Origin of the sequence: Streptomyces sp. NPDC057099, assembly GCF_042671245.1 — a bacterium.
In the GTDB taxonomy this organism is placed as follows: Bacteria; Actinomycetota; Actinomycetes; order Streptomycetales; family Streptomycetaceae; genus Streptomyces; species Streptomyces purpurascens.
Genome location: NZ_JBHUTX010000033.1, coordinates 1 through 54,927, shown reverse-complemented (window position 1 = coordinate 54,927; position 54,927 = coordinate 1). Strand labels below are relative to the sequence as shown.

Genomic DNA, 54,927 nt, shown 5'->3' with positions numbered 1-54,927 from the left:
GAGAGCTGCAGGCGGCCATCGATCTGGAGATCGTCGTCGACTACGGCGTCTCGATCACGGACGTGGCCGGTGCGGTGCGGGAGAACGTGATCTCCGCGGTGGAGCGGATGGCGGGTCGGGACGTCGTGGAAGTCAACATCATGGTCAGCGATGTGAAACTGCCCGACGAGGAGGACGAAGGCGAGGAGCGCCAGCGGATCCAGTAGCCGGTGCGGATCAGCCCGCTTGAGTGAAGGAGCGCGTGATGAGCAGGGCCGTGGTGGGCTTGATGGCCGGAATGGCGCTGGGTTTCGCCGCGTATTTCGGCAACTTCTGGGCTTTCCTGCTGGTGCTGGGACTGGGCGTCGTCGGTCTCCTGGCCGGGCGGTTCATGGAAGGTGATCTCGAACCGGGCGACTTCGTCCGCCGGCGAGACCGGCAGGAGCGGATCCGCGATGACCAGCGACGGGCTCGGGGAGACTGGCGGCAGTGACCGGTGAAGCCGGTCGGCGTCCGGGCATTCCCCGCGGGGAGCGCGGTGCGACCACCGTCGCCGACCGGGTCGTGGCGAAGATCGCTTCCCGGGTGGCGGGCGAGGCGCTGAGCCGGTTCACCGAGTCGGCCGGCCACGTACCGCCCGGCCGCCGTACGCCGCACGTGGCCACGTCCGTGCGGCGGGCACCGGAGCGTAATACCGCCACAGGAGACGACGAGTCCGCCGCCGGACGGCAGGCGCTCCTCGGCGAGGTGCGGATGCGCGTCACCGTCGAGCTCGGCTATCCGTCCGACATCGGGGCGCAGTGCGCCGCAGTGCGCCGGGAGGTCACCGAACGGCTCAGGACCTGGGCCGGCATGGAGGTGTCCGACTTCTCGGTGTCGGTCGAGAGGCTGCACTCGGAGCATACGCGGCACACGGACCAGGAGAGGGTGAGATGAGCGCGAACACCTGGCGGCAGCCGACCGGTGACAGCGACCTTTCCTCCGGTCCCGGACAGCCGGACTCGTCACAGCCGGACTCGTCCGCGGACGGCACCTCGGGTACGGGCGAGTCGTCCGCGGTCGACACGCCAGGACGGCCGGCGCGCCGTTTCTGGTCCGCGCGGCGGATCCCCGCAGCCGTGGTGGCCCTGCTGTCCGTCGCAGCCACCGGCCTGCTCCTGTACGACGTGGTCTCGGTGCGGGCAGGCGGGCCCGCGATGCGCTGGCGACGGCGGCTCGCCGAGGAACTGGCCACACGGCCCCTGGACGACGTCTGGATGATCGTCGGGGCCGCGGTGGCGATGGCCCTCGGCCTGTGGCTCTTCCTGCTGGCGGTGACGCCGGGACTACGAAGGCTCCTGCCCATGCGGCAGCCCGCCGGTGCCCCGGGGGCAGAGGAGGTCCGCGCCGGGCTCGACCGCCGCGCGGCCGCCCTGGTGCTGCGCGACCGGGCCGTGCGGGTGAGCGGTGTCCAGTCGGCACGGGTCGCCGTCGGCCGCCGGAAGGTCAAAGCCCGGGCAGAGGCGCATTTCCGCGACCTCGAGGAGGTCCGCAAGGACCTGGACGCCACGCTGGGCGAAGCCGTGACGTCCTTGGGTCTCGCCCGGCAACCTGCGCTGACCGTGCGTGTCCGGCGCCCGAAGAAGGGCTGAGGTGGTCTCGATGCTCAAGCCGGTGAACCGGGTGCTGCTGGGACTGCTCGGCCTTGGGCTGTTCGCCCTGGGCGGCGGGGTGCTGCTGGGCGGGCTGGATCTGCAGCGCCGCTGGGGTTTCGACGTGCCGGGCTGGTGGCCCTTCCGTGGGCCGGACGATGTGGTGCTGGGCGTCGAGGGACGCACCCGGTGGCGGGAGGAGGGCTGGTGGTGGCCGACCGTCATCGCGGTGCTCGCCGTGTTGCTGGCCCTGCTGCTGTGGTGGCTCCTCGCACAGCGCAGACGCCGCCTGGGCCAGATCCTCGTCACCAGCGAAGACGGCGCCACGGCCCGACTCGACGGCCGCACGCTGGAGGACGTCATCGAGGAAGAGGCGCAGGCCCTGGACGGGGTGTCGCGGGCGCATGTACGGCTGACAGGCCGACGTACCGCTCCGGCCGCACGGGTGCGGCTGCTGCTGGAGCCGCACGCGGACCCGCAGCGGGTTCTGGGGCAACTGACCGGGGAAACGCTCGCGCACGCGCGGGACTCGGCCGGCCTGGACCGCCTTCCGTCGAAGGTCAGACTCCGGGAAGCCCGCCACCACGCCGACCGCGTCGCCTGACGCCCACGTTCTCGGGTTCTTCTCCCTGCTCGGTCCCTACACGGGGACTCGGGCGTCGCGGAGCGGTGCTCCAGCCTCATGGAGGCTGACGAGGGCCAGCCGGTAGGAGGTGATCAGCCCGGTCTCCGCATAGTCCACGCCCAGGTCCTCGCAGTATTGCCGGACGATGGTCCGGGCCTTGCGCAGGTTGGGGCTGGGCATGCTGGGGAACAGGTGATGCTCGATCTGGTGGTTCAGCCCGCCCAGTGCGATGTCGGTGAGCCGGCCGCCGCGCACGTTGCGTGAGGTGAGCACCTGGCGGCGGAGGAAGTCCGGGCGGTCTTTGCCTTTCAGGATCGGCATGCCCTTGTGGTTGGGCGCGAAGAGCGAGCCGAGATAGACGCCGAACAGGCACTGGTGGACGACGAGGAAGGCGATCGCCATACCGGGCGGCAGCAGCCAGAGCAGGGCCGTCAGATAGACCGCGAAGTGCGCGAACAGCAGGGCGCCGTCGAGTGTTCGGTGCTTGAGCGAGCGATTGGCCAGCGCCTTCACGCTCGACACGTGCAGGTTGAAGCCCTCCAGTGTGAGGAGCGGAAAGAACAGGAACGCCTGCCGGCGGCCGATCAGGCGCGGGAGCCCCGTGGCGGCCCGGGCCTGATCCTGGGACCAGACCAGCAGGTCGGGGTCGAGGTCGGGGTCGAGTTCCTCATGGTTGGGGTTGGCGTGGTGGCGGGTGTGCTTGTCCTGCCACCACCCGTAGCCCATCCCGATACCGGCACCGGCGATCCGGCCGGATGCCTCGCTGGCCCGGCGTCGGCGGAACACCTGACGGTGGGCCGCGTCATGGGCGAGCAGGGCGACCTGACCGAAGACGACGGCCAGGAAGCCGGCGACCGCCAGGGTCCACCAGCTGTCGCCGATGAGCGCGACGGCGGCCCACCCACCGACGTAGAGCCCGGCCACCACGGTGATCCGCAGTGCGTAGTAGCCGGGACGGCGCCCCATCAGGCCGGCATCAGCGATCTTTCTCGACAGTCGGGCGAAGTCACTGCCGGACGCCTCCGAGGGCGGGGGGCGGACCTTGGTATTCGTGGTCATGATGGTGTAACCCTCCCCGGAGGATGCCGATGGCTCGGCGTCGCCCCGGGAGCCGCTGAGACCGGGCCGCAGTAAGGGATGCGCTTTCTCCAGTGCGAGAAGCGCATCCCGCGACCGTGGAGTAAGGACGACGTCTGCTTCGTCAGCCAACGGCCGCGCAGGCCCTCTGTCTCCCCGCGGGTTCCCCGCCAGGCTGCTCTCACACCGCGACAGCCTGCCGCTGTCCGGTGGCGGTGGCCTGCCGGGCAAGCATGCGACAACCGGGCCCATCAGGACCTCTCATCCCCGGCGATGGCGGACCGTAGCTTCTGGTGTGCTTCTCCAGGACCGCCACCCTCCTGCCCTTCCAGCAGGGCGGCTGCGATCGCGTCCAGCTTGCGCTGGACGGCGCGTTCGGCCCGCAGCTCGGAGTTCTTCAGCAGCGCCACCATGAGCAGGGTCACCGCCGACATCGCCTCGCCCACGAACAGAAGCCACGTGATCGGCAAACCGATCACGTGCACCGTGACGGCCACGGCGACCAGGATCAGGCAGATCCCGAAGAACGTCGCCGAACTGGTGAACCTGGAGGCATTCTCGGCCAGCCTCTCGAACGGCTTGTTCCGCGAGCCTCCGCGGTCGGACGGATGCTTGAGAATCATGCCCATTCTCTACAGCGGACGGTCACATGCCCGAGGGCAGCCACGCCCGGCTGTTGTGAGCAGGGGTTGCTTCGTGTCGCGTTGCGGAACTCGGACGTCAGGTTGCCGCCCGTGTCTCGCGCATGCGGTATTCGCTGGGGCTGATGCCGTGTTCCCGCTTGAACGCGGCGCTGAGGGCGAAGGCGTTGGCGAAGCCGACGCGGTTCGCCACCGTGGCGAGTGTTGTGCCGGGTTCGCGCAGCAGGTCGGCGGCCAGGGCGAGGCGCTGTTCCCGTAGGTAGGTCATGGGCGGTCGGCCGACCAGGGCGGTGAAGCGTCGGGCCAGGTGGGCCCGGGACACGCCGGTCTTCGTCGCCAGGGTCGGCAGGGTCCATGGGTGGGCGGGGTCGGTTCGCAGCATGCGCAGGGCGGGGCCGACCACGGGGTCGCTGTGGGCGCGGTACCAGGTGGGGATCTGAGCGCCGGGGCGGGTGAACCAGGCGCGCAGGGCGGTGATGAGCATCAGGTCCAGTGCCCGGTCCAGGAGGATCTGCTGCCCGGGCTCCTCGCGGGTGATCTCCTCGAAGGTCGTCCGGCTGACCGGGCAGACACCCACGTTCGCCTCGATGACGGCCAGAGGTGGCAGTGCGGCCAGCAGCCGGCCCGGGGTGCCGCTGTCCACGGCGTACAGCCCGCTCAACAGGATCGTGCTGTCAGCCTCTTCCGTGTCCCAGGCGTCGGCACCCGGAACTCGGGGGCCGGCCAGCCCCTCGCCCTGTGGGGTCGTGCAGCGGCCACCGTGATGGATCACCACGTCCGGCTCGGTGTCCGGGGCGTCGGCGATCACGTACGGTGCGCCGCCGCACAGCACCGCGACATCTCCGGAGCCGATCCGTACCGGGTCGCCGTCCTGGGGAGTGATCCAGGCGGAGCCGTGCACGAGGACCGCGAGGGCCAGCGGCGAGCCGTCCTCGAAGCGCGCTGCCCAGGAACCGCTCAGCGCGGACCGGTGGAAGACGGCGCCACTGGTCCGTACCCCGTTCAGGAGATCCGTCAGCGGATCCGTGCTGGTCAGCCGCATGGGATCCATGGCGGTCAGCGTAGACGAACGCATATGGACGTGAGCCCGCACAGCATGGCTGGGGCGGATGGCGACTGGTTCTGTTGAGGCCATGAGCGACGAGATGATCCTGGTGACAGGGGCCACGGGCAAGACCGGCCGTCGGGTGGTGCGGATGCTCCAGGAGCGAGGCGTGACGGTCCGCGTGGCGTCCCGTTCCGGTACGCCGTCCTTCGACTGGACGGACCGCCCCACCTGGGAGCCGGCCCTGCGGGGCGTGACGGGGATGTACCTGGTGGTGCCCGGCCTCGGCAGTCCGCAGGCCGCGCAGGACATCGCCGCCTTCGCCCGGCAGGCGGCTGCGGCCGGATCCCGGCGTGCGGTGCTGCTGTCCGTGCCCGAGGGAGGGGCGGACCAGGAGCACGTCCTCGCCGCGGAGCGGGCCCTCGAACACGCGGGCCTGGACTGGACCGTTCTCCGGCCGCGGTGGTTCTTCCAGAACTTCAGCGAGGACTTCCTCCACGACCCGGTGATGAGGGGCGAGGTACGGCTGCCGGCCGGGGACGGCAAGGAGGCGTTCGTCGACGCCGAGGACATCGCCGAGGTGGCGGTCGCCGCCCTCATGGAGGCCGGGCACGCCGGGTGGCACTACGAGCTCAGCGGGCCCCGGTTGATGACCTTCGGGGACGCGGTCGCGGAGATCGCCCGGGCCACCGGCCGCGACCTGCGCTATGTGCCGCTGACCGCGGAGTCATACGCGGACGAGCAGCGGGCGCAAGGTGTGCCCGAGGAGTGGGTGCAGCTGTCGGCCGGCCTGTACGAGTACGTCCGGTCAGGCGGCCTGGCCTCGCTCGGTGACGGCGTCCAGCGGGCGCTGGGCCGGGCTCCCCGGGACTTCTCCGAGTACGCCGGCATCGCCGCCCGGCAGGGTGTCTGGAACATCTGAACCGCAGTAGCGGGGTCATGTAACGAGCCGACAGGCGGAGCTTGGTGAGGAACCGCCAGGCCTTCAGCGGTTCTCCGTGGCCGCGCCAACCCGCCGATCCCAAATTGGACTGGATAACCAAGAAACCGCGGCGGGAGATCCCGGCTTCCGCAGCCACGTGCGCGATCGGACGTCCGGGCGTCGATCCGCAGACACAAGCGCAGACGTCCTTCGAGGGTCAGCGGTGCGTTCCGATGCCCCCTGCTGGTGGCGTTCCTGGACTCGGCGGCTGTGCGTGGCGTCAGCGTGCGAACTTTTCGATGGCCGCTGGGGTGACAGGGGTGAAGAAGTTGACGAGGTTGCCGTCGGGGTCACGGAACAGCAGCGAACGGTTGCCCCAGGGCATCGTGGTGGGCTTGGTGACGAAGTCGGTGACGAAGCCGGTCAGGTTGTTGTAAACGCTGTCCACGTCGTCGACGAGGAACTCGGTGATCACGCTGTGATTGTCTGCCGGGTGGGCAGAGCCCGGGGCGAACAGCGGGACGGTGCGGGTGCCGGCGATCGCGAGGGTGGCGCCCGCTGTCTTGAGTTCGGCGAAGTCCTCGGTGGCCCACGTCGCCCGCGCCCCTGTGGCTCGCTCGTAGAACTCGACGAGGCGCGCTACGTCGCTGGTGATGATGCGGATCGAGACGAAGTCCATGGGGGATCTCCTTGGCTGTGCTTGAGGCGTGCACGTCGCAGGCTAGGAGAAATAGTGGACAGAATCGGTCCTGTATTCGCGTTAGGCTGCGAACATGCCTCGACCCACCGGCCGCGTGCTGACACTCCTGGAGCTGCTGCAGTCGGGCGGCACCCGGACTGTGGCCGAGCTCGCCGGCCGTCTTGGCGTCGAAGGACGCACTGTGCGGCGGTATGTGGACCAGCTGATCGACCTGGACGTGCCCGTGGAGTCGGTGCGCGGCCGTTACGGCGGGTACCGGCTGGCTCCTGGGTACCGCTTGCCTCCGCTCATGCTCAGCGACGACGAGGCGCTGGCCGTGCTGCTCGGCCTGATCGCCGGCCGCCGGGCAGGGCTGACGACGACGGAGCGCACGGCAAACGAGACGGCGTCGGCGAAGATCCGGCGGGTGCTGCCCAAGCACATCGCCCGTCGGCTCGACACACTCCTGGAAGCTCTCGCCTTCACGGACCGGCCCGGCGAGTTCGACACCCCGGACGCCGGGGTCCTGCTCACCATCGCCGATGCGGTGCGCCACCGCCGACCGGTCTCGATCCGCTACACCGACCGTGACGGACGGCCCAGCGAACGCACCCTGCACGCGTACGGGATCGTCGCCCATGCGGGCCGGTGGTACGTCACGGGCAAGGACGCCCAGATCGGCGAGGACCGAACCTTCCGGCTCGATCGCATCGCAGACGCGCGGACCCTGCCCGGCTCATTCGAAGCGCCCGTGGGTCCCGCTCCTGCACAGCGCGTGTTGTCAGGATTCGCCACGGCCGCGTACCGGCATCAGGTGACCTTGCGAATCCACGGGACAGTTGAGCAGATCCGCGCCCACCTTCCCGTCAGCGTCGCGAGCCTGGAGGAGCACGAGCCCGCGGCCGGCGAGGACCGGGCGACCGAGCGCTGGCTGCGCGTCGAGCTGCGGGCGGAGCGGCTCGACTGGTTGCCTTCGGTACTCGCGGCACTCGACCAGCCGTTCGTCATCGAGCGCCCCGATGAACTCCGCGACCTCGTCATCGCGCTCGCCGATCGCCTCACGTCCCATGCCCGCCGAGCCTGACAGCGCGGAACCAATGTCATGAGATGGCACAGCGGTGGCCGTCTTGTTCTCTTCCCTCGTCGCGGCGATGGCCTTTGACGTCCCCGCCGGACGGCGGCGTTCAGATCGGCGAGGGTGGGAAGGCGCGGTGGGTAAGAGCCGTGCGCCACAGTCCGATCAGGAAGTCCACACCATGGCAGACACCGCACAAGCGACAGCCGTCCCCCGCTGGGTCCTGAAGTTCATGGACGCCATCGACACCCTGGAGTTCGGCGAGGGCTTCGCGCCACTGACCGACAACACCGACATGTACTTCGGCACCGCGCACATCCACGGCGTCGAGGCCATCAAGGAGTTCTTCGTCAAGATCGACGCACCGCTGGTCATCCGCCACGAGGTCCTGGAGTTCTGGACCGCGAGCGACGGCGTCCGCCTGCTGCGCGGTGAGGCGGTCATGGCCAAGAAGAGCGAACCGGAGCGGGTGGTGCGCGCCCCCTTCATGCACATCTTCTACCTCGACCAGGAAGAGCCTGTGCGCATCAGGACGCTCCGTGTCACCGCGGGCCCGCTGCAGACCGACGCCGTGATGTGACCCGGCTCAGGAAAGGCCCCCGCGAGGTCACGGCTTGCCGGTTACCGCGCAGAATTCGTCGATGTCGCGGGTGCGGCCCGCGTCCGCGGGGTCGGGACGCCGACGCGTGAGGGGGACGATGCCGGGTGCGAGCAGTGCCAGACCGTTGACCAGTGGCCTGCTGTTGAGCAGGTCCAACGGCGCGTCGCCCCGCTTCCGCACGAGAGGGTTTCCGCTTCGACGCCGCGTTCGTAGGTGCGGATCTTCAGCGCCTGCTGACCGGCGGACTGGACGAAGTTGACGTTCGTCCCCATTGAGGCAAGGTCGGCGTGGTGGCGGACGAGGCGCCCGACCATGACCGCGTCGATGGCGTCCACGTCGTCCACGATGGCTACGACGTGTTCGGTGCCGGTGTGGGCGCTGTCGAACCAGGTTGGCCTGCCGTTGATGACGGTTTGTAAGCGTCGAGGGAGGACCGCGCCCACTTCGGCCGTGACCCATACGGAGCCGTCAGACACGACCGCCTCGTGCACCACGCCGGCCATGTGGAGACTCATCCGCTGGAAGCCGTGATCACGGTGAGCGGCCCAGGCGGAGCACCGCAGGGCATTGCCGCACATGCTCGAGGCGGTTACGGTGCACGGCTGGCTGCGTGACGTCGACCAGCCCGGCACGCCGTCCGTGGTCCGCTGACACGCCGTCCGGCAGTGGTTCGAGGTGAGGCGCTGCCACAGTCGGCTTCGCGGGTGGGGCCGACAAAGGACATGCAGGGCGCATTCAACCCTCCGACGAGACCGCCCGGTGTACGACTTCGCCGATGAGGAGACCAGGCTGCACCGGATGCATCACAACTGCGCCGGTCGCCGCGCGTCACGTCACGCCAAGGCCCTCGCGGTCTTCGAGGGCGCTGATGGCGGTGGCGGTGAGGCTGTGGGTGATATGGCCTCGCATCAGCTGGGCTGCTTCGGCGGCGCGGCCGTCCACGATGAGGGAGACAAGTTGGCGGTGTTCCTGTAGGTCCCGGGTGCGGGGTTCGTCACCGGGCGGGAGTTCGAGGCCGAGGCGACGGTAGCGGTCGGACTTGTCCCACAGATCGTCCAGGAGACGGATCAGGACGTCGTTGTGCGAGGCCCGGTACACCGCCTGGTGGAAGGCGCGGTGGGCCGTGAGTGCCTCTTCCCCCCATTGGCGGGTGACGGGGAGGAGCTTGTCGACGGCGGCCCGCATCGTGGCGATGTCGTCGTCGGTCCGTCGCTGGGCCGCAAGTTCGGCGGCGGTCGGGTCCAGGGACAGGCGGACCTCGAAAAGCTGGCGGGCCTCGTTCGAGTTCATGACGGAGACCCGGACGTCGCGGTGGGTATCGACGGTGACGAGTCCCTCGCTGCTGAGGCGGCGGATGGCCTCACGCAGGGGCGTGATGCTCATGTTGAGGGACTCGGCGAGGTCGTACTGGGCGAGCCGTGACCCGGCAGGAAGAGTGCCGAAGAGGATCCGGTCGCGGAGTTCCGCGTAGGCGAGGTCGCTCTTGCTGAAGAACAGATTCTGGCCTGCCATAGCCCCCTGACCGTTCCTTTCCGGAGGTCCCCCACCCCTTGACATCCCGCATCGGACCGGCTCAGTCTAACAGCCGTCGCACCTTATAAGATATGAGGAAGGTTTCGCAGTGAAGATCACCAACGTCTACGAGGGCGTCGTTCCGATCAGCTCCTCGATCCGTAACGCCTGGATCGACTTCAGCTCCATGGACTGCTCGATCGTGGCGATCGAGAGCGACGTCATCCGGGACGGCAAGCCCGTGGTGGGCTACGGCTTCAACTCCAACGGCCGCTACAGCGCCGGCGAGATCCTGCGCCGCCGGGTCCTGCCCCGCCTCCTCGGGGCCGAGCCCAGCAGCCTGCTCGACGAGCAGGGCGGCCTGGACCACGCCAAGGCGTGGGACGTGATGATGAACAACGAGAAGCCCGGTGGGCACGGCGAGCGCTCGGTCGCGGTCGGCGTGGTGGACATGGCCCTGTTCGACCTGGCCTCCAAGATCGAGGGCAAGCCGCTGTACCGGTATCTGTCCGAGCACTACGGCGACGGGCAGCCCGACGACTCCGTCTTCGTCTACGCCGCCGGCGGCTACTACGCCCCGGGCAAGACCCTCACCGACCTTCAGGACGAGATGCGCGGTTTCCTCGACCTGGGCTACGACGTCGTCAAGATGAAGATCGGCGGCGCCGACCTGGCGGAGGACCTGCGCCGTATCGAGGCCGTCATCGACGTTCTGGACGGCGACGGCTCCCGGCTGGCCGTCGACGTCAACGGCCGCTTCGACCTCCGCACGGCTCTGGAGTACGGGCGGGCCATCGAGCCCTACGGGCTGTTCTGGTACGAGGAGATCGGCGACCCGCTCGACTACCACCTCAACGCCACCGTCGCCGAGCACTACGCCGGCGCCATCGCCACGGGCGAGAACCTCTTCTCCCTCCAGGACGCCCGCAACCTGATCCGCTACGGCGGCCTGCGCCCCGACCGCGACACCATCCAGGTCGACCCCGCGCTCTCCTACGGTCTGGTGGAGTACCTGCGCATCCAGGACATGCTCCGTCAGCACGGCTGGTCATCGAGGCGCTGCATCCCGCACGGCGGGCACCAGTTCTCCCTGCACATCGCAGCCGCCCTCAAGCTCGGCGGCAACGAGTCCTACCCGGGCGAGTTCCAGCCCACCGGCGGCTTCGCCGACGACGCTGTCGTCGAGAAGAGCCGCGTCGGCCTGACCGACACCCCCGGCATCGGCTTCGAGAGCAAAGCAGCCTTCCACAAGGTGCTGCGCGCCCTGCACAGCTGACCGCCACCCCACCGCAGACGCGCCCGCCACCGGGCGGGCGCTGTCGGCCGGCGCCGTCGCATACGGGCGCCGCACACGAGATCGGGGGCGCGCGAGCCGCATCGCGTCCCCCGCACCACCCCCCCCACGGGACAGGGCTATTCACGATCGTCGTGCAAGGGAGCACCAACGATGACAAGCACCACCACCGCCGGCCGCCCGCAGCGGTCGCGGCTGAGCCGTCTCATACGGGAGCTGTGGTTCCAGGTCGTCCTGGCCGCCGTCCTCGGCATCGCCGTCGGCATCCTCGCGCCCGGGCTGGGTGAGGATCTGAAGCCGCTCAACGACTGGTTCATCGCGCTGGTCAAGATGATCGTGATCCCGGTCGTCTTCTGCGTGGTCACCACCGGCATCGCCTCCATGGACAACCTGCGCAAGGCCGGCCGGATCGGTGTGAAGGCGATCGGCTACTTCCTGGTGCTGTCCCTGGCGTCCATGCTGATCGGGCTGGTCGTCGCCAACATCTTCCAGCCCGGCTCCGGCCTGCACGTCGACCCCTCGTCACTGAACGCCGACGACGTGCCCAAGACCGCCACCGAGCACGCCACCTTCACCGGCTTCATCTCCTCCCTGATCCCCGCCTCCTTGCTGGGCGCAATCACCGGAGATGCGATCCTGGCCGCGCTGATGGTCTCGATCGTCTTCGGTGTGGCCCTGAACATGGCCGGTGAGGAAGGGGCACCGCTGACCCGCGGCATCAAGGCGCTGTCGGACGTCGTCTTCCGCATCGTGGGCTGGGTGATGCGGCTCGCGCCCTTGGGTACCTTCGGCGCTCTGGCCACCGTGGTCGCCACCTACGGCGCCGAGAGCCTCAAACAGCTCGGCTACCTCATCGTCCTGTTCACCGCGACCTGCGTCGTCTACGTCCTGGTCGTCCTCGGCGCCATCATGCGGGCCTGCCGCCTGAGCCTGTTCGGCCTCATCCGCTTCCTCAAGGCCGAACTGCTCGTCGCCCTCAGCACCTGTTCCAGCGAGGCCGTCCTGCCCCAGCTGGTACGCAAACTGGAGATCCTCGGCATCGGCCGGCCCGTGGTCGGCATCGTCATCCCCTCCGGGTTCTCCTTCAACCTGGACGGCTCCGCGGTCTACCTCACGATGGCCTCCCTCTTCCTGGCCCAGGCCATGGGCATCGACCTGTCCTGGCAGCAACAGCTGATCATGGTCGGCGTCATGATGCTCACCAGCAAGGGCACCGCCGGGATCGCGGGCGGCGCGTTCATCGTCCTCGCCAGCACCGTCACCGCGGTCGGCCACATCCCGCTCGCCGCCCTCTCCCTCATAGTCGGCATCGACCGCATCCTCAACGAGGGCCGCGTCTTCATCAACGTCCTCGGCAACGCCGTCGCCACCATCGTGATCGGCAAGTGGGAGAACGACTTCGACACCGAACAGGCTCGCAAGGTCCTGCACTCCCGCACCAACACGCCGCCGCAGGACGAGCTGGACACCACCAAGGTCGGCGCCGACAAGTAGCCGGGCCCGTCGTCGAGTGCAGTCACCCTCGACGGCGTATGCGGCACCCACCGGCGGCATCCTCCACGCCGTGCACCAGGACAGCTGAGGAACCCTTCCCGCGAGCACGCCCAGCGTCTCCTACTCGATGACCATCCGGCTCGAAGCCCCGCGGCAGGCAACGCGGTCTTTCGACGGACAGCCAAGATGGAGGTGCTGGGCGGTTCAGTCACCGCACCCGGGACGTCGTCTCCGGGTCCCCGGCGGGTGCCGGCAGCCACCTGGCCCGCACCCGTTCGGAAGCCGCCCCTCGGCCGCGGCGGCGTTGAGGACCCGTGCGAGGTGCCACCCACCGACATGTCAGAAGGGGAAGCCAGTGTGGGCGCGTCCAGGGCCGGCCTCGGATGCCGCGACGCCGAAGCGATACCGGATCCGCTGGGTGGGACCACTCCACCAGGCAGAGACCGCCGATCCATGGATAAGCCGTCCTCTCCCGCCCCTGCGCGGGCGTCTTTACGGTCGGGGCTGCGGGCGCTCACCGGCCCGCCGTACCGAAGGAGCAGGACCCCCATGAAGATGACCGGCAACACGATCCTGATCACCGGCGGCACCTCGGGCATCGGCCTCGGTCTGGCCCTGCGTCTGCACGAGGCCGGCAACAAGGTGATCGTCGCCGGGCGGCGCAAGGAACTCCTCGACGAGATCACGGCCGAGCACCCGGGCATCGACGCGCTCGTCCTCGATGTCGCGGACTCCGACTCGATTGCCCGGGCCCGTGAGACCGTGGCGGCGAGCTACCCGGGGCTGAACGTCCTGGTCAACAACGCCGGCATCATGCTGCGGGAGAACCTCCTCGATCCGGCCGGACTCCAGGTCGCCGAGAATCACGTCGCGACCAATCTGCTCGGCACGATCCGGATGACGTACGCCTTCCTGCCACTGCTGGTGGGCAAGGACGACGCGGTCGTCTTGAACGTCACCTCGGCGCTGGCGTTCGTCCCGTATCAGACCACCCCGACCTACAGCGCGACCAAGGCCGCGCTGCACTCCTTCTCCGAGAGCCTGCGCATCCAACTGGCCGGTGCTGACACCGGCGTCCAGGTGATCGAGGTGGTCCCGCCGGGCGTGCGAACGACCCTGCTGGGCCAGCAGGACAGCGACCAATCCATGCCGTTGGACGACTTCCTCACCGAGACCCTCGACCTGCTGCGGGAGAAGCCCGACGCGAAGGAGCTGGTCGTCGAGCGCGCCAGGTTCATCCGCGACGCGCAGGCCAACGGCTCCTACGACGACGTCCTCGCCATGATCAGCGGCAGCTGATCGACCTGTTGTTTCCGACTGGAAGCAACAGCAGGCGAGCGCCGTCACACGACGAACCTCGTCCTGTCGGCCAGGCCGGGCGACGAGGCCCGGGGCCTGTCCAAAGCGTCAGGAGTCCTCGACGGAGACCGTCGCCGCAGGCCGCCTTCCATGCCGACGGCCTGCGGCGTACCGCCGACAGTCGGCGAATTTCCCAGCGGGTCACGCAGGGGCAGATGACCAGCGGGTCGTCTCGCCGCGAGCGCCCTCGCGTCGGCCGTACGGGCGGCTTCGCGCGGACAGAAGAGGAGGGCTCAGCCATGGATCGGCGGTTTCTGGATAGCCGGGCGGGATACGGCGAGGATGGGGCCATGGACAAGAAGGAACTGGCGGAATTCCTGCGGTACCGGCGTGAGGCGCTGCGCCCCCGCGACGTCGGGCTGGTCGAGGGGCCGCGCCGGCGTACCCAGGGGCTGCGCCGCGAGGAGGTCGCGCAGCTCGCCGGTATGTCCACCGACTACTACGCCCGGCTGGAACAGCAGCGCGCTCCGCAACCCTCCGTCCAGATCACCGCGGCTCTCGCCCGGGCACTGCGGCTGACACTGGACGAACGCGACCATCTCTTCGTCCTCATCGGCCACAACGCCCCGGCCCGCTTCCACCGCTCCGAACATGTCAGCCCGACCCTGATGCGGGTCCTGGACCGTCTGGACGACTCCCCGGCCCTGGTGCAGACCGACCTGCTCGACACCCTCGCGATGAACCCGTTGGCCGTCGCACTGCTCGGCGACCACACTCGCCACACCGGTCTGGCCAGTAGCGGCTACTACCGCTGGTTCATGGACCCGGCCGAGCGTCTGGTGTATCCCGAGGAGGTCCACGAACACCACGGCCGAGCCCATGCAGCGCGCCTGCGGGCCGCGCTGACAGCCGGCAGCGACACCCCCCGAGCCGCCCGGATCCTCGCCGAACTCCAGGAACACAGCACCGAGTTCGTCCGCATGTGGGAACTTCAGGAAGTCGCCCAAAGCTACGACGACTGCAAGACCATCCTCCATCCCGAACTCGGCCGCATCGACGTAGACGCCCAGCTCCTGTTCACCGAGAACCGCGCCCAGACTCTGGTGGTGCTGACCACTCGTCCCGGCACGGAGAGCCACAGCAAGCTCGAACTGCTCTCCGTCATAGGGCACCAGCAGCTCGCTTCCTGACGTCCTGGGCCGGGGGACGGGTCCGGGCTCAGCGCGGGAGGGGCCGAACAAGTTGGAGACCTGTGTGCCGAATCCGGTCAGGGGCGCCGGTGATGCATGCGGGTCACGGTCCAGGACGCCGGAAGTCGTCGGGACCGGCGGCGCGGCGCCCCACGCACCCACTCCCGCACGGCTCTTGCCCTGCGCTCCGCGGCCAGGCAGGTGGGCCCCCTGGGCTGTCCGGGCTCCGTGGTCGGGCCGCCGGTTTGACCGGATGCCGCCTCCGTTTTACTCTCGCAGGTATGCGGAGGCGGCATCCGTTTTGATGCGGCCACAGGATCACGGCAGGCAGGAGGGCGGCGCATGAGCGCCGGTGAGCAGTGGGGACGCAAGCCCCGCGCGGACGTTCAGCGCAACCGCGCTGCTCTCCTGAGCGCACCCCGGGCGTTCCGGCCGGAACGCCCGGCCGCCTCGCCATCCCCGTCGCCGGTGACTCCGAGGAGGCGCGGAAGGTGGCCATGAGCCTGGTGGACGGCACCGGCTTCGACCCCTATGACGCCGGCATTCTGGCCGACTCCTGGCGCCAGCAGCCGAACAGTCCCGCCTACTGCACCGAGCTGACCCTCGATGAGCTGCCGGCGGCCCTGGCCGCGGCCGACCGCGTCAAGGACGCGGCCATCCGCGACAGCCTCCCGGAACACCTCGCCGCCCTCCCGGCCACGGCCGCCGTCGACGATGTCGTCGAGATGAACCGCGCCGCCCACCGCTGAGACACCCGACGCGACTCTCGCGCACGCGACGGCACGAGGGCGGCAACGCCGGCACACCACGAACACACACGACGAACACGAAGAGCGGCGCTCACTTCGGCAAGGTCGTCATCACCCACGTACACCACCGCGTCCGCGGTCGGCCGCAGCCCGGTCGCGCCGCAGGGACCAAGCCCGGGAATCCCGGTCACCGAAACCGGGGTTCCGTTCCGGACAAGGAGTTTCACCATGAAGATCGGCATTCTCGGCACCGGGAACATCGGCAAGACGTTGACCAGGCGGTTGAGCGCGGGCGGGCACGAGGTGAAGGCGGCAAATTCGCGCGGCCCGGAGACGATCGAGGCGGACGTGCTGTCCTCGGGCGGACGCGCGGTGACCGCGGCGGAAGCCGTAGTGGACGTCGACGCCGTGATCCTCTCCATTCCCTTCGATCGCATTCCGCAGGTCGCACCACTGATCGCCAAGCTGCCGGCTGACACGGTTGTCATCGATACGTCGAACTACTTCCCGCATCGCGACAACGGAATCGCGGCGATCGAGGCCGGCCAGGCCGAGAGCGTGTGGGCTGCCACGCAGCTGGGGCGGCCCATCGTCAAGGCGTGGAACTCGATCGGAGCCGAGTCGTTCGCGCACAGGAACAAGCCGGCGGGAAGTGCGGACCGCATCTCGCTCCCCGTCGCGGCCGACAGTCCGCGAGAGCGTGACCTGGCAATGGCACTCGTTGAGGACACCGGGTTCGACGCCTTTGATGCGGGGCCGCTCGCGGAATCGTGGCGGCAGCAGCCCGGCACGCCCGCCTACTGCACGGATCTCACCCGTCAGGAACTGCCGGACGCACTGGCGACGGCGGACGCGGCGCGATCACCGAAGCGGCGTGACCTCGGGCTCGCCGCGGTCCAGGAACGCTTCGGGGCCGGCGTGCAGCCAGACGCGGAATACCTTGTCCGCCTGAACCGCGCAATTTCCATGTGAGGAGGGACGGCCCCCTGCGATGTCCGGGCTCCGCGCTCAGGCCGCCCATTTGACCGGACGCTGCCTCCGTTTTACTCTCTACTAAGTACGGAGGCAGCATCCGTTTTGATGCGGCCGCAGGATCACGGCAGACAGGAGGGTGCATGAACGCCGGTGAACAGCGGGGACGCAAGCCCCGCGCGGACGTCCAGCGCAACCGCGCTGCCCTCCTGGAGACCGCGCAGCGTCACTTTCTGCAGCACGGGGTCGGCACCTCCCTCGAGGCGGTGGCCAAGGAGGCGGGCGTCGGGCCCGGCACCCTGTACCGGCACTTCCCCACCCGGGAGGCGCTCCTGGCGGCTGTGCTGCAGACGCGCTCCGAGGAACTGGTGGCCCGCCAGGCGGACATCGAGCAACTCGGTGACCCGGCTGAGGCGCTGGAGCAGTGGCTGCGGGCGATGGAGGACTACTTCAGCGCCTTCAGTGGGCTGCCCGACCCGCTCATGGCCGCAGCCAGGGCGCAGGAACCGGACAACCCGCTCACCATTCCCTGCGACATCCTCATCTCCGCCACCGATCAATACGTGCGAGCCGCGCAGCTCGCGGGGCGCGTGCGCGCGTCGGTGCGGGGGAACGACCTGTTCCTCGCGGCCTGTTCCGTTGCCTGGATCAAGGGCACCGGTACCGAGGAGGAGTCGCTCGACCGGCTCCGCATGCTCATCGCGAGCGGTTACCGCCAGCAGGACACCCAGGCGTAAATCGCCGGGCACTCCTCTCTTCCCCCCCCCCGCAACGCCAGGCGGCACCACCACCCATCCATCACATCGTGCTGCCCCAGGGGCGGCACAACCTCCTAAGGAACAAATCATGAAAATTACTGTCATAGGCGCTGGCGCCATCGGAGGGAACCTCGCTGCCAAGCTGAGCACGGCCGGTCACGACGTCCAGGTGGCCGACGCCCGCGGCCCCGAGGCCATCCGGGCGGAGGTACTGGAGTCCGGGGCCCGCGCGGCGGACCTCTCCGACGCCGCCGTCCAGGGCCGGGACGTCATCGTCCTGTCGATCCCGTTCGGGGTGGCGGGCCAGCTGGCGGACCTGTTCGCGTCGGTGCCCGACCAGACGGTGGTCATCGACACCTCGAACTACTACCCCGGCATGCTCAGCGAGCCGATCGAGGCGGTGGACAAGGGCCAGGTGGAGAGCGTGTACACCGCCGAGCTGCTCGGCCGCCCCGTGGTCAAGGCGTGGAACGCCGCGCTGGCCGAAACCCAGCGGACCAAGGGCGTTCCGGCCGGAACGCCCGGCCGCCTCGCCATCCCCGTCGCCGGTGACTCCGAGGAGGCGCGGAAGGTGGCCATGAGCCTGGTGGACGACACCGGCTTCGACCCCTATGACGCCGGCACGCTGGCCGACTCCTGGCGCCAGCAGCCGAACAGTCCCGCCTACTGCACCGAGCTGACCCTCGACGAGCTGCCGGCGGCCCTGGCCGCGGCCGACCGCGTCAAGGACGCGGCCATCCGCGACAGCCTCCCGGAACGCTTCGCCGCCCTCCCGGCCAACCCCACCGTCGACGACATCGTCGAGATGAACCGCGCCGCCCACCGCTGAGACACCCGACGCGACTCTCGCGCACGCGACGGCACGAGGGCGGCAACGCCGGCACACCACGAACACATACGACGAACACGAAGAGCGCATAGTCCCCCGCGCTGCGGGCTGTAGCTTCGGCACGCCGCTGCCTGCGACCATCCGCAAGCCTGCCGGCACCCGCAGGGTGCGTCCGTAGCCGCGGCGGCCTCCGCGCAGCGCAGCATGGCAGATGACTGCGCGCCACGGAGAGGAACCGCCTTGCCCGGCACCGCATCACCCTTCACCGACATCGCACGCTCCCGCCGCTCCCCCCGGCAGTTCCTGCCCACAGCCCTGTCGCCTTCGGACATCCGCGGTGTGCTGGAAGACGCGCAGACGGCCCCCTCGAACAGCAACACCCAGCCGTGGACGGTGCACGTCGTCTCAGGTGCGGCGCGGGACGCCCTGGCCAAAGAGCTGCTCCGGGCCGAGGAGGAGGGGCGGGCCTCCCCGGATTTCACCGATGGCTACGGCGACGGCCTCTACCTCGAGCGGTCGCGGGCCTTGGGCGCGAGTGTCTACCGGGTCCGAGGCGTCGAGCGCTCGGACCGGGACGGCAGGAGGACGGCGGTCCGCGAGAACCTGGAGTTCTACGGCGCTCCCCATGCCGCTTTCCTGTTCATGCCGGCCCTCGGCGACGGGGTGCGGACGGCCGGCGACATCGGCATGTACGCGCAGAACTTCCTGCTCTCGCTGGCGGCCCGGGGGCTGGCCGGCATCCCGCAGACCGTACTCGGCGTCTACGCCGACACCGTCCGCGAGTTCCTGGGCGTCCCCGCGGAGCTCAAGCTGCTGTTCGGCATCTCCTTCGGCTTGGCCGACCCGGCGGCACCGGTGAACACGCTCCGCACGGAGCGGGTTCCGCTGCAGCGGAGCGTGGTCCTGCATGACACCCCGGGAGTCCTTGACAGGCCGTAGTTCCTCCGCCCGCAGAAACCATGCGGCGCCTGGGCCTGGGCCGCCACTCGGCCGGCGCGGCCCCGGCACGAACTGCCGCTTTGCGTAAGTGACTTCGCGAGCTCCACTCGCAATAGTGGCGCAGGTCACCCGAAATACGTCTCGCCATTCAAGATTTATGTGGGGCGAGGTGTCCGGAGCGGCCCTCAAGTGGCCCGGATGTGGTCGCCTTACTTCGACTTAGGGCACGCCGAGGGCACGCAGCCCTCAAATTGGACTAGACAACAAACAAACCCCAGGTCGCTGACCTGGGGTTTCACATGGAGCGGGTGACGAGAATCGAACTCGCGCTCTCAGCTTGGGAAGCTGATGTTCTACCATTAAACTACACCCGCGTAAGACGCCGACGGAGTCGGTGTGCGAACGTGCGCCACTTTACCTCATGTCCGGCCCCGGGTGTTGATGCCTTGGGGCCTGAGGGCGTTTCAGGGGTGGGATGCGGCTGCGGGGCAGCGGAGTTGGGGCGTACGGTGGGGGCGTCGGCGAGGGGTCGGGCGGGACCGGAGCGCCGCCTCGAAGGCTGTTCCTTTTATCCCGTACTGTGGCTTTTGTCGTCAGGCAAGCACCAGCCAGACGCGGCTCTTGGGGAAGGGACTCTTGGACTTGATGGAGCGCACCGTCGTCCGCTGTGCCGATGGGCACGTGTTCACCACCGCTTCGTTCCCGATGCAGCAGGCCGAGCGACTCGGCCCCGGCCGGCTGCTCCGGTGCCCGCGGTGTACGCGGCTCCGGAGCGTCGTACCCGTCAGCCACCAGAAGCGGTAGCGAGCGGAGCGATCGGCAGCCGGCTGTAGCGAACAGCGGACAAAGACATAGCAGTAGGGCATAAGGCGCGCGGAGTCGTCCGGTTGTGGTCGCTCCGCGCGCCTTGCGTATCCTCGGGGCGTGCTTCTCTCAGACAAGGACATCCGGGCCGAGATCGACGCAGGACGAGTGCGTATCGATCCGTTTGACGACGCGATGGTGCAGCCGTCGAGCATCGATGTGCGGCTGGACCGCTACTTCCGGGTGTTCGAGAACCACCGGTACCCCCACATCGACCCCTCCGTCGAGCAGAGTGATCTGACGCGGCTCGTGGAGCCGGAGGGGGACGAGCCGTTCATCCTGCACCCGGGGGAGTTCGTCCTCGCCAGTACGTACGAGGTCATCACGCTGCCCGACGATCTCGCCTCCCGGCTGGAGGGCAAGAGCTCGCTGGGGCGGCTGGGGCTCGTGACGCACTCCACCGCCGGGTTCATCGACCCCGGCTTCAGCGGGCACGTGACCCTGGAGCTGTCCAACCTCGCCACCCTGCCGATCAAGCTCTGGCCGGGGATGAAGATCGGGCAGCTGTGCATGTTCAAGCTCAGCTCGCCCGCCGAATTCCCGTACGGGAGCGAGCGGTACGGGTCGCGGTACCAGGGGCAGCGGGGGCCGACGGCCTCCCGGTCCTTCCTCAATTTCCATCGGACCCAGGTGTGAGCGACATCAGCATGTGCGGCGAGCGGGAGAATCTGACCTACGAGCGGTTCGGGGTCGCCGTGCGCGAGCTCGCGCAGGCCATCGCCGACGACGGGTACGAGCCCGACGTCGTGCTCAGCATCGCCCGCGGCGGTGTCTTCGTGGCCGGCGGTCTCGCCTACGCCCTCGACTGCAAGAACATCCACCTCGTGAATGTGGAGTTCTATACGGGCGTGGGGACCACCCTCGAGATGCCCGTCATGCTCGCCCCCGTCCCGAACGTGATCGACTTCTCCGAGAAGAAGGTGCTGATCACCGACGACGTCGCCGACACCGGCAAGACCCTCAAGCTGGTCCGTGACTTCTGCCTCGACACCGTCGCCGAGGTGCGCAGCGCCGTGGTCTACGAGAAGTCCCAGTCGCTGGTGAAGTGCGAGTACGTGTGGAAGCGGACCGATGAGTGGATCAACTTCCCGTGGAGTGTCGAACCGCCGGTCGTGCGGCGCGCCGGGCAGGTGCTCGACGCCTGACGGGCAGCCCTGACAGGCGGCAAAAAAGGGGCTCCTCCGGGAGCCCCTTTCTCGTACGCGGAACCTCAGACCGTGCCCAGCTTCACGATCGACAGCAGCGCGATCAGCTGGATCGCCGACGCGCCCAGCGCCTTCGGCCAGGGCAGGTCGTGGGAGCGGCTGACCATGAGGGTCAGGAGGGCGCCGCCCGCGATCCAGGTGGCCCAGCCCACGAGCTGTACGAACGTCGCGTCGCCGCCGGCGAACATCGCGAAGACCAGGCGGGGCGCGTCCGTGAGGGACATGATCAGCATGGACAGGCCGACCGTGGGCTGCCAGGCGCCGTCGCCGCCGAGCTGGCGGGCCAGGGTGTGGGTGACCACGCCCAGGATGAACGCGCTGATCGCCATCGCGACGGCCGTCGTCAGGACGATCGGGATCGCGTTCGACAGTGTGGCGTTTATCGCATCGTTGCGGGCGCCGTCGAAGCCGAAGACGGCGAGCAGGCCGTAGAGGAGCGTGACGATGAGGGCCGGGCCCCACATCGAGTAGTCGCGCATCTGGAGGAACGTCTGGTTGGGGGAGAGCACGATCCCCCGGAGCAGGGCCTTCCAGTGCAGACGCGGGCCGACCGGTCCGGGCGGCGGGCCCGCCGCGCCGGCGCGGTAGGTGTCGCCCTGGTTGTAGGGGTCATCGCCGACCGAGAAGGCCTGGGTGTGGCCCGGGTTGTTCGCCGCGTACGGGTCCGGCGGGCCCTGCGGGCCGGGCGGGTACGCGCCGTCGCCGAAGTACTCCGGCTCGCCGTGGCCGCCGGGTCCGCCGTAGCCGCCACCGGGGCCGCCGGGGCCGGCGTTCGCCTGCGGCCACGTGGGGCCGCCGCCGTTGCCGTACGGCTGCTGCTGCGGGTACGGCTGCGGCGCCGGCGGGTAACCGTACGACGGTCCCTGCGGCGTCTGCTGCCCGTGCGGGGGGTGTTGCGGTCGCGTCTGAGGAGCGCCGTTGTTCCGGCCGCGTCCGATCCTGAATCCAGCCACGTCTTCGAACGTACCTGGTCCCGGGCGGTGGCGTGCCGGGCCCGGGCTTCCGGGCCCGGCTTTGCGGCCGAGCTGTGACATCCCTTAGGGGGTAAGCCCCTTCAGGAACTCATGGGTTGTCAGGGTTCTGCCCCAGGGCCCCGCATCGCGACGTCAGCGCAGCATGTCCTGGCCCAGCCTCAGATAGTCCGTCGTCGACATGCCCAGGGAGCCGGGGCCGAAGCTGATCGCGTTCTTCGTGATCACGCCCGAGGCCGAGCCGCGCAGGCTGTAGAGGGAGCCGGAGGGGTGGTTCTCGCCGTCGGAGCCCACGGACAGGTCCGCCTTGCCGTCGCCGGTGAGGTCGGACAGGCGTACGGACGCGCCGAAGCGGTCGGCGGACTCGGCGGTGCCGGGGACGCCCTCCGTGTTCTGGGTGAACGACTGGGCGCCGGTGCCGGTCAGTCCGGCGGCCGAGCCGCGCAGCACGATGACGCTGCCCGCGATCTCGGCGGCGCCGACGGTCTCGTGGAGTACGCCGACGGCCACCTCGGCGTAGCCGTCGCCGTCGACGTCGGCGACCGAGAGGTCGTTGCCGAACGCGTCACTCTCCTCGTCCGCGCCGGGGACGCCCGGGGTGTCCTGGTTGATCACCGCCTGGGGCTGGGTGCGGACGCCGTTCGCGCTGCCGAGCCAGGAGCTGACGGAGCCGCCGAGGCTCTTGCCGTCGGTGCTCGGGGCCGCCGTGACCACGTCGTCGTAGCCGTCGCCGTTGAGGTCGCCGACGGCGGCGACGTCCCAGGCGTGGCTCTTGAGGAACGTCTGGTAGGTGAGGCCGGAGCCGGAACCGAGGTAGATCATGGTGCCGGCGTCGTACGTCGACGCCTCGCTGCCCGTGATGACCAGGTCGTCGGTGCCGTCGCCGTTGAGGTCACCGGAGGTGAGGTTCAGGGCGCCGGTGAGGCCGCTGCCGGTCTGGAGGCCGGTGGCGAGTTCCTGGTGGGTGCCCGAGCCGGAGGCCTTGGCGATGCCCTCGTGGATCCAGATGTCGCTGCCGGTGCTGCCGACGGCGAGATCGGCCCGGCCGTCCCCGGTGAAGTCGCCGACGGCGAGGGACATGCCGTACTCGTCGTGGGCCGCCACGGCCGGGTCGGGGACGCCGCGGCCGCCGGACAGGCCGCTCTTGCCGCCCCAGACGACGGTGACGGAGCCGCCGTCGGCATCGGAGTCCACGTCCTCGCCGGTGCTGCCGATCACCAGGTCGGCATAGCCGTCGCCGTTCAGGTCGCCGGAGGTGAGGGTCCTGCCGAACCGGTCGCCCTGCTCGGCGGTGCCGGGGATGCCGGCCGTGTCCTGGGTGAGGACGGTGCGGCGGGCGGCGCTGATGCCGTTCGCGGAGCCGTAGGTGATGACGACGGCGCCCGCGTCGGTCTTGCCGCCGACCAGGGTGTAGGGCGCGGCTGCGGCGAGGTCGCGGTAGCCGTCGCCGTTGAAGTCGTCGGCGTACTCGGCGGGCGCCGCGGCGGCGGGGGCGGTGAGGAACACGGGGGTGAGGCCGGTCGCCAGCAGGGCGGTGACCAGGGCGGTCGTGGTGGATCTGCGCATGATGCTGTCCTTCTGGCCGGTCAGCCGATGAGGTTGGCGCCGAACGCGCCGTACGAGCGGGTCTGGCCGAGGCTGCCGGGGCCGAAGGTGCGGGCGCCGTCGGTGACGGGGCCGGTCGCGGAGCCGCGCAGGGCCGTGACGGCGCCGATGCCCTCGTCCTCGAAGCCGGCGGTGATCGTGAACTCGGCGTGGCCGTCCTTGGTGACGTCCGCCAGCAGGACGTCGGAGCCGAAGTAGTCGATGGCCTCGGCCGCCCCCGGGACGCCGGCGGTGTCCTGGGTGAGGGTGCGGGCGCCGGTGCGCGAGACGCCGGAGGCCGCGCCGTTCATCAGGATCGTGGCGCCGGCGTCCTCGGTGGTGCCGATGTCCTCGAAGACGACGCCGATGGCGAGGTCGCCGAAGCCGTCGCCGTTGGTGTCGCCGATGGAGACGGAGCTGCCGAAGCCGTCGTTCGCCTCGTCGGAGCCGGGGACGCCGGTGGAGTCCTGGGTGAGTTCGGCCAGGGGCGCGTCGCCGTTGACCGGGCCGCCCTCCGAGCCGCGGATGACGACGACCTCGCCGCCGAGCGAGCCGCTGTGGTCGTCCTCCTTCGTGAAGACGTTGCCGATGGCGATCTCGTCGTAGCCGTCGCCGTCGATGTCGCCCAGCGCGAGGGAGGTGCCGCCGTTCAGCGGGCGGGGGACCGAGGTGTCCAGGCCGGTGGCGGTGCCGAGGTAGGCGACGCCCTTGGACCAGCTGTTCACCTCGCCCTCGTCGAGGGGGACGCGGTAGGTGAGGACCAGGTCCGACCTGCCGTCGTTGTCGGTGTCGCCCGCCTCCATGGCGTCGACGCTGTACGCGCCCTCCGGGGTGGGGAGGTGCTGGACGGCGCCGGTGGTGCCGGTGGTGGTGAAGCCGCCGCGGATGACGTACGTGTCGGCGTAGGCGCCCGCGGCCAGGTCCGCCTTGCCGTCGCCGTCGAAGTCGCCCGCGGTCAGCAGCTTGCCCCAGTTGTCGTGCGCGGAGACCGCCGGGTCCTTCACCGTGGTGCCGTTCTTCAGGCCGCTCGCCGAACCCCACAGGATGGTGACGGAGCCGCCGTCGACATCGGTGCCGACGTCCTCGCCGGTGGAGCCGACCGCGAGGTCGGTGTAGCCGTCGCCGTCGAGGTCGGCCATGGCGAGGGCGTCGCCGAAGGTGTCCTCGGCCTCCGCCTCGCCGGGCACGCCCGCGGTGTTCTGGCTGATCACGGTGCGCTGGGCCGGGTCGAGGCCGGTGGCGCCGCCGTAGACGACGGCGACGTAGCCGGCCATGCCCTTGCCGTCGACCTTGGCGTACGGGGCGGCGAAGGCGACGTCCCCGTGGCCGTCGCCGTTGAAGTCGGCGGCCGGGCCGGTGGCGGGGGCGGCGGTGGCCGTCGTCGCGGGCAGGGCGGTGAGCAGGCCGGTGGTCAGGGCCGTCGCCAGGAGGAGGGTGCGCTTGCGCATCGAAGTCCCCGTTTTCGGTATGGAGTTCGGCGTGGAGTGATGGTCAGGAGTTGAGGGCCGTGCCGTAGCCCGGCGCGCCGGCCGTCGAGACGCCCGTCGTGCCCGGGCCGAAGCTCGTCGAGCCGGTGGCGGTGAGGCCGGTAGCGGCGCCGCGCAGGGACCAGACCGCGCCGTCGCCGTTCTCGCCCGGCGCGGAGACGGACAGATCGGCGCGGCGGTCGCCGGTGTGGTCGGTGAGCGTGACGCGCTCGCCGAAACGGTCGCCCTTCTCGGAACCGCCGGGCACGCCCGCGGTGTTCTGGCTGTACGACGTCGCGCCCTTGGTGGTCAGTCCGGACGCCGAGCCGTACAGCAGGGTGACGGCACCGGCGGCGGAGTTCTCGCCCGCGGTGCCCACGGCCAGGTCGGCGTACCCGTCGCCGTTGACGTCGCCGAGCGAGACGCCGCTGCCGAAGCGGTCGCCCTTCTCGGAGGCGCCGGGCACACCGGCGGTGTCCTGGGTGAGGACGAGCGGGGCGCGGTTCGTGTCCCGGCCGTCCGGTCCGCCGTAGACGACGGTGACCTTGCCGCCGAGGGCGCCGGCCGGGTCGGCGGAGGTCTCGCGGTCGTTGCCGACGGCGATGTCGGCGTAGCCGTCCTTGTCGATGTCCGCCACGGCGGAGACGTACCCGGCGGGCAGGTCCTGCAGCCAGTCGGTGTAGTTGCCGATCTCCATGTCGGCCAGGGCGGTGACGGCGTCGTCGGTGCCGCCCGCGCGGCCGTGCAGGACCACCCGGGGGTGGCCGACGCCGGTGACGTTGCCGGAGGACAGGTGGGTGATGCCGTACGACGTGGACCACATGTCCTTGCGCGAGCCCGAACCGCCGTTGTGCGCACCGGTCTTGGTGATCGGGCCGGAGACGAGGGAGAGGGTGACCGGGCCGGTGGAGCCGACCGCCACGTCGGGGTCGCCGTCGTTGTCGAAGTCGCCCGCGGCGAGGGTCTGGCCGTAGCGGTCGTAGTCGGTGCTGAAGAAGCTGAACAGCGAACGGGCGCCGGACAGGCCGGACTTCGCGCCCCAGACGATGGTGACGGTGCCGTCGTTGGTGTCGCTGCCGTCCTCGCCGGGCGCGCCGACCAGCAGGTCGGCGTAACCGTCGGTGTTCAGGTCCGCGGAGGCGAGGGCCGAGCCGAAGGCGTCGTCGGCCTCGGCGGCACCCGGCATCCCGGCGGTGTCCTGGGTGAGGAGCGTGCGCGTCGAGGTCTTCGGCCCGCTCGCGCTGCCGTAGACGACGGACACGGCACCCGCCTTCGCCTTCCCGGCGACCGTGGCGCCCGGGGCGCCGATCGCCAGGTCGGTGCGGCCGTCGCCGTTGAAGTCGTACGGGGCGGCGGCCGTGGCGGCATGGGCGGCGGGCGCGGTGAGGGCGGCGGTGAGAGGGGTGAGGGCCGCCATGAGAAGAGCGGCGCTGCGCAGACGCATGGGTGTCCTTGCCTGGTACGCGGATTGACGGTATGTCACTGAGCGATGGCCCAGGCGAAGTTGGGGTCGCCGCCCTTGAGGGAGACGTCGCGAGCCGAGAGGAACTTCGAGCCGGTGGTGGTCAGGCCGGAGGCGGCGCCGCGCAGGACGGTGACCGCGCCGTAGCCGTTCTCGTAGCCGGCGCCGCTGACCAGGTCGGCCTTGCCGTTCTTGTCCAGGTCGACCAGACGCACCGACATGCCGAAGGCGTCCATCGTCTCGTTGCTTCCGGGGACGCCGGCGGTGTCCTGCGACCAGGACTTGGCGCCCTTGCCGCTCAGTCCGGAGGCGGAGCCGTACAGGAGGGTCACCGAGCCGGCGTCCTCGACCGTGCCGATGTCCTCGGCCCAGGCGCCGACCGCGATGTCGGCGTAGCCGTCGCCGTTGACGTCACCGGCGCTGAGGGCCGAGCCGAACAGGTCGCCGTTCTCACCGGCGCCGGGCACGCCCGCGGTGTCCTGGTGGATCACGGTCGGCTTCTGCGCCGGGTCGGGGCCGGTGGGGCCGCCGTACCAGACGGTGATCTGGCCGCCCTTGTGGCCGGCGGGCCTGGCCGGACTCGGGTCCTGGTAGTCGCCGAGCACGAGGTCCCCGTAGCCGTCGCCGTTGACGTCGGCGATCGTGCCCTCCTCGCCGTCGGCCTGCGGCAGATAGGTGCGGGCGTACTTGGTGCCGGTCCAGCGGTGGTAGCTGATCTCCCCGCCCTCGTCGCCGTCGACGAGGAACGGGTACACGCGCTCGGCCGCGCCGTCGCCGCTCATGTCACCCGCGAACACCTCGTACGTCGATCCGAACTCGCTGATGCCGATGTGGCTGGTGGGGCCGGTCGTACGGCTGAAGGGGCCCTTGTAGAGGCGGGTGTGGCTCTGGCCGGTGAGCGTCACGTCCGTCGCGCCGTCACCGTCGAAGTCGCCGATCGCTACGCCGGAGGAGAAGCCGCCTCCCTCGGAGAGGGTGGACGGCTGGGGCAGGCCCTTGCCGCCGGACAGGCCGTTCTTGCCGCCCCAGACGACGGTGGCCGAGCCGACGCCGTCCCGGTCGCCGATCGCCTCGTACTGGGCGCCGACGACCAGGTCCGAGTAGCCGTCACGGTCCAGGTCACCGGCGGCGAGGCTGTTGCCGAAGCGGTCGCCGTACTCGGCGGTGCCGGGGACGCCCGCGGAGTTCTGCGTGATCACGGTCTTCTTCGCCGCCGAGACGCCGGACGCCGAGCCGTACAGCACGACGACGGCACCGGCGCTCTGCACCGAGCCGACGTCGGCACTCATCGCGCCGATGGCCACGTCCCGGTATCCGTCGCCGTTGAAGTCACCGGCGAGCCCGGAGGGCGCGGCGGCGGCCGTACCGACGGGGAGAGCGGTGGTGAGGAGGCCGGTGGTGAGACCGACGGCCAGGAGGAAGGTACGGGTGCGCAAGGCGGGGCTCCGGGTGGGGAGGGTTGGGTGGAGTGGGGTGGGGGCGACCGGGGGGGGTGAGGGCAGGGTCGTTCCCGGTGTGGAGGGGAGGGTGGGGCGCGGGGCGTGCGGCAGGTCAGGCGGTGGGGGTGGGGGCCTGGGGCGGCGGGGGCGTCGGGGTCATCCGGGGCGTCCGGGAAGGGGGCGTGGCCCTGCCGGTCGTAGCCGTGGTGATGCCGGTCGTAGCCGTGGTGATGCCGGTCGTAGCCCTGGAGGTGCCGGTCGTCGCCGTGCCGGCGGTCGCGGGCATGAGCAACCCGCCCGTCGGCACGGCCAAGGCGGTGGCCGTCGCGAGGGCGGGGCGTGGATGCGGACGCCGCTGCGTGCGTCGTCGCCGGTGCTGGTCCTGGTCCATGCGGGAGTCTCCTGCGGCACGCGGGATGCCTGGCGGGCATCCACCGTCGATGAAGTGCCGGGACCGTCCGTGTTCGCCGGTGGTTGGACGGGCGTTCACGGGTGGTCGGCGATCAGGAGACCTGTGTGGGGACGTAAGGGTTGTACGTGAGTTCGGTTAATTCGGTTACTTCTTGAGGTGGAGGCGCCGGGTCATACGGTCCGGACGGTCACGGCCGCCGGCGGACCCGGTAGCGCAGGTGCAGCACCCGGTCGCCCTGCCACGAGCCCGGAAGTCATCGCCCGGGCTCGTGACAGGGGAGCGGTCACACCTTCAGCGGCTGCTTCGGGGCGCCGCGATGCCGGCCCTTCGGCAGGGCCGTCTTCGCCGTCAGCCCGCGCGACTGCCACGCGTTGTCGCGGAGCTTGAACAGGGCCCAGTAGCGGGTCGGGCACAGCAGCACGATGTTCATGAACACCGCCGTCGGGGTGCCGACGAGCCAGGAGTGCCACCGCTGACGCGCGGTCATGTCCGGCCGCATGAGGACGTACAGCCCCGACTGGCCGTAGCGGACCACCAGGTACACGGCGAGATACACCAGGGCCACGCCCGGGTTGTGGTACCGGCCGCCCAGGGTCATGAGCGTCATGACCACGGTCCAGGCCAGCATCACCGGGGTGATGACGAGCTGGAGCAGCCCGAAGGTCGGCGATATGAGCTGCTTCGGCGACAGCCGCGCGAACACGAACGGCAGCATCCACCACCACGACCGGGCCCAGCGCAGACGCTGACGGTAGGTCTTCTTCAGCGTCGTCGGCATGTCGGTGACCACGCCGGCCTCGTTGACGGCCACGACCTCACCGCGCATCAGCGCCCGCAGCGCCAGCCAGCGGTCGTCGCCGGTGCCGCACTCCACCTCGTAGGCGTCCAGGTGGTCGTAGAGCAGCTCGGCCCGGTAGAGGGCCAGTGCGCCCGAGGTCGTCTCCAGGGCTCCGAGCATGGAGCGCGAGGAGCGCATCATCACGCACGAGGTGCCGATGTCGATGTCCGCGGCCCGGGAGACCCAGGTCTCCTCGAAGTTGCGGACGTAGATCATGCCGGTGGTGGCCTGGATCCTCGGGTTGCTCATGGCCCGCAGCTGCTGTTCGAGCGCGTCCGGGAAGGGCTCGCCGTCCGAGTCGATGGTGAGCACGAAGTCGAAGTGCCCGCCCCGCTCCTGAAGGTGCCGGAGCACGGTGACCTGGGCTCCGCGCTTGCCCTTGTTCTCCTGCCGGTGCCAGAAGACCCGGGGGTGGTCGAAGGGTTCCACCGGGTGCTGCCGCGAGCCGTCGTCGATCACATGGATCTCGTCGACCGGATGCGTCTGGGCCAGCAGCGACCGCACCGTGCGGTGCAGGTTCTCCGTGGGCTCCTCGAACGCCGGGATGATCGCCACCGTCCGGCCCGGGGCCACCGGGAGGTGGGTGAAGGACCGGCCCTTCAGGAACGAGACCAGGCAGAGCACGATGACCAGCATGCCCAGCCACCAGTAGAACGTCAGGATCGGGCTCTTCGACTGGAGGTGCACCACCACGGTGGCGGTGGCGAGAGCCGTCACCACCACGGCGGTCACCGCGGTGAATCTCCCCCGCGAAGCGCGGGCCACCGAGAGGCCCGCGCCGCGGGTCTGCGAGGTGCTCAAGCGGTCACTCGCTTGCCGCGGGTGGCCGTGCGGAACACCACCACACCGCCGATCACGAAGAGCATGGCCCCGAGCACGATCCACCCGAGACCCGTCCCGCCCGTGGCCGCCAGGGCGGCTCCACCGGTGGCGGTACCGATCGCCGCGCCCACACCGTTCTGTCCGTACATGTTGGTCCCTCTTCTTTCCGTGGTTTTCGGGTGTTTCGGGGCGGCTCTCGTCAGAGCCGTTCGATGTGGGGTGCGGCGGCCATGACGCCGCGGGTGTCGAGGACGTAGGCGGCCTCGTCTGCGAGTCGTACGAGGTCGAACTCGCCGTGCGGGGTGAGCAGGACGACCGCGTCGAAGTCGGCGAGGCGCACGCCGCCGTCCGCCGCGGTGAAGGGGATCTCCCGGCAACCCCCGTCCGCCACCGGCAGATAGGGGTCGACGACGGTGACGTCCGCGCCCATCGCCCGCAGCCGGTCGGTGACCTCGACGGCCGGCGACTGGCGGGCGTCCGACGTGCCCGGCTTGTACGCCGCCCCGAGCGCGAGGATCCGCGCCCCGTGCACGCTCCGGCGGAAGCGGCGGCTCAGGGAGTCCTGGAGACGCCGTACGACGTAGTCGGGCTGGGACTCGTTGATGTCCTGGGCCAGTTCGATGAGCCGGAAGGTCTGCCCGTGCCGGGCCTTGACGTGGTGGCTCAGGTAGACCGGGTCGATCGGCAGGCAGTGCCCGCCGACACCGGGCCCGGGCAGGAACTTGGTGAAGCCGAAGGGCTTGGTCGCCGCCAGCTCCAGGGTGTGCCACACATCCACGCCCAGGGTGTGGGCCATCCGAGAAAGCTCGTTGACCAGGGCGATGTTGACGTGCCGGTAGGTGTTCTCGAACACCTTGGCCAGCTCGGCCTCCTCCAGCCCGGAGGCGGGCACGGTGACGTCGGTGACCGAGTCGTAGAACGCCTTCACGTGCCGCAGACAGTCGTCCGTCATCCCGGCGACGATCTTCGGCGTGTTCTCCAGCCGCCAGTCGGCGTTGCCCGGGTCGATGCGCTCGGGGCTGAAGCCGACGTGGAAGTCGCGCCCGGCGACGAGGCCGGAGCCCTCCTCCAACAGCGGGACGAGCACGTCACGAGTGGTGCCGGGGTGCGTGGTCGACTCGAGCACGACGGTGGCGCCCGGCTCGATCCACGCGGCCAGGACCCGCCCGGCGTCCCGCACGCAGCTCAGGTCCGGGGCCCGGTCGGTCAGTGGCGTCGGCACGGTGATGACCGCGACGTCGAAGCCCTTGAGGTCCTGCGGGTCCGAGGTGGCGGTGTAGCCGCCCGAACTCAGCACCGCCTGGAGGCGGCTGGACTCGATGTCCTCGACGTACGACGACCCGGCGGCCAGCCTCTCGCAACGCGACCGGTCGGGTTCGTAGCCGGTCACGCTGTGACCGGCCTCGGCGGCCCTCACGGCCAGGGGCAGGCCGACATAGCCCTGCCCCAGCACACATATGTGCATGGTGGATTCCTCACCCCTGAAGTACGGCCGCCTGTTCCTGAAGCAGGCGGCCGTGGCGTGGTACTGCGTGAGAAGCGGTGTGGGAACGGCACCATCACCGCGTCACCGGTCTGCCGGGCCCCCTTGCCCGAAGCTGCGCGAAGCGCAACCGGTGATCTTCACAAACCCCCCTCATTTGTGGACCTTCATAGTTCAACAAAAATTCGCTAGGCGGAACCCTCTTTACTGTTTTGATACCTGTGAAGTGTGGCGGGGGTGCCGTGTGTTGAGGTGTGAGGCCTAATCAACTGCCTCTTGACGAGGTCTGTTGTTGCTGGCGCAAGGGGGTGTGAGGGCTGTCGGCGCCGATGGAGGTGGCGGAGGGATCTTCACATTTCCAGGGCGTCGAGTTTGCTGGGGGCGACGTCGGCATGGATGCAGTCGCGAATCCCGCACGCCGGCCCAATGCGCCCCCTGATGCGCCCCCACACCACAACTCCGGACCGTCGCCGGTTACCCAGGGTTCGCCCAGGCGGAAGCGATGGGCACGCGGTCGGCGCCGGAAGGTCTCCTCGTGGCGGCCCGGGCGTCCACCCTGAGACCGAGCGGCCGCTCCTGCTCCGGGCGGACGCCCGGGGCGGTGTGCCCTTGGGAGGCTGTCGATCATGACAACTCCCTTGCCGCCGCCCGGCCCCGACGGCCTCCCCTACCACCGCATGGGCCACCTCACGGGCCGTCACCGCTGGTGGCGGCCCGTGGTCGGCACGCTGCTGTTCATGGTCGCCTATCTCATACTCAGCCTCTTGCTGATCGGCCTCGCCTACGTCTTCGGGGAGCTGGCCGGCAGCCCCGAACTACCCGATGGCGGACCCGACTTCGGGCTGCTGAGCAACACGGCACTGGACCTGACATACATCGCGATCGTCCTGCCGCTGGTTCTGCTGGCCGTGTTGTGGCCGGGGCGGCGGCCGGCCGGGACGCTGTCGTCGGTGGCCGGACGGCTGCGGTGGCGCTGGCTGGGGTGGTGCCTGCTGGCGGCGGTGCTCCCCGTGGCCGTGCTGACGGGGACCGCATTCCTCGTGCCCGGCGGCGAGACCGGCGCGGGGGAGTCCGAGGCGGTGTGGGTGGGCTGGGGGTCGTTCCTCACGTCCCTGGGCGTGCTGGCCGTCTTCGTCCCCGTGCAGGCCGCGGCCGAGGAGTACGTCTTCCGGGGCTGGCTGACGCAGGCGGTCGGTGCGTTCGCCCGTTCCCCCTGGTTCGCGGTGCTCCCGCAGGCCGTGCTGTTCGCCGCCGCCCACGGCTGGGGCACCACGTGGGGCTTCGTCGGCCTGCTGGTCTTCGGTGGGGTGGCGGGCTGGCTGACCATCCGGACCGGTGGCCTGGAGGCCGCCGTCGCGCTGCACGTCCTGAACAACCTGGTGGCCTTCGGCACCCTCGCCGCGGTCGTCGACGGGCTGACGTCGGAGGAGACCGCGGCGGACTCGCCCTGGCCGCTGGCCCTCGCGGACGTGGTGACGACCCTGATGTACGCGGCGCTCGTACTGTGGCTGGCCCGACGCCACCGACCGCAGCGCCTCGCCCCGCCGATGCCGCCGCCCGCCCAGCCTCCGCCGTACGCCTCGTACCCGCCGTACGCCATGCCGTACGGGGCCATGCCCGGCCACCCCTACGGCGTCCCGGGCGGCGTCGCCCCGCCGGGAACCGGCCCCGCACCTCACGGAGACGTACCGCCCGCCCCGGGACCGTAGCCCCGGGGGAAACCTGAGGGCGTTGGTGGCCCCGCCCCGTCGCCGAGGCGGGCCAACGGTAACGGTCCTACGGCGCGGGATCGAACGTCACGGTGGTGTCGGGACAGTCCTGCGCGAGCCGGGTGAGTGCCTCGAACTCGACGGTGTCGACGGTGAGGCCCCAGCGGAGCTTGGTCCCGACCCACTCCGAGATGTACCGGCACGTGACGCCGGCGGCCGGCGGCAGCCACTCGGCCGGGTCCTTGTCGGCCTTGCTGCGGTTGGAGGCCGCGGTGACGGCGATGAGGGAGGTCAGGGCGTCGAGGTCGTTGGCGTATGCCTCACGCCGCTGGGCGGTCCACTGCGAGGCCCCGGAATCCCAGGCCTCGGCGAGCGGCACCATGTGGTCCACGTCCAGACCGCCGGCCTCGGTCACCCACCTCGCGTCGTAGTACGACCACCACCGCCCTCCGGAGAGCCTGCACCCGGCGAGGATCTCGGGCGGGTCGACCGCCTCGGAGATGAGCACCTCCGCGCGGGTGTTGCAGCCGTCGGTGGGGTTCTGGCCCGCGTTCCAGTGCCGGAAGCTCGTGCGCTGGTAGCCCTCCCGCACCTCCTCCGCCAGGGGCAGGACGCCGACCGCGGTCGCCATCGGGAGGGTGCGCGGCTCGGCGGCCCGGCCGTGCGCCTGGGCCGGGGTGGATACCAGCAGGGGAAGGACTACGAGTGCGACCGCGAGCGCGGCACGCCTGAGGTTTTTGATCACGCATCGCAGAATCGATGGCGTGTACCTCGTTCGAGGGGTTCGACTCGAACGAATGAGCCAGATGGCTGCGCGGGTTCACCGGGCAGGTGTTCTACTGATCACCTGATGGGGGTGTCTGCGTCGGAGGCGGCGCGCCCGCCGCAATCTGTCCGGCGGGGGAAGCGCCTCAGGCGATGTCGTGGACGTTGTGCTCGGTCAGGTCGGATGCGTATCGGGCGACAGTACGGTAATCGGCATCGTCGTGGAGGACAGCCAGGCCGTGGTGGGCGGCAGTAGCGGCGATGACGAGGTCCACTGCCGAGGCACTGCGATGCTCCCCGGCCCGGGCCATACGGTGTTGCACCGCGCTGATCCAACGCCCTGCGTTCTTCGGCACCGCTGCGTCGGGATAGAGGTCGGAGAACATTTCCGCGATCTCGTCGTACTCGCGACCGTTTCGGGCGCTGTACAAGAACTCGGCGCGTTGCACGTAGCAGGATGCGATGGCCCCGGCGTCGATCGCGTCGTACCAGGCCGATCGCAGTTTCGGGTCACGGAGCAGCCGGACCAGGCCGGACGTGTCGAGCAGATAGATCACCGGCTGTGCTTCTCCGCCCGGTGCAGCCGCTCGGCATCCTCGACGGCACCCCACTCACCCGCACGCTCGAAGTGACGGCTGATGCGCGCCGCCCGCTCCTGCTGTTCGGCGTAGAAGTGCAGAGCGAGATTGACCGCCTCCTTCTTGGTCCTGACCTTGGACAGAGCCATGGCGCGTTCCAGAGCGTCGTCGTCGATGTCGATCTGAGTTACAGACATTCAGCATCTCCCTCGCGATGTTGGTGATGTACATAGAAGAATACGGCACCAACATTCGCGAGTCCACGGCTGAGTGTCTGATCCTGAGCTGCGCGGTGGAGGGCAGGTTGGCGCCCGGCGGCAGTTCGCCCGTCATGATGTCGTCGCGCAGGTCGGCCGCGATCCGTTCGTGCAGCGAGCGGCGGCCGTGGGCTTCCGGTTCGGCCTTGGGCACGGTCATCCGATCCTGATCTCGTAACGCAACTGCTGGCGCCGCGCGGGCATCACCATCCGGTCGACCTGGATCGGCCGGTCGTCGCGGTCCAGGGTGAGCCGGGTGAGGCGCAGGACGGGTTGCGTCGGTGTCAGCCGCAGGGCCTGCTGCTCCTCTTCCCCGGGCAGGGCGGCCGTGACGTCCTCCCTGACGAGCGCGCCGACATGTCCCAGCTCGGCGAGCAGGGTGACGGCTCCGCCGCGGATCTTGGCCGTTGCGGCGAGTGGGGTTCCCCGGGCGATGTCGACCGCGTAGTAGGTGTCGGTGAGTTCGTTCGGCTCCTCGTCTAGGAGGATGAGGCGGCGCCGTACGACGACGGGTTCGGCTTCGGTGACGCCGAGCAGGGGCGCCACCTCGGCGGGAGCGGGCACCTCTCCGGCATGGACGATCCGCTGGGATCCTCGTCGGCCCTGAGCGGCCGCGTCGGCGCTCCAGGCATCGCCCTGGTCTCGCTCGCGCGGCGTCAGGTACGGCATCGACGTGCTGATCCACTTGCTCGCGCTCACGGTGCCCTCCGGTACAGCTGAAGGTGACAACAGGCCTGTTCAGCAGCACCGTAGACACGCGATGGCTGACCGCGCCCTGCGGTCCCCGCCTACGCTCCGTCGTCCGAGGGCTCCTCGGGGCGCTCCGCGACGAACGAGCCGAGACCGACCTCGGCCCGGATGAGTCCTTCCGTCTTGAGATGGGTCAGTGCCTTCTGCGCGGTCGAAGCGGCGATTCCGAACTCGGTGGAGAGCTCGACGACGGACGGCACTCGACTGCCTACGGGGTACGTCCCCTCGGTGATGCGGTCGGCGATGGCTGCTGCCACCTGCCGCCAGACAGGGCGCGTGCGATCAAGCTCGGGACTCATGCAGTGGACGCTAAAACTCTGCGGTAGACCGCGCGACCGCAGTAGACTGCGGTAGACCGCGATGGAGAAGGAACGAACGCGGAGACCCCCGCGACGGGTGGAGCCGTCCGGGGGCATGGCCGCCAGCCACAGTCGAACGGAGCTGATGACGTGACCGACCTTATCTGCCGCTTCCTCACGTGGGCGGGCCTCTTGGCCTTCCCCCGCAGCGGGTGCCGCCGCCCCGCACACCCGCCGCGATCCTGGTCCGCCGACACTTCCCCGGAGCGGGCTCCACTTCCCACTCACCGCAGCCCGAACGGGACGGACACCGCCCTCGACGGCACCGCGACCGTCGCCGTACGCCCCTACCTGGTCGCCCACGAGCTACGCCAACGCCGGCGCGAACTGGCCATGGCGGCCCTGAGGCCGGGCATGCCGGGGCCCTACTGGCATGAGGGGACCGAGGTCGCCTGATGGATGGGGAAACCGAAGCGCCGGAGTCGAAGGCGGTGCGGCACTTGCGCGAAGCGCGTCTCCTGCCCTGGTCGACACCCGAGGGCAAGTCGAGCTACCTGATCAGTGACGCGTGTGGAGGGCGCCTGTCCCGCTTGGCCGACATCACGGAAGAAACGCAGCTCACCATGGGCACGCAACTCCTCGCCCACGCGGACGACATGCTCCCGAACGCCACAGAGGTGCAACTGCGCTTTCTGGCAGTGCGCTTGACCGAAGCCTTGCGTGACACCCTTCGCGTCGCCGAGTGCAGAGGGCAGCGGGGCGGCGGATCGTCGGGGCGGGCAGTCCCATGAGCCTCGCCGTTGCAGCTCCGGGCGAGTAGGCCGTAAGACACCGACGCCCCCTGCCCATTCAGGACAGGGGGCGTCGGCGACAGCCGTGACGGCCGGTTACTTCACCGGCTCCGGCTCCGGCGCGTTCTCCGAGTCCGACGCGCCCGCCGGCGGCTCGCCGTCGTCGTTGTCATCGTCGTCGCCGTCGGAGACCTCCGCGGGGACCGGGGTCTTGACGGAGTCCAGCAGGAGCTGGGCCACGTCCACCACGGTGATCGACTCCTTGGCCTTGCCGTCGTTCTTCTTGCCGTTCACGGAGTCCGTGAGCATGACGAGGCAGAACGGGCAGGCCGTGGAGACGATGTCGGGGTTGACCGACAGGGCCTCGTCGACGCGCTCGTTGTTGATGCGCTTGCCGATGCGCTCTTCCATCCACATCCGGGCACCACCGGCACCGCAGCAGAAGCCCCGCTCCTTGTGGCGGTGCATCTCCTCGTTGCGGATGCCCGGGACGCTGGCGATGATCTCGCGCGGGGGCGTGTAGATCTTGTTGTGGCGGCCCAGGTAGCACGGGTCGTGGTACGTGATGATGCCCTCGACCGGCGTGACCGGGATCAGCTTGCCCTCGTCGACGAGGTGCTGGAGCAGCTGCGTGTGGTGGATGACCTCGTAGTCGCCGCCGAGCTGCGGGTACTCGTTGCCGAGCGTGTTGAGGCAGTGCGGGCAGGTCGCGACGATCTTCTTGGCCGACTTGGGCTTCGCCGACTCGGGCGTCACCTTGCCCTCGTCGTCCATCTCCTCGCCGAACGCCATGTTGAGCGCCATGACGTTCTCCATGCCGAGTTCCTGGAACAGCGGCTCGTTGCCCAGGCGGCGGGCGGAGTCACCCGTGCACTTCTCGTCGCCGCCCATGATGGCGAACTTGACGCCCGCGATGTTCAGCAGCTCGGCGAATGCCTTGGTGGTCTTCTTGGCGCGGTCCTCGAGGGCGCCCGCGCAGCCGACCCAGTACAGGTACTCGACCTCGGACAGGTCCTCGATGTCCTTGCCGACGACCGGGACCTCGAAGTCCAGCTCCTTCAGCCACTCCAGACGCTGCTTCTTCGCCAGGCCCCAGGGGTTGCCCTTCTTCTCCAGGTTCTTGAGCATCGTGCCCGCCTCGGACGGGAACGCGCTCTCGATCATCACCTGGTAGCGGCGCATGTCGACGATGTGGTCGACGTGCTCGATGTCCACCGGGCACTGCTCGACGCAGGCGCCGCAGGTGGTGCAGGACCACAGGACGTCCGGGTCGATGACGCCGTTCTCCTCGGCGGTGCCGATCAGCGGGCGCTCGGCCTCCGCGAGGGCGGCCGCGGGCACATCGGCCAGCTGCTCCTCGGACGCCTTCTCCTCGCCCTCCATCGTCTTGCCGCCGCCGGCCAGCAGGTACGGCGCCTTGGCGTGCGCGTGGTCCCGCAGGGACATGATCAGCAGCTTGGGGGAGAGGGGCTTGCCCGTGTTCCAGGCGGGGCACTGCGACTGGCAGCGGCCGCACTCGGTGCAGGTGGAGAAGTCCAGCAGGCCCTTCCACGAGTACTGCTCGACCTGGGAGACGCCGAAGACGTCGTCGTCGCCCGGGTCGGTGAAGTCGATCGGCTTGCCGCCGGACGTCATCGGCTGCAGGGCACCGAGGGCCGTGCCGCCGCTCGCCTCGCGCTTGAACCAGATGTTCGGGAACGCCAGGAAGCGGTGCCAGGCCACACCCATGTTGGTGTTGAGCGAGACCACGATCATCCAGACGAACGAGGTGCCGATCTTGATCGTCGCGACCAGGTAGACCAGGTTCTGCAGCGCCGCGACGCTCAGTCCCTTGAAGGCCAGGACCAGCGGGTACGAGGCGAAGTACGCCGCCTCGTAGTGCTCCACGTGGTGCAGCGCGCCCTCCAGGCCCCGCAGCACGTAGATCGCCAGGCCGATGGTGAGGATGACGTACTCGACGAAGTAGGCCTGACCGGCCTTGGAGCCCGCGAAGCGGGACTTGCGGCCCGGGCGCGACGGCAGGTTCAGCAGGCGGATCGCGATGAGCACCGCGATGCCCAGGACCGTCATCACACCGATGAACTCGATGTACAGCTCGAACGGCAGGAAGCCGCCGATGACCGGCAGCACCCAGTCGGCCTTGAACAGCTGCCCGAAGGCCTGCGCCAGGGTCGGCGGCAGCGTCAGGAAGCCGACGGCCACGAACCAGTGCGCGACACCGACGATGCCCCACCGGTTCATGCGCGTGTGCCCGAGGAACTCCTTCACCAGGGTCACGCTGCGCTGGTAGGGATTGTCGGTCCGGGCGCCTGCCGGGACCGGCTGGCCCAGCTTGAAGTACCGGACGAACTGGCCGATCGCGCGTGCGAGCAGCGCGACGCCGACCACGGTCAGAACCAGCGACACGATGATCGCGGCGAGTTGCATGGGGGCTCCTCGGGCCTGCGAGGGGTTTCTGTCGGGACCCTCTCCGTTTCAGAGGGTTCCCGAAATTACTAAGCGGTAACTTATGCAGTCCGTCTGAGACTACCCCTATCCTCCGCCGCACTGTAGCCGGGTGGGGGGTGATCTGAATCGCTGAGGGTTGCCTCAGAACGCATACGGATCCAGCCAGGGCTCAGTCGGAATCCGGTCGGGTAATCCGTCGTGTTAGTCGTACCGAATTGTCATAGTCCCGCCTAATTTAGATCCGTGCTCTACGGGATCGCAGCCGCCGCCATCGCCCTTCTGCTCACCGCCCTGCTCGCCGCCCTCCTCCGGACGCCCGCCCGCTGGTCGCGGCTGGTCGACCGGCGGCGGCAGCGGGAGGTGCCGCTGTCCGGGGGTGTGGCCGTCGTGGTGGCCACCGGGGTGGTGGTGTGCGGCTACGGGTGGGTGGAGGGTGTGCCGACCGGGGGAGAGGTGCGGGAGCTGCTCGTCGCCGGGGGTGTGGTCGCCCTGCTCGGGCTGGTCGACGACGTGTGGCGGCTGCGGCGGCGGGTGCTCTTCGCCGGTACGGCCGCGGCGGCCGCGTGCGTCGTGCCGTACGGGGAGACGGGCGTGGGGACCGGGCTGCTGGCCGTCGTGTGGGTGGCGGGGCTGACGCTCGGGTTCCGGGGGGTCGATCACGCCGACGGGCTCGCCGGGACCGTGGGGGTCGTGACCGCCTTCGGGGTGGGGGTCTGCGCCGCGGTCGAGGTGATGGACGGGATCGCCGTGCTGATGAGCGTGCTGGCCGCCGCGCTGACCGGGTTCCTCATGCACAACTGGCATCCGGCCCGGGTCGCGCTCGGGGCGTGCGGGTCCATGCCCGCGGGGTTCGTGATCGCCCTGGGGGCCGTGTACGCGCGGGCCGGGTCCGGGGTCGGGGAGAGCGCGGGGGTGCTGTTCGCACTGACCGCTCTGGTGTGCGCCGATGCCGGGCTGGTGCTGCTGTCGCGGCGGCTGGCCGGGCGGGCCGTGCTGCGCGGCGGCCCCGACCATCTCGCGCACCGGCTGCGGCGGCTCGGGCTGACCGCGCCGGGGGCGAGCCTGCTGCTGGGGGCCGGGGCGTTGTCCGGGGTGGCCGTCGGGGTACTCGCGCACGCCGGCTGGGTCGGCAACGACGTGCTGTGGTGGGTGGCGGGGGCGGCGCTCGTCGTCGTCCTCGCTGTGTCACGCGTCTCGGTGTCCCCCTCCCGAGGCCCCCGGGCCCCTCGGCGTGAGATGTCGCCGCAGGTCAGAGCCCCATTGCGTGTAAGGAACGGATAAGAGTTGAGTCCGGTCGACTCACCTCTGTTGACCGGTCGGGGGTCGTCGTGCACACTTGAGTCCGTTCCACTCAAGTCAGCTGGAGGAATCAACCATGGCACGTGCGGTCGGCATCGACCTGGGCACGACTAACTCCGTCGTCAGCGTTCTGGAGGGCGGCGAGCCCACCGTCATCACCAACGCCGAGGGCGCCAGGACCACGCCGTCCGTCGTCGCCTTCGCCAAGAACGGTGAAGTGCTCGTCGGAGAGGTGGCCAAGCGCCAGGCGGTCACGAACGTGGACCGGACCATCCGCTCCGTCAAGCGGCACATGGGCACGGACTGGAAGATCGAGCTCGACGGGAAGCCCTTCAACCCGCAGCAGATCAGCGCCTTCGTGCTCCAGAAGCTGAAGCGGGACGCCGAGTCCTACCTGGGCGAGAAGGTGACCGACGCGGTCATCACCGTCCCGGCGTACTTCAACGACTCCGAGCGTCAGGCCACGAAGGAGGCCGGCGAGATCGCGGGCCTCAACGTCCTGCGCATCGTCAATGAGCCCACCGCGGCCGCCCTGGCGTACGGCCTCGACAAGGACGACCAGACCATCCTGGTCTTCGACCTCGGTGGCGGTACGTTCGACGTCTCGCTGCTGGAGATCGGCGACGGCGTCGTCGAGGTGAAGGCCACCAACGGTGACAACCACCTCGGTGGTGACGACTGGGACCAGCGCATCGTCGACTACCTGGTCCAGCAGTTCCAGTCCGGCCACGGCGTGGACCTGGGCAAGGACAAGATGGCCCTGCAGCGTCTGCGCGAGGCCGCCGAGAAGGCGAAGATCGAGCTGTCCTCGTCCACCGAGACCTCGATCAACCTGCCCTACATCACCGCCTCCGCCGAGGGCCCCCTGCACCTCGACGAGAAGCTCACCCGCGCGCAGTTCCAGCAGCTGACCGCGGACCTGCTGGAGCGCTGCAAGACGCCGTTCCACAACGTCATCAAGGACGCCGGGATCAACCTCTCCGAGATCGACCACGTCGTTCTCGTCGGTGGCTCCACGCGTATGCCCGCCGTCGCCGAGCTGGTCAAGGACCTGACCGGCGGCAAGGACGCCAACAAGGGCGTCAACCCGGACGAGGTCGTCGCCATCGGCGCCGCCCTGCAGGCCGGTGTCCTCAAGGGCGAGGTCAAGGACGTCCTGCTCCTCGACGTCACCCCGCTGTCCCTCGGTATCGAGACCAAGGGCGGCATCATGACCAAGCTCATCGAGCGGAACACGACGATCCCGACCAAGCGGTCCGAGATCTTCACCACCGCCGAGGACAACCAGCCCTCCGTGCAGATCCAGGTCTACCAGGGCGAGCGCGAGATCGCGGCGTACAACAAGAAGCTCGGGATGTTCGAGCTGACCGGTCTGCCCCCGGCGCCCCGCGGCGTCCCGCAGATCGAGGTGTCCTTCGACATCGACGCCAACGGCATCATGCACGTCACGGCGAAGGACCTCGGCACCGGCAAGGAGCAGAAGATGACCGTCACCGGCGGCTCCTCGCTGCCGAAGGACGAGGTCGACCGCATGCGCCAGGAGGCCGAGCAGTACGCGGAGGAGGACCACAAGCGCCGCGAGGCCGCCGAGTCCCGCAACCAGGGCGAGCAGCTCGTCTACCAGACCGAGAAGTTCCTCAAGGACAACGAGGACAAGGTCCCGGGCGAGATCAAGACCGAGGTCGAGGAAGCCGTCACTGAGCTGAAGGAGAAGCTCAAGGGCGAGGACTCGGCCGAGATCCGCACCGCCACGGAGAAGGTCGCGGCCGTCTCGCAGAAGCTCGGCCAGGCCATGTACGCCGACGCCAACGCCGCGCAGGCCGACGGCGCCGCCGGAGCCGGCGCGGGTGCCGGTGCCGGTGACGCCAAGGCCGACGACGACGTCGTCGACGCCGAGATCGTCGACGAGGACCGGAAGGACGGTGCCGCGTGACGGAGGAGACCCCGGGCTTCGACGAGCAGCAGCCCGACGTCCCTTCCGGCGCCACCTCCGATGACGCCGAGCCGAAGGCCGCCCCCTCCGAGGAGGCGGCGGCCCCGGCCGGGGACACGGGACAGGACGTGGCCCTGGTGGCCCAGCTGGACCAGGCCCGCACGGCGCTCAACGAGCGCACGGGCGACCTCCAGCGCCTCCAGGCCGAGTTCCAGAACTACCGCCGCCGGGTCGAGCGCGACCGGATCGCGGTCAAGGAGATCGCCATCGCGAACCTCCTGACCGAGCTCCTGCCCGTGCTCGACGACATCGGCCGCGCACGCGAACACGGCGAACTGGTCGGCGGCTTCAAGTCCGTCGCCGAGTCGCTGGAGAGCACCGCGGCGAAGATGGGCCTGCAGCAGTTCGGCAAGGAGGGCGAGCCCTTCGACCCGACGATCCACGAAGCCCTGATGCACAGCTACGCACCGGACGTCACCGAGACGACGTGCGTGGCGATTCTGCAGCCCGGGTACCGGATCGGCGAGCGCACCATCCGCCCCGCGCGGGTGGCCGTGGCCGAACCACAGCCGGGGGCGCAGACGGTCAAGGCGGACGAGTCCGCCGACGCCGACGACAAGGAGAGCGGTGGCCCGGACGAGGGCTGACGTCATCACGGACGACAGGAAGGAGGGGCGTCGAGGATGAGCACCAAGGACTTCATCGAGAAGGACTACTACAAGGTCCTCGGCGTCCCCAAGGACGCCACCGACGCCGAGATCAAGAAGGCGTACCGGAAGCTCGCCCGCGAGAACCACCCGGACGCCAACACGGGAAACGCGAAGGCGGAGGAGCGCTTCAAGGAGATCTCCGAGGCCAACGACATTCTCGGCGACCCCAAGAAGCGCAAGGAGTACGACGAGGCACGCGCCCTCTTCGGCAACGGCGGTTTCCGCCCGGGGCCGGGCGGCGCGGGCGGCTCGTTCAACTTCGACCTGGGTGACCTCTTCGGCGGCGCCCAGGGCGGCCAGGGCGGCGGCCAGGGAGCCGGCGGCTTCGGCGGCGGGATCGGTGACGTCTTCGGGGGCCTGTTCAACCGCGGCGGTACGGGCGCGGGGACGCGCACGAACCCGCGGCGCGGCCAGGACATCGAGTCCGAGGTCACGCTCAGCTTCACCGAGGCGATCGAGGGCGCGACGGTTCCGCTGCGCATGTCCTCGCAGTCGCCCTGCAAGGCCTGCTCGGGCACCGGCGACAAGAACGGCACACCGCGCGTGTGCCCGACCTGCGTCGGCACCGGGCAGGTCGCCCGGGGCAGCGGCGGGGGCTTCTCCCTCACCGACCCCTGCCCGGACTGCAAGGGCCGCGGCCTGATCGCGGAGCACGCCTGCGAGGTCTGCAAGGGCAGCGGCCGGGCCAAGTCCTCGCGGACCATGCAGGTGCGCATCCCCGCGGGCGTCAGCGACGGCCAGCGGATCCGGCTGCGCGGCAAGGGAGCACCCGGTGAGCGGGGCGGCCCGGCGGGCGACCTGTACGTGGTCGTCCATGTCGACGCCCACCCGGTGTTCGGCCGCAAGGACGACAACCTCACCGTCACCGTCCCGGTGACCTTCGCCGAGGCCGCCCTCGGCGGCGAGGTCCGGGTGCCGACGCTGGGCGGCCCGCCCGTCACGCTGAAGCTCCCGCCGGGCACGCCCAACGGCCGCACCATGCGCGCCCGGGGCAAGGGCGCGGTCCGCAAGGACGGCACCCGCGGGGACCTTCTGGTCACCGTCGAAGTGAGTGTTCCGACGGACCTGACGGGGAAGGCTCGTGACGCGCTCGAGGCGTATCGCGAGGCGACTTCGGGTGAGGATCCGCGGGCGGATCTGTTCCAGGCCGCGAAGGGAGCATGAGTCAGATGGACGGTCGTCGGCGCAATCCGTATGAACTGACCGAGGAAACCCCGGTCTACGTCATCTCGGTGGCGGCCCAGCTGTCCGGCCTGCACCCCCAGACCCTGCGCCAGTACGACCGCCTGGGCCTGGTGTCCCCCGACCGCACCGCCGGCCGGGGCCGGCGCTACTCGGCCCGCGACATCCAACTGCTCCGTCAGGTGCAGCAGTTGTCGCAGGACGAGGGCATCAACCTCGCCGGCATCAAGCGCATCATCGAACTGGAGAACCAGGTCGCCGCGCTCCAGGCCCGTGCGGCCGAACTGGAGAACGCGCTCGACGGCGCGGCGGCGGCGATGCGCCAGCGCGAGGCGGCGGTGCACGCGTCGTACCGCCGCGACCTCGTGCCGTACCAGGAGGTACAGCAGAGCAGCGCGCTGGTGGTGTGGCGGCCGAAGCGGCAGCAGCAGTCCGACTGACTGCCTGTCCAGAGTCTGTGAAGGGGCCGGGAGGCAACTCCCGGCCCCTTTCGCATGTCTTGGCCCGGTTTCGCTCGGTCTCCTGCCGATGGGTGGCCCGTGCAGGGAACTTGGAGATGATTCCGCAGAGTCTTCACAACACTCGCGGAGCGTGGTGTTGTCATCTCGTTAAGTGCTTCCGCTTGACGCTGGGGGCCGCGTCCGCGTTGGCTTTTCAGTCACATGGGCCACAAAGCTGTGCCCACGTCCGAATCACACGTGAAGTGAGCTCCCGACATGCGTCGTCGTATCTCCATATCCGTGGCCGCGGCCGCGATGTCCGTCACGCTCGCCGGGTGCGGCGCGCTCAACGCGACGGGGAGCAGTGACGACGCGAGCCCGGCCAAGGGCAACGACATCACCGTGGGCCTGTTGCTCCCGGAGAAGGCGAACACCCGGTACGAGAACTTCGACTACCCGATCATCAAGACGAAGGTCGAGTCCCTCACCAACAACAAGGGCCGCGTGGAGTACGCCAACGCCGAGGCGGACGCCGACACGCAGGCGGGCCAGATGCAGAAGATGATCGACGACCGGGTCGATGTGATCCTGCTGGACGCGGTCGACTCGCAGGCCATCGCGAGCGGCGTCAAGAAGGCCAAGGACGCGGGCATCCCGGTCATCGCCTACGACCGGCTGGCCGAGGGGCCGATCGAGGCCTACATCTCCTTCGACAACGAGCTGGTCGGCGAGGTCCAGGGGCGCACCCTGCTGGAGGCCATCGGCGAGGACGCGAGCCTCTCCGACAAGATCGTCATGATGAACGGCTCGTCGACCGACCCGAACGCCAAGCAGTTCAAGGCGGGGGCGATGTCCGAGCTGAACGGCAAGGTGACGATCGCGCAGTCCTTCGACACCAAGGACTGGAAGCCGGAGAACGCGCAGGCCAACATGGCCGACGCGATCCAGGCGATCGGCAAGGACGACATCGCCGCCGTCTACTCCGCCAACGACGGCATGGCCGGCGGCATCGTCAAGGCGCTGGAGGACGCGGGCGTGACCGATCTGCCGCCGATCACCGGCCAGGACGCGGAGCTCCCGGCGGTGCAGCGGATCATCGCGGGCGAGCAGTACATGAGCGTGTACAAGTCGTACCCGCAGGAGGCCGAGAACGCCGCGGAGATGGCCGTGGCCAAGGTCCAGGGCCGGGACATCCAGTTCGCCGCCCTCACCCGCGACAAGGTCGACAGCCCCACCCACAAGGCCATCCCCGCCCAGCTCGTGCCCGTGGTCGCGCTGACGAAGGGCAACATCAAGGACACGGTGGTCGCGGACGACATCTACAAGCTGTCGGACATCTGCACGGCCAAGTACGAGGCGGCGTGCCGGGCGATCGGCCTGAAGTGACCCGGTGAGCTGCTTCGTGCGTACGAGCGGCTTCGCGCGTACGGAGCCGTTCAGCCCCGGTGGGCCGCCGCGCGCTCCGGCGCTCTCGGTGCGCCGGCCCTGCCCGGCCGTCCGGCCAGGGTGATCGCCCGGAGCAGCCACTCAGCGGGCCCGTGCCGGTGGCGCCGGGTCCACACCGTGCTGAGGGCGAGCTGCAGCGCGTACACGGCGCCCGCGAGCAGCAGCACGGCCGCCGGGCCCACCTGCCCGTAGAGGGACAGCCCGTACGCCGTGGCCACGAACATCATGATCAGGGACTGCCCGAGGTAGTTCGTGAGCGCCAGGCGCCCCGCCGGGACGAACAGCCGCCGCACCCGGTGTCCCCATGACGAGCGCAGCAGGAGCAGCAGGAGGCAGGCGTACGCGGCCGACAGGGCGGGTGCCGTCAGCATGCCGACGCCGATGCCCAGGAGTTGCCACCGGGCGTCCAGCGGACCGTCCGCCGCGGAGGCGAAGAAGAGGGCGCCCGGGACTCCGACGGACAGCCCGACGGCCGTGATCCGCAGCAGTCGAGCGCGGTCCGCCCCGCCGGCCGCGAGCAGGCGCCGCTTCCCCGCGGCCAGACCGAGGAGGAACGCGCCGAGCACGCCCGGAGCCATGAGGAGGGAACCGAGGAGCGCCTCGGGCAGCCGGTCCAGGTTCTCCTGGACGACGGTGCCGGGACTGCCTCGGTAGGCGGCCACGGACTGCGCGATCGGCTGGTGCGACGGGGGTTCCTCGTCGTCCACCCGCGTGGCCAGCGCTCCCAGTGCGGTGAGGATGACGACGTAGACCCCGTAGATCCAGGCGGCGGCCTTCACGGCGGTGGCCGGTCCGATCCGGCGGGCGCGGAGCAGGATCAGGCCGAGGAGGCCGTAGGTCAGCAGGATGTCGCCGCTGTACAGCAGGATCGCGTGCGCCAGTCCGAGCAGAACCAGGCCGAGGGACCGGCGCAGAAAGCGCGCGGTGGGGTTTCCTCCGTCCCGCTCGGCGGCGGCCTGCTGCAGGGTGAAGCTGTAGCCGAAGAGGAACGAGAACAGCAGGTAGAACTTGGTGGTCGCCAGCGCCGTCACCAGCCGGACGGCGGCCTGGTCCCACACGGGCGCGTCAGGCCGGCGGATCCCCTCCGTGAGGTAAGGGTCCATCATCTGGGCGCTGTTGACCACCAGGATGCCCAGCAGGGCGAAACCCCGCAGCGCGTCGACAGCGGGCAGACGCCGGGGGTCCACCCCGGTGTTGACGGTCACGGGGCCTCCGAGATGTCCGTGGACGGGGCCGGCCGGGACCGCCCTCACAGAGGGTCACACGCCGGCTGCGCCCGTACCACCCCCTCATGATTCAGCAGCCCGTGAGGGGGGTGTATTCGGCGTCAAAACGGCTGGAAAAGGGCCTTGGGTGCGGGGGAGCCGTGTTGCGGAGCAGGGCCGGTCCGCGCATAGTTGCGCTGCGGAAAGACGGCGACCGGGGGTGGGATGGGCGATGGCCGGGCACGGGGCGGAGGAGCATCCACACGGTGCTGACCGACTGTGCGAGGCCGGGGATCGCGTGTATTCCCGGGCCGTACGGCGGGGTCGCGTGCCGCGCGGGGACGCCGAACCGGTGCCCTGTCTGCTGGAACTCGCCCTGCTGCACCCGGACCCCGACGACATGGACTGGCTGGTGCCGACCTCCCCGCAGGAGGTCATGACCCGGCTGCTGCGCGGGATGTACGACGAGGTCAACGCGAGTCAGCGGCGGGTGGGTTCGGCGGTGGAGGCCGTCGAGCGGTACGCCGGTCTCGGCCGCCAGGTGCGGCCGGCCCCGTCGGCCGGGGAGGGCTCGGCGATCCGGGTGCTGGACGGACTCGCCCGGATCCAGGCGGCGGTGGACGAGGCGACCCAGGCGTGCACGACCGAGGTGCTCACGGTCCAGCCCGGCGGCATCCGGCGCGAGGCGGAACTCTCCGAGGGCCTGCACCGGGCGCTGGCGCTGCGCGGCCGGGGCGTGCGGATGCGGGACCTTTACACGCATGTCGCCCGGCACGGGCAGGGGCTGCTGACGTATCTGGAGCTGATGGGCGACGCCGTGGAGGCGCGCACGCTGGACGAGGTGATCGACCGGCTGATCCTCTTCGACCGGACGGTGGCCTTCATCCCCGCCAACACCGACCGCACGATGGCCCTGGAGCTGCGGCACCCCGCGATCGTCGAGTACCTGGTCACCATGTTCGAGCGCCTGTGGCGCCTCGCCATCCCCCTGACCGCGCCGCTCCCCGAGACCGGCATCGAGGGCATCTCCCACCGGGAGCAGTCCATCGCGGCCCTGCTGGCGGAGGGCCACCAGGACGCGGTGATCGCGGAACGGCTGGGCATAAGCGTCCGGACGTGCCGGGCCCATATCGCGCGCCTCTCGGAGACGCTCGGGGCGGCGAGCCGTACGCAACTGGGCGTACGCATCGCCCAGGCAGGCCTGGACGGCCCCCCGCGCTCCGCCGCGTCCCTCACGGCTCCCGGTCAAGAATCCCCGACCGCCCGATGAGAAACCCCAGCTGCGCCCGGCTCTGACTGCCCAGCGTCGCCGCGAGCTTGGCGATGTGCACGCGGGCGGTACGGATGTTCATGCCGAGCCGGTCGGCTATGACGGCGTCGGTGTGGCCTTCTACGAGGAGCGTGGCGATGGCGCGTTGGCGGGGGGTGACGCCGTTGAGGGAGGGCGGGGGGACGGCTTCGGGGTACATGGGGGTTGCCAGGCGCCACAAGCGGTCGAAGGCGGTGGCAAGGTGGCGGACGATCGCCGGGTGCCGGATCTCCAGCGCGACGGTGCCGTCCGGGTCCACAGGGATGAAGGCGACAGCGGCGTCGATCAGGATCATCCGGTCGGTGACCTCGTCCAGGCTCCGGGCCTCGACGTCTCCCGCCAACCGCTCGTGGCGGGCCGCGATGCTCGGGAAGTGGCGCAGTGTGTGCGGATACAGAGTGCGGACGCGTGCGCCGCGATCCAGCACCTCCTGGTCCCGGACCAGGGCGATCGCGTCGGAATCCTCACCGCGTCGTCCGGTGAGCCCGGTGCGGGGCTGGACCGTGAGCACCTCTCGTGACGCTGTCGCCATGGCGTCGGTGATGGCCTGGTTGATCTGCTCCGTGCCGGAGAGCGCGCGGAGGTGGGCGGTATCGGTGGCCTCCGGACTGCCGTCGAGTCGCATGAGGGGATCGAATGTCTCCGCCAGTCGCGCCTCACGCCGCCGTTCGTGGGCGATCTGCTCCTCGGAGTCCCGCAGGAGCCGGTGCAGAGCGACGGCCGCCGAGACCGGCTCCCATCGGCTCAGGCCGTCGGCACCTGGGCGGAGCAGCCCCAGGTCGATCAGGCAGGGGGACGCCTCCGTTTCCTCGACGGGTAAGTACCCCTGACGGAGAGCCTGTTCGTACAGTCTTGTTCCTGCCGGGCACAGCTGTTCCGCGCTGTGCCGCTGATGCGGCGTCGAGGTCACTCGGTCACTCCCTCGCGCCCCAGGATCCCGGACTGGGCGATGAGGAAGCCGAGTTGCGCACGGCTGCCGCTGCCGAGGGTGGCGGCGAGCTTGGCGATGTGGGCCCGGCAGGTGCGCACATTCATGCCGAGGCGGCGGGCAATGGCCTCGTCGACATGCCCCTCCACGAGGAGTTTGGCGATGGAGTACTGGATGTCCGTGATGCCGTCCGCCGTCGGTTCGTACGGGGCGCCGGCGGTCAGCGGAACGGAACGACTCCACATGAACTCGAAGACCTTCACCAGGTACCGGACGAGTCCGGGGTGGCGGAGCTCCAGGGCGACCTGCTGGTCGTCGCGGGCCGGAATGAACGCCACGGTCTCGTCGCAGACGATGAGACGCTCCACCACCTCGTCGATCGTGCGGTACTCCGCCTTGCCGTTCGCCAGTTGAGCGACATAGGCCAGTTTTTGAGGGCTGTAGCGTGCCGTGTGCTGGTAGAGCGTCCGTATCCGGACTCCCCGCTCGATCATCGCCCGGTCTCTCTCGAGCCCCTGCGTGAGGCTTCGTTCGGAGAACCGGTCGTCGCTGGGCTGGATGGTGAGCATCCCGCTCTGGCACTGGGCCGTGGCCAGGTTGAGGGCCGCGTTGATCCGGTCGCCGCCCTCCAGCACCGTGAGCGAGTGGTCTGTCGCTGTCGCCTGGGTGCCCAGGGCCATGAACGGCTCGAAGGCGTCCGCGATCTTGATCGACAGTTGTCTGCGTTCCGCGATGTCGCGCTCGATGGGGTGCAGACGCTCGGCGAGCGCGACCGTCGGCGGGACCGGTCGCAACCAGTCCTCGTCGCCCGGGTCCGGCTGAAGAAGGGCGAACTCCACCAGGCAAGGCGCCGAGATCACGTCTGTGCGTGCGATCCGCCCTGCACGCAGCGCGTACGCATAGAGTCGGTTACCTTCGTCGCACAGCTCGGTGACCGCATGGGGATGCGTCGCCTTAGTCTGATTTGCCACGAAATCTACACCCCCCAGGGTCCTGAACATGCAGGAACATGATGCACCGATTGTGTGGCCATGACGTGTTCGAATGAGCCATCGTCTTACCTGACGGGGGAAGAGGGGACTCACAAGTGAGGACGAAGCCGACTATGCGCAAGAGACTGCTTCGCTCGGTGCTTGCTGCCGCCTTCTCCGCCGTTGCGCTCATCGGAGTGAGTGACTACTCCGGCGTGAAGGGTGACACCAGGGCGGACAGTCATTGGCCTGAGAGCGTCGCGAACGATGCCGAGACCAATGTCCTGGCGGACAGTCACTGGCCGGCGATCGTCGCGGACTCGGAGCGTTGATGTGACCACTCCACCCGACGACCGCTCCTTCCGTCGCGAGATGGCCACCGCCTACCGCTCCGGCTGGCACTTCATCGACCTGGTCACCGCCATCCCCCACAGCGGTGACTCGTTGATGGTGACCGTCTTCGGCGAGCCGGTGGTCGTCACGCGGGACGAGGACGAGGACGTACGGGCTTACCGGTGTCTGCGGCGGCCTCGGGGGGCGCCGCAGCCGGTGCGGTGCGCCGTACGGTACGGAATGATCTTTGTGAACCTGGACCAAAGGGACCACGAGCAGGTGGACGCCGAATCCCCTGCCCCGCGGACCATCTCTGCCACCCCCCGCAGTGCCTGACGCGATTCCCCCGTCGTAACAGATCGCTCAGGTGCTTCCCCCCGCAGCGGCGTCACCGTGACCTGAACACGGTGACGCCGCTGCAGTTTTGAGGGACATTTCCGGGAATCGACCTGGTCACGCGGTGGCCGGAAGCAATCGATCACCGGTGTGGATTTTCACTTCGCCCAACCCCGCTCACCCTCGCCCCATCGCCCGCGTCAGCTCGATCTCGATCACCACGCGCGCCGGGTTGGGCGACGGGGTCCGGCCGTAGCGCTCCGCGTAGCGGCGTTCCGCCTCCGCGACCCGGTCGGGCTCGGCGTGGACGAAGGCCCGTCCCTCCAGCGTGGCCCACCGCTTGCCCTCCAGCTGGCAGACGGCGACGGCCGCCCCCTGCTCCCCGGCGGCCAGCACATGGCGCACCTTGGCGCTCGCCTTGTTCGCGATCACCCGAGCCAGACGGGCGTCGGGATCGTATGTGACTCCGACGGGTACCACGTGCGGAGTGCCGTCCGGGCGGGGAGTCGTCAGAGTGCAGACGTGCCGCTCCCGCCAGAAGGCGAGGTACGGCTCGTCGGGGGCGCCCGGATCGACGGAGTACTTGGTGGCCATGACTCGGAACTTAGCCCCTCACGCACTCCCGGAACCGGCCTTGAGTGGAATAGACTCAACTTTATGTACGCTGATTGAGTCAGTGCACTCAGTCGGTGTGCTGATCGGGTCAGTGCAAGGAGGAGGAGAACGCGAACGTGGACGCCGAGCTGACCAACCGGAGCCGGGACGCGATCAACGCGGCCAGCAACCGGGCCGTGACCGAGGGACACCCCGACCTCACCCCCGCCCATCTGCTGCTTTCGCTGCTCCAGGGCCGAGGCCCCCGAGAAAACGAGAACATCACCGATCTGCTCGCGGCGGTCGACACCGACCAGGCGGCCGTCCGCGCCGGAGCCGAGCGCGTGCTCGCCGGGCTGCCCAGCGTGACCGGCTCCACCGTGGCGCCGCCCCAGCCCAACCGCGAGATGCTCGCCGTCGTCGCCGACGCGCAGGCCCGCGCCAAGGAGCTCGGCGACGAGTACCTGTCGACCGAGCACCTGCTCATCGGCATCGCCGCGAAGGGCGGCGCGGCCGGCGAGGTGCTGGCCCAGCAGGGCGCCGACGCCAGGAAGCTGCAGGCCGCCTTCCAGAAGACGCGGGGGCAGCGACGCGTGACCACGGCCGACCCCGAGGGCCAGTACAAGGCCCTGGAGAAGTTCGGCACCGACTTCACCGCCGCCGCGCGGGAAGGCAAGCTCGACCCGGTCATCGGGCGGGACCAGGAGATCCGGCGGGTCGTGCAGGTGCTCAGCCGCAGGACGAAGAACAACCCTGTGCTGATCGGTGAGCCCGGTGTCGGCAAGACCGCCGTCGTCGAGGGGCTCGCCCAGCGGATCGTGAAGGGCGATGTGCCCGAGTCCCTGAAGGACAAGCGGCTCGTCGCGCTCGACCTGGGCGCGATGGTCGCCGGGGCGAAGTACCGGGGCGAGTTCGAGGAGCGGCTGAAGACCGTCCTGGCCGAGATCAAGGACTCCGACGGGCAGATCATCACGTTCATCGACGAGCTGCACACGGTCGTCGGGGCCGGGGCGGGCGGCGACTCCGCCATGGACGCCGGGAACATGCTGAAGCCGATGCTGGCGCGCGGCGAGCTGCGCATGGTCGGTGCCACGACCCTCGACGAGTACCGGGAGCGCATCGAGAAGGACCCCGCCCTGGAGCGCCGCTTCCAGCAGGTGCTGGTCGCCGAGCCGACCGTCGAGGACTCCATCGCGATCCTGCGCGGGCTCAAGGGGCGCTACGAGGCCCACCACAAGGTGCAGATCGCGGACAGCGCGCTGGTCGCCGCCGCATCGCTCTCCGACCGGTACATCACCTCCCGCTTCCTGCCCGACAAGGCCATCGACCTCGTCGACGAGGCGGCCTCCCGCCTCCGCATGGAGATCGACTCGTCCCCCGTCGAGATCGACGAACTCCAGCGCGCCGTAGACCGGTTGAAGATGGAGGAGCTGGCGATCGGCAAGGAGACCGACGCCGCCTCCCGTGAGCGCCTGGACAAGCTGCGCCGCGACCTCGCCGACAAGGAGGAGGAGCTGCGCGGCCTCACCGCCCGCTGGGAGAAGGAGAAGCAGTCCCTCAACCGCGTCGGCGAGCTGAAGGAACGCCTCGACGAGGTGCGCGGCCAGGCCGAACGCGCCCAGCGCGACGGCGACTTCGACACCGCCTCCAAGCTGCTCTACGGCGAGATCCCGGCCCTGGAGAAGGAGTTGGAGGCCGCCTCCGAGGCCGAGGAGGAGGTGGCGAAGGACACCATGGTCAAGGAGGAGGTCGGCTCCGACGACATCGCCGACGTCGTCGCCTCCTGGACCGGCATCCCGGCCGGGCGTCTGCTGGAGGGCGAGACGCAGAAGCTGCTGCGCATGGAGGACGAGCTCGGCAAGCGCCTCATCGGGCAGACCGAGGCGGTGCGGGCGGTGTCCGACGCCGTACGGCGGTCCCGCGCGGGAATCGCCGACCCTGACCGGCCCACCGGCTCCTTCCTCTTCCTGGGCCCGACGGGCGTGGGCAAGACCGAACTGGCCAAGGCCCTCGCCGACTTCCTCTTCGACGACGAGCGGGCGATGGTCCGTATCGACATGTCGGAGTACGGCGAGAAGCACAGCGTGGCCCGGCTGGTCGGTGCCCCGCCCGGATACGTCGGCTACGAGGAGGGCGGCCAGCTCACCGAGGCGGTGCGCCGCCGCCCGTACTCCGTCGTCCTCCTCGACGAGGTGGAGAAGGCCCACCCCGAGGTCTTCGACATCCTGCTCCAGGTGCTGGACGACGGCCGGCTCACGGACGGGCAGGGCCGCACGGTCGACTTCCGCAACACGATCCTCGTGCTGACGTCGAACCTGGGCAGCCAGTTCCTGGTCGACCCGATCACCAGCGAGGAGGAGAAGAAGGAGCAGGTCCTGGAGGTGGTGCGGACCTCCTTCAAGCCGGAGTTCCTCAACCGCCTGGACGACCTGGTCGTCTTCGCCGCGCTGACCAAGCCCGAGCTGGAGCGCATCGCGAAGCTCCAGCTGGAGCGCCTGGCCAAGCGCCTCGCCGAGCGGCGCCTCACCCTGGACATCACGCCCGGGGCCCTGGCCTGGCTCGCGGAGGAGGGCATGGACCCGGCCTACGGCGCCCGCCCGCTGCGCCGCCTCGTCCAGTCCGCCATCGGCGACCGCCTCGCCAAGGAGATCCTCTCCGGCGAGATCAAGGACGGCGACACGGTCCGGGTGGACCGCTACGAGGAGGGCCTGATCGTGGGCCCGGCGACGGGCAAGACTCTCTGACCGGCACCACACGCGCCGACGACGGCCCGCCCCCCTGCATGTG

At 69.9% G+C, this 54,927-nt stretch carries 57 protein-coding genes, 1 tRNA gene and 1 pseudogene (1 of these 59 only partly in view); 32 read left to right on the top strand and 27 right to left on the bottom strand.

All coding sequences use genetic code 11. The annotated features are described in order from the left end of the window. The 5 genes in view from ACFT4A_RS30260 to amaP are tightly spaced (at most 38 nt apart) and all read left to right on the top strand, a layout consistent with a single transcriptional unit that may run on beyond the window. Positions 1-206 carry the final stretch of an Asp23/Gls24 family envelope stress response protein gene (locus ACFT4A_RS30260; RefSeq protein ID WP_382836160.1) on the top strand. It extends 226 nt beyond the left edge of the window, so only the last 206 of its 432 coding nucleotides appear in the window; its start codon lies off the left edge, out of view; it ends in the stop codon at positions 204-206. A gap of 38 nt (positions 207-244) precedes the next feature. Further along, positions 245-472 carry a hypothetical protein gene (locus ACFT4A_RS30255; RefSeq protein ID WP_382836158.1) on the top strand — a complete coding sequence of 76 codons (228 nt, stop codon included), beginning with the start codon at positions 245-247 and terminating at the stop codon, positions 470-472. After that, positions 469-915: an Asp23/Gls24 family envelope stress response protein gene (locus ACFT4A_RS30250; RefSeq protein ID WP_382836155.1), complete on the top strand. Its 447-nt coding sequence runs from the start codon at positions 469-471 to the stop codon at positions 913-915. The genes ACFT4A_RS30255 and ACFT4A_RS30250 overlap by 4 nt, the downstream gene beginning before the upstream one ends. After that, positions 912-1,610, top strand: coding sequence for a DUF6286 domain-containing protein (locus tag ACFT4A_RS30245; RefSeq protein WP_382836152.1), 699 nt, complete (start codon positions 912-914; stop codon positions 1,608-1,610). Before ACFT4A_RS30250 ends, ACFT4A_RS30245 begins: the two co-directional genes overlap by 4 nt. Positions 1,611-1,620: 10 nt before the next feature. Continuing rightward, positions 1,621-2,214 (top strand): alkaline shock response membrane anchor protein AmaP, encoded by a 594-nt coding sequence (amaP, locus tag ACFT4A_RS30240; protein ID WP_382836150.1) that lies wholly within the window; start codon positions 1,621-1,623, stop codon positions 2,212-2,214. Between the two features lie 36 nt (positions 2,215-2,250). On the opposite strand, the gene ACFT4A_RS30235 is transcribed toward amaP, so the two are convergent. From ACFT4A_RS30235 to ACFT4A_RS30225, 3 genes are all read right to left on the bottom strand, one after another. Then, complete coding sequence (locus tag ACFT4A_RS30235) at positions 2,251-3,294, bottom strand: fatty acid desaturase family protein (RefSeq protein WP_382836147.1); 1,044 nt, start codon at positions 3,292-3,294, stop codon at positions 2,251-2,253. A gap of 269 nt (positions 3,295-3,563) precedes the next feature. Then, positions 3,564-3,935 (bottom strand): low affinity iron permease family protein, encoded by a 372-nt coding sequence (locus ACFT4A_RS30230; RefSeq protein WP_382836144.1) that lies wholly within the window; start codon positions 3,933-3,935, stop codon positions 3,564-3,566. Between the two features lie 97 nt (positions 3,936-4,032). Further along, positions 4,033-5,004, bottom strand: coding sequence for a cupin domain-containing protein (locus ACFT4A_RS30225; protein WP_382836141.1), 972 nt, complete (start codon positions 5,002-5,004; stop codon positions 4,033-4,035). Between the two features lie 82 nt (positions 5,005-5,086). Between ACFT4A_RS30225 and ACFT4A_RS30220 the strand changes: the two genes are divergently transcribed. Beyond that, positions 5,087-5,920 (top strand): NAD(P)H-binding protein, encoded by an 834-nt coding sequence (locus ACFT4A_RS30220; RefSeq protein ID WP_382836138.1) that lies wholly within the window; start codon positions 5,087-5,089, stop codon positions 5,918-5,920. Positions 5,921-6,200: 280 nt separating this feature from the next. Here the strand turns inward: ACFT4A_RS30220 and ACFT4A_RS30215 are convergent, their stop codons facing one another. Then, positions 6,201-6,599 (bottom strand): VOC family protein, encoded by a 399-nt coding sequence (locus ACFT4A_RS30215; protein ID WP_382836135.1) that lies wholly within the window; start codon positions 6,597-6,599, stop codon positions 6,201-6,203. Positions 6,600-6,693: 94 nt separating this feature from the next. Between ACFT4A_RS30215 and ACFT4A_RS30210 the strand changes: the two genes are divergently transcribed. After that, positions 6,694-7,683, top strand: a complete 990-nt coding sequence (locus ACFT4A_RS30210) for a helix-turn-helix transcriptional regulator (protein ID WP_382836132.1) — start codon at positions 6,694-6,696, stop codon at positions 7,681-7,683. A gap of 172 nt (positions 7,684-7,855) precedes the next feature. Then, positions 7,856-8,254: a nuclear transport factor 2 family protein gene (locus ACFT4A_RS30205; RefSeq protein ID WP_382836129.1), complete on the top strand. Its 399-nt coding sequence runs from the start codon at positions 7,856-7,858 to the stop codon at positions 8,252-8,254. A gap of 41 nt (positions 8,255-8,295) precedes the next feature. On the opposite strand, the gene ACFT4A_RS30200 is transcribed toward ACFT4A_RS30205, so the two are convergent. Both ACFT4A_RS30200 and ACFT4A_RS30195 read right to left on the bottom strand, forming a co-directional pair. After that, positions 8,296-8,778 carry a hypothetical protein gene (locus tag ACFT4A_RS30200; RefSeq protein WP_382836127.1) on the bottom strand — a complete coding sequence of 161 codons (483 nt, stop codon included), beginning with the start codon at positions 8,776-8,778 and terminating at the stop codon, positions 8,296-8,298. 325 nt (positions 8,779-9,103) lie between these two features. After that, on the bottom strand, positions 9,104-9,787 hold the full coding sequence (locus ACFT4A_RS30195) for a GntR family transcriptional regulator (protein ID WP_382836124.1): 684 nt from the start codon (positions 9,785-9,787) through the stop codon (positions 9,104-9,106). A gap of 109 nt (positions 9,788-9,896) precedes the next feature. Here ACFT4A_RS30195 and ACFT4A_RS30190 point away from each other — a divergent pair, with 109 nt between their 5' ends. From ACFT4A_RS30190 to ACFT4A_RS30150, 9 genes are all read left to right on the top strand, one after another. After that, positions 9,897-11,063: a mandelate racemase/muconate lactonizing enzyme family protein gene (locus ACFT4A_RS30190; protein WP_382836121.1), complete on the top strand. Its 1,167-nt coding sequence runs from the start codon at positions 9,897-9,899 to the stop codon at positions 11,061-11,063. Positions 11,064-11,234: 171 nt separating this feature from the next. Beyond that, the gene (locus ACFT4A_RS30185) at positions 11,235-12,575 is read left to right on the top strand and encodes a cation:dicarboxylate symporter family transporter (protein WP_382836118.1); all 1,341 of its coding nucleotides are present in this window, start codon (positions 11,235-11,237) and stop codon (positions 12,573-12,575) included. Positions 12,576-13,124: 549 nt separating this feature from the next. After that, a complete protein-coding gene (locus tag ACFT4A_RS30180) occupies positions 13,125-13,874 on the top strand; it encodes an SDR family oxidoreductase (protein ID WP_382836115.1) in 750 nt (249 codons plus the stop codon). Between the two features lie 350 nt (positions 13,875-14,224). Next, the gene (locus ACFT4A_RS30175; RefSeq protein ID WP_382836112.1) at positions 14,225-15,064 is read left to right on the top strand and encodes a helix-turn-helix transcriptional regulator; all 840 of its coding nucleotides are present in this window, start codon (positions 14,225-14,227) and stop codon (positions 15,062-15,064) included. A gap of 491 nt (positions 15,065-15,555) precedes the next feature. Further along, positions 15,556-15,813, top strand: coding sequence for a hypothetical protein (locus ACFT4A_RS30170; RefSeq protein WP_382836109.1), 258 nt, complete (start codon positions 15,556-15,558; stop codon positions 15,811-15,813). Positions 15,814-16,041: 228 nt separating this feature from the next. Continuing rightward, complete coding sequence (locus ACFT4A_RS30165; RefSeq protein ID WP_382836106.1) at positions 16,042-16,785, top strand: NADPH-dependent F420 reductase; 744 nt, start codon at positions 16,042-16,044, stop codon at positions 16,783-16,785. A 143-nt stretch (positions 16,786-16,928) separates the two neighbouring features. Next, positions 16,929-17,522 (top strand): TetR/AcrR family transcriptional regulator, encoded by a 594-nt coding sequence (locus ACFT4A_RS30160; RefSeq protein WP_382836103.1) that lies wholly within the window; start codon positions 16,929-16,931, stop codon positions 17,520-17,522. A gap of 109 nt (positions 17,523-17,631) precedes the next feature. Next, complete coding sequence (locus ACFT4A_RS30155) at positions 17,632-18,372, top strand: NADPH-dependent F420 reductase (protein WP_382836100.1); 741 nt, start codon at positions 17,632-17,634, stop codon at positions 18,370-18,372. 240 nt (positions 18,373-18,612) lie between these two features. Beyond that, a complete protein-coding gene (locus ACFT4A_RS30150; RefSeq protein ID WP_382836098.1) occupies positions 18,613-19,311 on the top strand; it encodes a nitroreductase in 699 nt (232 codons plus the stop codon). A 300-nt stretch (positions 19,312-19,611) separates the two neighbouring features. Here ACFT4A_RS30150 and ACFT4A_RS30145 read toward each other — a convergent pair. After that, positions 19,612-19,685 (bottom strand) — tRNA-Gly (locus ACFT4A_RS30145). 550 nt (positions 19,686-20,235) lie between these two features. Between ACFT4A_RS30145 and dcd the strand changes: the two genes are divergently transcribed. After that, positions 20,236-20,811 (top strand): dCTP deaminase, encoded by a 576-nt coding sequence (gene dcd / locus ACFT4A_RS30140; protein ID WP_382491399.1) that lies wholly within the window; start codon positions 20,236-20,238, stop codon positions 20,809-20,811. Positions 20,812-20,822: 11 nt separating this feature from the next. Beyond that, on the top strand, positions 20,823-21,320 hold the full coding sequence (locus tag ACFT4A_RS30135; protein ID WP_382836226.1) for a phosphoribosyltransferase: 498 nt from the start codon (positions 20,823-20,825) through the stop codon (positions 21,318-21,320). A 65-nt stretch (positions 21,321-21,385) separates the two neighbouring features. Here ACFT4A_RS30135 and ACFT4A_RS30130 read toward each other — a convergent pair whose 3' ends face one another. The 9 genes from ACFT4A_RS30130 to ACFT4A_RS30090 all read right to left on the bottom strand — a co-directional run bounded on the left by ACFT4A_RS30130 (position 21,386) and on the right by ACFT4A_RS30090 (position 31,839). Continuing rightward, positions 21,386-22,414 (bottom strand): Yip1 family protein, encoded by a 1,029-nt coding sequence (locus ACFT4A_RS30130; RefSeq protein ID WP_382836095.1) that lies wholly within the window; start codon positions 22,412-22,414, stop codon positions 21,386-21,388. Between the two features lie 72 nt (positions 22,415-22,486). Continuing rightward, positions 22,487-23,917, bottom strand: a complete 1,431-nt coding sequence (locus ACFT4A_RS30125; RefSeq protein WP_382836092.1) for a VCBS repeat-containing protein — start codon at positions 23,915-23,917, stop codon at positions 22,487-22,489. Positions 23,918-23,937: 20 nt separating this feature from the next. After that, entirely contained in the window at positions 23,938-25,383 is a 1,446-nt protein-coding gene (locus ACFT4A_RS30120) for an FG-GAP-like repeat-containing protein (protein ID WP_382836089.1), read from the bottom strand. A gap of 43 nt (positions 25,384-25,426) precedes the next feature. Continuing rightward, positions 25,427-26,845: an FG-GAP-like repeat-containing protein gene (locus ACFT4A_RS30115; RefSeq protein WP_382836086.1), complete on the bottom strand. Its 1,419-nt coding sequence runs from the start codon at positions 26,843-26,845 to the stop codon at positions 25,427-25,429. Positions 26,846-26,880: 35 nt separating this feature from the next. Continuing rightward, the gene (locus ACFT4A_RS30110; RefSeq protein WP_382836083.1) at positions 26,881-28,299 is read right to left on the bottom strand and encodes an FG-GAP-like repeat-containing protein; all 1,419 of its coding nucleotides are present in this window, start codon (positions 28,297-28,299) and stop codon (positions 26,881-26,883) included. Between the two features lie 115 nt (positions 28,300-28,414). Then, positions 28,415-28,693: a hypothetical protein gene (locus ACFT4A_RS30105; RefSeq protein ID WP_382836081.1), complete on the bottom strand. Its 279-nt coding sequence runs from the start codon at positions 28,691-28,693 to the stop codon at positions 28,415-28,417. Between the two features lie 304 nt (positions 28,694-28,997). Beyond that, on the bottom strand, positions 28,998-30,353 hold the full coding sequence (locus ACFT4A_RS30100) for a glycosyltransferase (protein ID WP_382836078.1): 1,356 nt from the start codon (positions 30,351-30,353) through the stop codon (positions 28,998-29,000). Next, positions 30,350-30,523, bottom strand: a complete 174-nt coding sequence (locus tag ACFT4A_RS30095; RefSeq protein WP_215120054.1) for a hypothetical protein — start codon at positions 30,521-30,523, stop codon at positions 30,350-30,352. Before ACFT4A_RS30095 ends, ACFT4A_RS30100 begins: the two co-directional genes overlap by 4 nt. A gap of 50 nt (positions 30,524-30,573) precedes the next feature. Next, positions 30,574-31,839 carry a nucleotide sugar dehydrogenase gene (locus tag ACFT4A_RS30090; protein ID WP_382836074.1) on the bottom strand — a complete coding sequence of 422 codons (1,266 nt, stop codon included), beginning with the start codon at positions 31,837-31,839 and terminating at the stop codon, positions 30,574-30,576. A 644-nt stretch (positions 31,840-32,483) separates the two neighbouring features. Here ACFT4A_RS30090 and ACFT4A_RS30085 point away from each other — a divergent pair. Continuing rightward, on the top strand, positions 32,484-33,566 hold the full coding sequence (locus ACFT4A_RS30085; protein ID WP_382836071.1) for a CPBP family intramembrane glutamic endopeptidase: 1,083 nt from the start codon (positions 32,484-32,486) through the stop codon (positions 33,564-33,566). Positions 33,567-33,633: 67 nt separating this feature from the next. Here ACFT4A_RS30085 and ACFT4A_RS30080 read toward each other — a convergent pair whose 3' ends face one another. From ACFT4A_RS30080 to ACFT4A_RS30055, 6 genes and pseudogenes are all read right to left on the bottom strand, one after another. Further along, positions 33,634-34,311, bottom strand: a complete 678-nt coding sequence (locus ACFT4A_RS30080; protein ID WP_382836068.1) for an HNH endonuclease family protein — start codon at positions 34,309-34,311, stop codon at positions 33,634-33,636. 166 nt (positions 34,312-34,477) lie between these two features. Next, positions 34,478-34,888: a PIN domain-containing protein gene (locus ACFT4A_RS30075; protein WP_382836065.1), complete on the bottom strand. Its 411-nt coding sequence runs from the start codon at positions 34,886-34,888 to the stop codon at positions 34,478-34,480. After that, positions 34,885-35,106, bottom strand: a complete 222-nt coding sequence (locus ACFT4A_RS30070) for a type II toxin-antitoxin system VapB family antitoxin (protein WP_382836062.1) — start codon at positions 35,104-35,106, stop codon at positions 34,885-34,887. The genes ACFT4A_RS30075 and ACFT4A_RS30070 overlap by 4 nt, the downstream gene beginning before the upstream one ends. Before the next feature lie 67 nt (positions 35,107-35,173). Then, positions 35,174-35,326: pseudogene (locus tag ACFT4A_RS30065) on the bottom strand (GntR family transcriptional regulator); the annotation flags it as partial. After that, the gene (locus ACFT4A_RS30060) at positions 35,323-35,865 is read right to left on the bottom strand and encodes a GntR family transcriptional regulator (protein ID WP_382836059.1); all 543 of its coding nucleotides are present in this window, start codon (positions 35,863-35,865) and stop codon (positions 35,323-35,325) included. The pseudogene ACFT4A_RS30065 and the gene ACFT4A_RS30060, both read right to left, overlap by 4 nt. Positions 35,866-35,954: 89 nt before the next feature. Further along, on the bottom strand, positions 35,955-36,215 hold the full coding sequence (locus ACFT4A_RS30055; protein WP_382836056.1) for a GntR family transcriptional regulator: 261 nt from the start codon (positions 36,213-36,215) through the stop codon (positions 35,955-35,957). Between the two features lie 150 nt (positions 36,216-36,365). Between ACFT4A_RS30055 and ACFT4A_RS30050 the strand changes: the two genes are divergently transcribed. Continuing rightward, on the top strand, positions 36,366-36,671 hold the full coding sequence (locus ACFT4A_RS30050; protein ID WP_382836053.1) for a hypothetical protein: 306 nt from the start codon (positions 36,366-36,368) through the stop codon (positions 36,669-36,671). Beyond that, a complete protein-coding gene (locus tag ACFT4A_RS30045; protein ID WP_382836050.1) occupies positions 36,671-37,006 on the top strand; it encodes a hypothetical protein in 336 nt (111 codons plus the stop codon). The genes ACFT4A_RS30050 and ACFT4A_RS30045 overlap by 1 nt, the downstream gene beginning before the upstream one ends. A 96-nt stretch (positions 37,007-37,102) precedes the next feature. Here the strand turns inward: ACFT4A_RS30045 and ACFT4A_RS30040 are convergent, their stop codons facing one another. Further along, positions 37,103-39,433 carry a (Fe-S)-binding protein gene (locus ACFT4A_RS30040; RefSeq protein ID WP_382836047.1) on the bottom strand — a complete coding sequence of 777 codons (2,331 nt, stop codon included), beginning with the start codon at positions 39,431-39,433 and terminating at the stop codon, positions 37,103-37,105. Positions 39,434-39,697: 264 nt separating this feature from the next. On the opposite strand from ACFT4A_RS30040, the gene ACFT4A_RS30035 reads away from it, so the two are divergent. The 6 genes from ACFT4A_RS30035 (at position 39,698) to ACFT4A_RS30010 (ending at position 46,404) form a co-directional block, all read left to right on the top strand. Beyond that, the gene (locus ACFT4A_RS30035) at positions 39,698-40,735 is read left to right on the top strand and encodes an MraY family glycosyltransferase (RefSeq protein WP_382836044.1); all 1,038 of its coding nucleotides are present in this window, start codon (positions 39,698-39,700) and stop codon (positions 40,733-40,735) included. 94 nt (positions 40,736-40,829) lie between these two features. Continuing rightward, complete coding sequence (dnaK, locus tag ACFT4A_RS30030) at positions 40,830-42,686, top strand: molecular chaperone DnaK (protein WP_382836041.1); 1,857 nt, start codon at positions 40,830-40,832, stop codon at positions 42,684-42,686. Continuing rightward, the gene (grpE, locus tag ACFT4A_RS30025) at positions 42,683-43,333 is read left to right on the top strand and encodes a nucleotide exchange factor GrpE (RefSeq protein ID WP_215120036.1); all 651 of its coding nucleotides are present in this window, start codon (positions 42,683-42,685) and stop codon (positions 43,331-43,333) included. Before dnaK ends, grpE begins: the two co-directional genes overlap by 4 nt. Before the next feature lie 36 nt (positions 43,334-43,369). Then, on the top strand, positions 43,370-44,560 hold the full coding sequence (gene dnaJ, locus ACFT4A_RS30020) for a molecular chaperone DnaJ (RefSeq protein WP_382836038.1): 1,191 nt from the start codon (positions 43,370-43,372) through the stop codon (positions 44,558-44,560). Positions 44,561-44,565: 5 nt separating this feature from the next. Next, the gene (locus ACFT4A_RS30015) at positions 44,566-45,018 is read left to right on the top strand and encodes a heat shock protein transcriptional repressor HspR (RefSeq protein ID WP_184594941.1); all 453 of its coding nucleotides are present in this window, start codon (positions 44,566-44,568) and stop codon (positions 45,016-45,018) included. 276 nt (positions 45,019-45,294) lie between these two features. Next, on the top strand, positions 45,295-46,404 hold the full coding sequence (locus ACFT4A_RS30010; RefSeq protein ID WP_382836034.1) for a substrate-binding domain-containing protein: 1,110 nt from the start codon (positions 45,295-45,297) through the stop codon (positions 46,402-46,404). Positions 46,405-46,454: 50 nt separating this feature from the next. Here ACFT4A_RS30010 and ACFT4A_RS30005 read toward each other — a convergent pair whose 3' ends face one another. Continuing rightward, a complete protein-coding gene (locus ACFT4A_RS30005) occupies positions 46,455-47,669 on the bottom strand; it encodes a DUF418 domain-containing protein (protein ID WP_382836031.1) in 1,215 nt (404 codons plus the stop codon). Between the two features lie 232 nt (positions 47,670-47,901). On the opposite strand from ACFT4A_RS30005, the gene ACFT4A_RS30000 reads away from it, so the two are divergent. Then, positions 47,902-48,939 (top strand): LuxR C-terminal-related transcriptional regulator, encoded by a 1,038-nt coding sequence (locus ACFT4A_RS30000; protein ID WP_382836028.1) that lies wholly within the window; start codon positions 47,902-47,904, stop codon positions 48,937-48,939. On the opposite strand, the gene ACFT4A_RS29995 is transcribed toward ACFT4A_RS30000, so the two are convergent. Both ACFT4A_RS29995 and ACFT4A_RS29990 read right to left on the bottom strand, forming a co-directional pair. Continuing rightward, positions 48,902-49,888: a LuxR C-terminal-related transcriptional regulator gene (locus ACFT4A_RS29995; RefSeq protein ID WP_382836025.1), complete on the bottom strand. Its 987-nt coding sequence runs from the start codon at positions 49,886-49,888 to the stop codon at positions 48,902-48,904. The two genes, ACFT4A_RS30000 and ACFT4A_RS29995, sit on opposite strands and share 38 nt — an antisense overlap. Further along, on the bottom strand, positions 49,885-50,907 hold the full coding sequence (locus ACFT4A_RS29990; protein WP_382836023.1) for a helix-turn-helix transcriptional regulator: 1,023 nt from the start codon (positions 50,905-50,907) through the stop codon (positions 49,885-49,887). Before ACFT4A_RS29990 ends, ACFT4A_RS29995 begins: the two co-directional genes overlap by 4 nt. A 104-nt stretch (positions 50,908-51,011) precedes the next feature. On the opposite strand from ACFT4A_RS29990, the gene ACFT4A_RS29985 reads away from it, so the two are divergent. Both ACFT4A_RS29985 and ACFT4A_RS29980 read left to right on the top strand, forming a co-directional pair. After that, positions 51,012-51,209 (top strand): hypothetical protein, encoded by a 198-nt coding sequence (locus tag ACFT4A_RS29985; RefSeq protein ID WP_382836020.1) that lies wholly within the window; start codon positions 51,012-51,014, stop codon positions 51,207-51,209. 1 nt (position 51,210) lies between these two features. Beyond that, entirely contained in the window at positions 51,211-51,546 is a 336-nt protein-coding gene (locus ACFT4A_RS29980; protein ID WP_184594372.1) for a hypothetical protein, read from the top strand. 177 nt (positions 51,547-51,723) lie between these two features. Here ACFT4A_RS29980 and ACFT4A_RS29975 read toward each other — a convergent pair whose 3' ends face one another. Then, positions 51,724-52,140 carry a pyridoxamine 5'-phosphate oxidase family protein gene (locus ACFT4A_RS29975; protein ID WP_382836017.1) on the bottom strand — a complete coding sequence of 139 codons (417 nt, stop codon included), beginning with the start codon at positions 52,138-52,140 and terminating at the stop codon, positions 51,724-51,726. Between the two features lie 137 nt (positions 52,141-52,277). Between ACFT4A_RS29975 and clpB the strand changes: the two genes are divergently transcribed. Next, positions 52,278-54,884 carry an ATP-dependent chaperone ClpB gene (gene clpB, locus ACFT4A_RS29970; RefSeq protein ID WP_382836014.1) on the top strand — a complete coding sequence of 869 codons (2,607 nt, stop codon included), beginning with the start codon at positions 52,278-52,280 and terminating at the stop codon, positions 54,882-54,884. Positions 54,885-54,927 lie beyond the last annotated feature (43 nt).

Excerpts from the sequence above, each read along its gene's own strand:
- ACFT4A_RS30155 (WP_382836100.1), top strand. The coding sequence starts at position 17,632 with ATGAAAATTACTGTCATAGGCGCTGGCGCCATCGGAGGGAACCTCGCT.
- ACFT4A_RS29975 (WP_382836017.1), bottom strand. The coding sequence starts at position 52,140 with ATGGCCACCAAGTACTCCGTCGATCCGGGCGCCCCCGACGAGCCGTAC.
- dnaJ (WP_382836038.1), top strand. The coding sequence starts at position 43,370 with ATGAGCACCAAGGACTTCATCGAGAAGGACTACTACAAGGTCCTCGGC.
- ACFT4A_RS30135 (WP_382836226.1), top strand. The coding sequence starts at position 20,823 with ATGTGCGGCGAGCGGGAGAATCTGACCTACGAGCGGTTCGGGGTCGCC.
- ACFT4A_RS30215 (WP_382836135.1), bottom strand. The coding sequence starts at position 6,599 with ATGGACTTCGTCTCGATCCGCATCATCACCAGCGACGTAGCGCGCCTC.
- ACFT4A_RS30185 (WP_382836118.1), top strand. The coding sequence starts at position 11,235 with ATGACAAGCACCACCACCGCCGGCCGCCCGCAGCGGTCGCGGCTGAGC.
- ACFT4A_RS30130 (WP_382836095.1), bottom strand. The coding sequence starts at position 22,414 with ATGTCACAGCTCGGCCGCAAAGCCGGGCCCGGAAGCCCGGGCCCGGCA.
- ACFT4A_RS30195 (WP_382836124.1), bottom strand. The coding sequence starts at position 9,787 with ATGGCAGGCCAGAATCTGTTCTTCAGCAAGAGCGACCTCGCCTACGCG.
- ACFT4A_RS30160 (WP_382836103.1), top strand. The coding sequence starts at position 16,929 with ATGAACGCCGGTGAACAGCGGGGACGCAAGCCCCGCGCGGACGTCCAG.
- ACFT4A_RS30165 (WP_382836106.1), top strand. The coding sequence starts at position 16,042 with ATGAAGATCGGCATTCTCGGCACCGGGAACATCGGCAAGACGTTGACC.
- ACFT4A_RS30055 (WP_382836056.1), bottom strand. The coding sequence starts at position 36,215 with ATGAGTCCCGAGCTTGATCGCACGCGCCCTGTCTGGCGGCAGGTGGCA.
- ACFT4A_RS30220 (WP_382836138.1), top strand. The coding sequence starts at position 5,087 with ATGAGCGACGAGATGATCCTGGTGACAGGGGCCACGGGCAAGACCGGC.
- ACFT4A_RS30180 (WP_382836115.1), top strand. The coding sequence starts at position 13,125 with ATGAAGATGACCGGCAACACGATCCTGATCACCGGCGGCACCTCGGGC.
- ACFT4A_RS30175 (WP_382836112.1), top strand. The coding sequence starts at position 14,225 with ATGGACAAGAAGGAACTGGCGGAATTCCTGCGGTACCGGCGTGAGGCG.
- ACFT4A_RS30015 (WP_184594941.1), top strand. The coding sequence starts at position 44,566 with ATGGACGGTCGTCGGCGCAATCCGTATGAACTGACCGAGGAAACCCCG.
- ACFT4A_RS30010 (WP_382836034.1), top strand. The coding sequence starts at position 45,295 with ATGCGTCGTCGTATCTCCATATCCGTGGCCGCGGCCGCGATGTCCGTC.
- ACFT4A_RS30105 (WP_382836081.1), bottom strand. The coding sequence starts at position 28,693 with ATGGACCAGGACCAGCACCGGCGACGACGCACGCAGCGGCGTCCGCAT.
- dnaK (WP_382836041.1), top strand. The coding sequence starts at position 40,830 with ATGGCACGTGCGGTCGGCATCGACCTGGGCACGACTAACTCCGTCGTC.
- ACFT4A_RS30125 (WP_382836092.1), bottom strand. The coding sequence starts at position 23,917 with ATGCGCAGATCCACCACGACCGCCCTGGTCACCGCCCTGCTGGCGACC.
- ACFT4A_RS30230 (WP_382836144.1), bottom strand. The coding sequence starts at position 3,935 with ATGATTCTCAAGCATCCGTCCGACCGCGGAGGCTCGCGGAACAAGCCG.
- ACFT4A_RS30245 (WP_382836152.1), top strand. The coding sequence starts at position 912 with ATGAGCGCGAACACCTGGCGGCAGCCGACCGGTGACAGCGACCTTTCC.
- ACFT4A_RS30085 (WP_382836071.1), top strand. The coding sequence starts at position 32,484 with ATGACAACTCCCTTGCCGCCGCCCGGCCCCGACGGCCTCCCCTACCAC.
- ACFT4A_RS30045 (WP_382836050.1), top strand. The coding sequence starts at position 36,671 with ATGGATGGGGAAACCGAAGCGCCGGAGTCGAAGGCGGTGCGGCACTTG.
- ACFT4A_RS30000 (WP_382836028.1), top strand. The coding sequence starts at position 47,902 with ATGGCCGGGCACGGGGCGGAGGAGCATCCACACGGTGCTGACCGACTG.
- ACFT4A_RS30255 (WP_382836158.1), top strand. The coding sequence starts at position 245 with ATGAGCAGGGCCGTGGTGGGCTTGATGGCCGGAATGGCGCTGGGTTTC.
- ACFT4A_RS30115 (WP_382836086.1), bottom strand. The coding sequence starts at position 26,845 with ATGCGTCTGCGCAGCGCCGCTCTTCTCATGGCGGCCCTCACCCCTCTC.
- ACFT4A_RS30200 (WP_382836127.1), bottom strand. The coding sequence starts at position 8,778 with ATGGCCGGCGTGGTGCACGAGGCGGTCGTGTCTGACGGCTCCGTATGG.
- ACFT4A_RS30210 (WP_382836132.1), top strand. The coding sequence starts at position 6,694 with ATGCCTCGACCCACCGGCCGCGTGCTGACACTCCTGGAGCTGCTGCAG.
- ACFT4A_RS30205 (WP_382836129.1), top strand. The coding sequence starts at position 7,856 with ATGGCAGACACCGCACAAGCGACAGCCGTCCCCCGCTGGGTCCTGAAG.
- ACFT4A_RS30090 (WP_382836074.1), bottom strand. The coding sequence starts at position 31,839 with ATGCACATATGTGTGCTGGGGCAGGGCTATGTCGGCCTGCCCCTGGCC.
- ACFT4A_RS30070 (WP_382836062.1), bottom strand. The coding sequence starts at position 35,106 with ATGTCTGTAACTCAGATCGACATCGACGACGACGCTCTGGAACGCGCC.
- ACFT4A_RS29985 (WP_382836020.1), top strand. The coding sequence starts at position 51,012 with ATGCGCAAGAGACTGCTTCGCTCGGTGCTTGCTGCCGCCTTCTCCGCC.
- ACFT4A_RS30235 (WP_382836147.1), bottom strand. The coding sequence starts at position 3,294 with ATGACCACGAATACCAAGGTCCGCCCCCCGCCCTCGGAGGCGTCCGGC.
- ACFT4A_RS29990 (WP_382836023.1), bottom strand. The coding sequence starts at position 50,907 with ATGTTCAGGACCCTGGGGGGTGTAGATTTCGTGGCAAATCAGACTAAG.
- ACFT4A_RS30225 (WP_382836141.1), bottom strand. The coding sequence starts at position 5,004 with ATGGATCCCATGCGGCTGACCAGCACGGATCCGCTGACGGATCTCCTG.
- ACFT4A_RS30095 (WP_215120054.1), bottom strand. The coding sequence starts at position 30,523 with ATGTACGGACAGAACGGTGTGGGCGCGGCGATCGGTACCGCCACCGGT.
- amaP (WP_382836150.1), top strand. The coding sequence starts at position 1,621 with ATGCTCAAGCCGGTGAACCGGGTGCTGCTGGGACTGCTCGGCCTTGGG.
- ACFT4A_RS30120 (WP_382836089.1), bottom strand. The coding sequence starts at position 25,383 with ATGCGCAAGCGCACCCTCCTCCTGGCGACGGCCCTGACCACCGGCCTG.
- ACFT4A_RS30040 (WP_382836047.1), bottom strand. The coding sequence starts at position 39,433 with ATGCAACTCGCCGCGATCATCGTGTCGCTGGTTCTGACCGTGGTCGGC.